Origin of the sequence: Kosakonia sp. H02, from assembly GCA_030704225.1 — a bacterium.
GTDB lineage: Bacteria > Pseudomonadota > Gammaproteobacteria > Enterobacterales > Enterobacteriaceae > Kosakonia.
On the sequence record CP131915.1, the window covers coordinates 230687 to 287084 of the forward strand.

At 54.7% G+C, this 56398-nt stretch carries 60 protein-coding genes and 2 tRNA genes (2 of these 62 cut by a window edge); 21 read left to right on the plus strand and 41 right to left on the minus strand.

Going from position 1 to position 56398, the window contains the following annotated elements; translation table 11 throughout:
* A protein-coding gene (locus tag Q5705_01155; protein WLI77201.1) for a LysR family transcriptional regulator crosses the window boundary here: on the minus strand, positions 1-813 show its 5' portion. Its footprint begins 99 nt before the window's first position; only the first 813 of its 912 coding nucleotides appear in the window; it begins with the start codon at positions 811-813; the stop codon falls past the left edge of the window.
* A 25-nt stretch (positions 814-838) separates the two neighbouring features.
* Positions 839-1870 (minus strand): FAD:protein FMN transferase, encoded by a 1032-nt coding sequence (locus Q5705_01160; protein ID WLI77202.1) that lies wholly within the window; start codon positions 1868-1870, stop codon positions 839-841.
* 302 nt (positions 1871-2172) lie between these two features.
* Here Q5705_01160 and Q5705_01165 point away from each other — a divergent pair, with 302 nt between their 5' ends.
* Entirely contained in the window at positions 2173-2859 is a 687-nt protein-coding gene (locus Q5705_01165) for a 4Fe-4S dicluster domain-containing protein (GenBank protein WLI77203.1), read from the plus strand.
* 30 nt (positions 2860-2889) lie between these two features.
* Positions 2890-3828: an NrfD/PsrC family molybdoenzyme membrane anchor subunit gene (nrfD, locus tag Q5705_01170; protein WLI77204.1), complete on the plus strand. Its 939-nt coding sequence runs from the start codon at positions 2890-2892 to the stop codon at positions 3826-3828.
* A 39-nt stretch (positions 3829-3867) separates the two neighbouring features.
* On the opposite strand, the gene Q5705_01175 is transcribed toward nrfD, so the two are convergent.
* The 3 genes from Q5705_01175 to Q5705_01185 all read right to left on the minus strand — a co-directional run bounded on the left by Q5705_01175 (position 3868) and on the right by Q5705_01185 (position 8635).
* A complete protein-coding gene (locus Q5705_01175) occupies positions 3868-5238 on the minus strand; it encodes a carbohydrate porin (GenBank protein ID WLI77205.1) in 1371 nt (456 codons plus the stop codon).
* A gap of 67 nt (positions 5239-5305) precedes the next feature.
* On the minus strand, positions 5306-7183 hold the full coding sequence (locus tag Q5705_01180; protein WLI77206.1) for an FAD-dependent oxidoreductase: 1878 nt from the start codon (positions 7181-7183) through the stop codon (positions 5306-5308).
* 51 nt (positions 7184-7234) lie between these two features.
* Positions 7235-8635, minus strand: coding sequence for an MFS transporter (locus Q5705_01185; GenBank protein ID WLI77207.1), 1401 nt, complete (start codon positions 8633-8635; stop codon positions 7235-7237).
* 307 nt (positions 8636-8942) lie between these two features.
* On the opposite strand from Q5705_01185, the gene Q5705_01190 reads away from it, so the two are divergent.
* Complete coding sequence (locus Q5705_01190) at positions 8943-9152, plus strand: hypothetical protein (protein WLI77208.1); 210 nt, start codon at positions 8943-8945, stop codon at positions 9150-9152.
* A 141-nt stretch (positions 9153-9293) separates the two neighbouring features.
* Positions 9294-10430 carry a sigma-54 dependent transcriptional regulator gene (locus Q5705_01195; GenBank protein ID WLI78939.1) on the plus strand — a complete coding sequence of 379 codons (1137 nt, stop codon included), beginning with the start codon at positions 9294-9296 and terminating at the stop codon, positions 10428-10430.
* Positions 10431-10451: 21 nt separating this feature from the next.
* On the opposite strand, the gene Q5705_01200 is transcribed toward Q5705_01195, so the two are convergent.
* From Q5705_01200 to mdtK, 3 genes are all read right to left on the minus strand, one after another.
* Positions 10452-10528, minus strand: a tRNA-Val gene (locus Q5705_01200).
* Between the two features lie 12 nt (positions 10529-10540).
* A tRNA-Val gene (locus Q5705_01205) sits at positions 10541-10617 on the minus strand.
* A gap of 150 nt (positions 10618-10767) precedes the next feature.
* Complete coding sequence (gene mdtK / locus Q5705_01210; protein WLI77209.1) at positions 10768-12141, minus strand: MdtK family multidrug efflux MATE transporter; 1374 nt, start codon at positions 12139-12141, stop codon at positions 10768-10770.
* A 266-nt stretch (positions 12142-12407) separates the two neighbouring features.
* On the opposite strand from mdtK, the gene Q5705_01215 reads away from it, so the two are divergent.
* Positions 12408-13046: a riboflavin synthase subunit alpha gene (locus Q5705_01215; GenBank protein WLI77210.1), complete on the plus strand. Its 639-nt coding sequence runs from the start codon at positions 12408-12410 to the stop codon at positions 13044-13046.
* Between the two features lie 61 nt (positions 13047-13107).
* On the opposite strand, the gene cfa is transcribed toward Q5705_01215, so the two are convergent.
* Positions 13108-14256 (minus strand): cyclopropane fatty acyl phospholipid synthase, encoded by a 1149-nt coding sequence (cfa, locus tag Q5705_01220; GenBank protein WLI77211.1) that lies wholly within the window; start codon positions 14254-14256, stop codon positions 13108-13110.
* 298 nt (positions 14257-14554) lie between these two features.
* A complete protein-coding gene (gene punC / locus Q5705_01225) occupies positions 14555-15754 on the minus strand; it encodes a purine nucleoside transporter PunC (protein WLI78940.1) in 1200 nt (399 codons plus the stop codon).
* Positions 15755-15869: 115 nt separating this feature from the next.
* On the opposite strand from punC, the gene punR reads away from it, so the two are divergent.
* A complete protein-coding gene (punR, locus tag Q5705_01230) occupies positions 15870-16781 on the plus strand; it encodes a DNA-binding transcriptional activator PunR (protein WLI77212.1) in 912 nt (303 codons plus the stop codon).
* A 19-nt stretch (positions 16782-16800) separates the two neighbouring features.
* Here the strand turns inward: punR and purR are convergent, their stop codons facing one another.
* Positions 16801-17826, minus strand: coding sequence for an HTH-type transcriptional repressor PurR (gene purR, locus Q5705_01235; protein ID WLI77213.1), 1026 nt, complete (start codon positions 17824-17826; stop codon positions 16801-16803).
* 297 nt (positions 17827-18123) lie between these two features.
* Between purR and Q5705_01240 the strand changes: the two genes are divergently transcribed.
* Complete coding sequence (locus Q5705_01240; GenBank protein WLI77214.1) at positions 18124-18213, plus strand: YnhF family membrane protein; 90 nt, start codon at positions 18124-18126, stop codon at positions 18211-18213.
* Between the two features lie 174 nt (positions 18214-18387).
* On the plus strand, positions 18388-19557 hold the full coding sequence (locus Q5705_01245; GenBank protein WLI77215.1) for an MFS transporter: 1170 nt from the start codon (positions 18388-18390) through the stop codon (positions 19555-19557).
* 35 nt (positions 19558-19592) lie between these two features.
* On the opposite strand, the gene sodB is transcribed toward Q5705_01245, so the two are convergent.
* Entirely contained in the window at positions 19593-20174 is a 582-nt protein-coding gene (gene sodB / locus Q5705_01250; protein WLI77216.1) for a superoxide dismutase [Fe], read from the minus strand.
* 122 nt (positions 20175-20296) lie between these two features.
* Positions 20297-21118, minus strand: a complete 822-nt coding sequence (locus tag Q5705_01255; protein WLI77217.1) for an NlpC/P60 family protein — start codon at positions 21116-21118, stop codon at positions 20297-20299.
* A gap of 296 nt (positions 21119-21414) precedes the next feature.
* Between Q5705_01255 and Q5705_01260 the strand changes: the two genes are divergently transcribed.
* Both Q5705_01260 and Q5705_01265 read left to right on the plus strand, forming a co-directional pair.
* Positions 21415-21759: a Grx4 family monothiol glutaredoxin gene (locus Q5705_01260; protein ID WLI77218.1), complete on the plus strand. Its 345-nt coding sequence runs from the start codon at positions 21415-21417 to the stop codon at positions 21757-21759.
* A gap of 240 nt (positions 21760-21999) precedes the next feature.
* Positions 22000-22935: an omptin family outer membrane protease gene (locus tag Q5705_01265; GenBank protein ID WLI77219.1), complete on the plus strand. Its 936-nt coding sequence runs from the start codon at positions 22000-22002 to the stop codon at positions 22933-22935.
* A 31-nt stretch (positions 22936-22966) separates the two neighbouring features.
* On the opposite strand, the gene rnt is transcribed toward Q5705_01265, so the two are convergent.
* From rnt to Q5705_01285, 4 genes are all read right to left on the minus strand, one after another.
* Entirely contained in the window at positions 22967-23620 is a 654-nt protein-coding gene (gene rnt, locus Q5705_01270; protein ID WLI77220.1) for a ribonuclease T, read from the minus strand.
* Positions 23621-23710: 90 nt separating this feature from the next.
* Positions 23711-24118, minus strand: coding sequence for a lactoylglutathione lyase (gene gloA, locus Q5705_01275; protein ID WLI77221.1), 408 nt, complete (start codon positions 24116-24118; stop codon positions 23711-23713).
* 97 nt (positions 24119-24215) lie between these two features.
* On the minus strand, positions 24216-25310 hold the full coding sequence (locus tag Q5705_01280) for an alkene reductase (GenBank protein WLI77222.1): 1095 nt from the start codon (positions 25308-25310) through the stop codon (positions 24216-24218).
* A gap of 56 nt (positions 25311-25366) precedes the next feature.
* Positions 25367-25963, minus strand: coding sequence for a TetR/AcrR family transcriptional regulator (locus Q5705_01285; GenBank protein WLI77223.1), 597 nt, complete (start codon positions 25961-25963; stop codon positions 25367-25369).
* A 120-nt stretch (positions 25964-26083) separates the two neighbouring features.
* Between Q5705_01285 and Q5705_01290 the strand changes: the two genes are divergently transcribed.
* From Q5705_01290 to sodC, 3 genes are all read left to right on the plus strand, one after another.
* The gene (locus Q5705_01290) at positions 26084-26323 is read left to right on the plus strand and encodes a DUF1289 domain-containing protein (GenBank protein WLI77224.1); all 240 of its coding nucleotides are present in this window, start codon (positions 26084-26086) and stop codon (positions 26321-26323) included.
* A 48-nt stretch (positions 26324-26371) separates the two neighbouring features.
* On the plus strand, positions 26372-27268 hold the full coding sequence (locus tag Q5705_01295) for an aldo/keto reductase family oxidoreductase (protein ID WLI77225.1): 897 nt from the start codon (positions 26372-26374) through the stop codon (positions 27266-27268).
* 78 nt (positions 27269-27346) lie between these two features.
* Positions 27347-27868, plus strand: coding sequence for a superoxide dismutase [Cu-Zn] SodC (gene sodC / locus Q5705_01300; protein ID WLI77226.1), 522 nt, complete (start codon positions 27347-27349; stop codon positions 27866-27868).
* On the opposite strand, the gene Q5705_01305 is transcribed toward sodC, so the two are convergent.
* Genes Q5705_01305 through Q5705_01315 form a run of 3 tightly spaced genes read right to left on the minus strand, consistent with a single transcriptional unit; the run spans position 27861 to position 30984 of the window.
* A complete protein-coding gene (locus tag Q5705_01305; GenBank protein WLI77227.1) occupies positions 27861-29885 on the minus strand; it encodes an FUSC family protein in 2025 nt (674 codons plus the stop codon). The genes sodC and Q5705_01305 overlap by 8 nt on opposite strands.
* On the minus strand, positions 29885-30745 hold the full coding sequence (locus Q5705_01310) for an HlyD family secretion protein (protein ID WLI77228.1): 861 nt from the start codon (positions 30743-30745) through the stop codon (positions 29885-29887). The genes Q5705_01305 and Q5705_01310 overlap by 1 nt, the downstream gene beginning before the upstream one ends.
* 2 nt (positions 30746-30747) lie before the next feature.
* Complete coding sequence (locus Q5705_01315; protein WLI77229.1) at positions 30748-30984, minus strand: DUF1656 domain-containing protein; 237 nt, start codon at positions 30982-30984, stop codon at positions 30748-30750.
* 153 nt (positions 30985-31137) lie between these two features.
* Between Q5705_01315 and slyA the strand changes: the two genes are divergently transcribed.
* Positions 31138-31578, plus strand: coding sequence for a transcriptional regulator SlyA (gene slyA / locus Q5705_01320; GenBank protein ID WLI77230.1), 441 nt, complete (start codon positions 31138-31140; stop codon positions 31576-31578).
* Between the two features lie 85 nt (positions 31579-31663).
* On the opposite strand, the gene slyB is transcribed toward slyA, so the two are convergent.
* On the minus strand, positions 31664-32131 hold the full coding sequence (gene slyB / locus Q5705_01325; GenBank protein ID WLI77231.1) for an outer membrane lipoprotein SlyB: 468 nt from the start codon (positions 32129-32131) through the stop codon (positions 31664-31666).
* A 284-nt stretch (positions 32132-32415) separates the two neighbouring features.
* Here slyB and anmK point away from each other — a divergent pair, with 284 nt between their 5' ends.
* From anmK to tyrS, 4 genes are all read left to right on the plus strand, one after another.
* Positions 32416-33540, plus strand: a complete 1125-nt coding sequence (anmK, locus tag Q5705_01330) for an anhydro-N-acetylmuramic acid kinase (protein ID WLI77232.1) — start codon at positions 32416-32418, stop codon at positions 33538-33540.
* 92 nt (positions 33541-33632) lie between these two features.
* On the plus strand, positions 33633-33956 hold the full coding sequence (gene mliC / locus Q5705_01335) for a C-type lysozyme inhibitor (protein WLI77233.1): 324 nt from the start codon (positions 33633-33635) through the stop codon (positions 33954-33956).
* Positions 33957-34012: 56 nt separating this feature from the next.
* Positions 34013-34669 (plus strand): pyridoxamine 5'-phosphate oxidase, encoded by a 657-nt coding sequence (pdxH, locus tag Q5705_01340; protein ID WLI77234.1) that lies wholly within the window; start codon positions 34013-34015, stop codon positions 34667-34669.
* A 141-nt stretch (positions 34670-34810) separates the two neighbouring features.
* The gene (gene tyrS, locus Q5705_01345) at positions 34811-36085 is read left to right on the plus strand and encodes a tyrosine--tRNA ligase (protein ID WLI77235.1); all 1275 of its coding nucleotides are present in this window, start codon (positions 34811-34813) and stop codon (positions 36083-36085) included.
* A gap of 56 nt (positions 36086-36141) precedes the next feature.
* Here the strand turns inward: tyrS and gstA are convergent, their stop codons facing one another.
* Together gstA and dtpA are read right to left on the minus strand one after the other, a co-directional pair.
* Positions 36142-36744 (minus strand): glutathione transferase GstA, encoded by a 603-nt coding sequence (gene gstA, locus Q5705_01350; protein WLI77236.1) that lies wholly within the window; start codon positions 36742-36744, stop codon positions 36142-36144.
* A gap of 107 nt (positions 36745-36851) precedes the next feature.
* Positions 36852-38354: a dipeptide/tripeptide permease DtpA gene (gene dtpA, locus Q5705_01355; protein ID WLI77237.1), complete on the minus strand. Its 1503-nt coding sequence runs from the start codon at positions 38352-38354 to the stop codon at positions 36852-36854.
* Positions 38355-39098: 744 nt separating this feature from the next.
* Between dtpA and Q5705_01360 the strand changes: the two genes are divergently transcribed.
* Entirely contained in the window at positions 39099-39524 is a 426-nt protein-coding gene (locus tag Q5705_01360; GenBank protein WLI77238.1) for a CopD family protein, read from the plus strand.
* Positions 39525-39528: 4 nt separating this feature from the next.
* Here Q5705_01360 and nth read toward each other — a convergent pair whose 3' ends face one another.
* The 10 genes from nth to blr form a co-directional block, all read right to left on the minus strand.
* The gene (gene nth, locus Q5705_01365; GenBank protein WLI77239.1) at positions 39529-40161 is read right to left on the minus strand and encodes an endonuclease III; all 633 of its coding nucleotides are present in this window, start codon (positions 40159-40161) and stop codon (positions 39529-39531) included.
* Complete coding sequence (locus Q5705_01370) at positions 40161-40856, minus strand: electron transport complex subunit E (protein WLI77240.1); 696 nt, start codon at positions 40854-40856, stop codon at positions 40161-40163. Before Q5705_01370 ends, nth begins: the two co-directional genes overlap by 1 nt.
* Positions 40857-40859: 3 nt before the next feature.
* Positions 40860-41480 (minus strand): electron transport complex subunit RsxG, encoded by a 621-nt coding sequence (gene rsxG / locus Q5705_01375; protein ID WLI77241.1) that lies wholly within the window; start codon positions 41478-41480, stop codon positions 40860-40862.
* A 9-nt stretch (positions 41481-41489) separates the two neighbouring features.
* Entirely contained in the window at positions 41490-42542 is a 1053-nt protein-coding gene (gene rsxD / locus Q5705_01380; GenBank protein WLI77242.1) for an electron transport complex subunit RsxD, read from the minus strand.
* Complete coding sequence (gene rsxC, locus Q5705_01385; GenBank protein ID WLI77243.1) at positions 42543-44840, minus strand: electron transport complex subunit RsxC; 2298 nt, start codon at positions 44838-44840, stop codon at positions 42543-42545. It abuts the gene before it with no gap.
* Entirely contained in the window at positions 44833-45411 is a 579-nt protein-coding gene (rsxB, locus tag Q5705_01390) for an electron transport complex subunit RsxB (protein WLI77244.1), read from the minus strand. The genes rsxC and rsxB overlap by 8 nt, the downstream gene beginning before the upstream one ends.
* A complete protein-coding gene (rsxA, locus tag Q5705_01395) occupies positions 45411-45992 on the minus strand; it encodes an electron transport complex subunit RsxA (protein WLI77245.1) in 582 nt (193 codons plus the stop codon). Before rsxA ends, rsxB begins: the two co-directional genes overlap by 1 nt.
* A 77-nt stretch (positions 45993-46069) precedes the next feature.
* Positions 46070-46510, minus strand: a complete 441-nt coding sequence (locus tag Q5705_01400; protein WLI77246.1) for a DUF2569 domain-containing protein — start codon at positions 46508-46510, stop codon at positions 46070-46072.
* An 81-nt stretch (positions 46511-46591) separates the two neighbouring features.
* On the minus strand, positions 46592-46807 hold the full coding sequence (gene ydgT, locus Q5705_01405) for a transcription modulator YdgT (protein WLI77247.1): 216 nt from the start codon (positions 46805-46807) through the stop codon (positions 46592-46594).
* 237 nt (positions 46808-47044) lie between these two features.
* Positions 47045-47182, minus strand: coding sequence for a division septum protein Blr (gene blr / locus Q5705_01410; protein ID WLI77248.1), 138 nt, complete (start codon positions 47180-47182; stop codon positions 47045-47047).
* Between the two features lie 198 nt (positions 47183-47380).
* Between blr and Q5705_01415 the strand changes: the two genes are divergently transcribed.
* Positions 47381-48421, plus strand: coding sequence for an oxidoreductase (locus Q5705_01415; protein WLI77249.1), 1041 nt, complete (start codon positions 47381-47383; stop codon positions 48419-48421).
* A gap of 33 nt (positions 48422-48454) precedes the next feature.
* On the opposite strand, the gene add is transcribed toward Q5705_01415, so the two are convergent.
* The 3 genes from add to malX all read right to left on the minus strand — a co-directional run bounded on the left by add (position 48455) and on the right by malX (position 52348).
* A complete protein-coding gene (gene add, locus Q5705_01420) occupies positions 48455-49456 on the minus strand; it encodes an adenosine deaminase (GenBank protein ID WLI77250.1) in 1002 nt (333 codons plus the stop codon).
* Positions 49457-49561: 105 nt separating this feature from the next.
* Positions 49562-50740: a MalY/PatB family protein gene (locus Q5705_01425; GenBank protein ID WLI77251.1), complete on the minus strand. Its 1179-nt coding sequence runs from the start codon at positions 50738-50740 to the stop codon at positions 49562-49564.
* A gap of 3 nt (positions 50741-50743) precedes the next feature.
* Positions 50744-52348 carry a maltose/glucose-specific PTS transporter subunit IIBC gene (gene malX, locus Q5705_01430; protein WLI77252.1) on the minus strand — a complete coding sequence of 535 codons (1605 nt, stop codon included), beginning with the start codon at positions 52346-52348 and terminating at the stop codon, positions 50744-50746.
* A gap of 285 nt (positions 52349-52633) precedes the next feature.
* Between malX and Q5705_01435 the strand changes: the two genes are divergently transcribed.
* On the plus strand, positions 52634-52882 hold the full coding sequence (locus Q5705_01435; GenBank protein ID WLI77253.1) for a biofilm development regulator YmgB/AriR family protein: 249 nt from the start codon (positions 52634-52636) through the stop codon (positions 52880-52882).
* Between the two features lie 50 nt (positions 52883-52932).
* Here the strand turns inward: Q5705_01435 and Q5705_01440 are convergent, their stop codons facing one another.
* The 5 genes from Q5705_01440 to manA form a co-directional block, all read right to left on the minus strand.
* Positions 52933-53145 carry a hypothetical protein gene (locus tag Q5705_01440; protein ID WLI77254.1) on the minus strand — a complete coding sequence of 71 codons (213 nt, stop codon included), beginning with the start codon at positions 53143-53145 and terminating at the stop codon, positions 52933-52935.
* Between the two features lie 167 nt (positions 53146-53312).
* Positions 53313-53615, minus strand: a complete 303-nt coding sequence (locus Q5705_01445) for a hypothetical protein (protein WLI77255.1) — start codon at positions 53613-53615, stop codon at positions 53313-53315.
* A 103-nt stretch (positions 53616-53718) separates the two neighbouring features.
* Positions 53719-53961 (minus strand): two-component-system connector protein YcgZ, encoded by a 243-nt coding sequence (locus Q5705_01450; protein ID WLI77256.1) that lies wholly within the window; start codon positions 53959-53961, stop codon positions 53719-53721.
* A 215-nt stretch (positions 53962-54176) separates the two neighbouring features.
* A complete protein-coding gene (locus Q5705_01455; GenBank protein WLI77257.1) occupies positions 54177-55706 on the minus strand; it encodes a YdgA family protein in 1530 nt (509 codons plus the stop codon).
* 99 nt (positions 55707-55805) lie between these two features.
* Positions 55806-56398: the 3' portion of a mannose-6-phosphate isomerase gene (gene manA / locus Q5705_01460; GenBank protein WLI77258.1), read on the minus strand. 586 nt of this gene lie beyond the right edge of the window; 593 of the gene's 1179 nt are visible here — the last part of the coding sequence; the start codon falls outside the window, past its right edge — the gene reads right to left on this strand; its stop codon occupies positions 55806-55808.

Below are 56398 nucleotides of genomic sequence, written 5' to 3' on the forward strand. Positions count from 1 at the left end.
GCTGAACCAACAGTCCTGCTCGCTCAGGGAGAGCAATACGCTATTTTCACCGAGCAAATAGCCGCGGTGGCGGGGCATAAAGAGAACCGCCCGCGCATTCAGTTCCAGATCGAAACAGCAGGATTTGAGATTAGGGAACTCTTTATAGACCGTAAAGTCGATGCCGCGGGCGCTCAAAAAACGGGTGCTGTACATTTCGGACAGGGCGAACTCGCGCGGATCGACCCGGATAACCGGCCACTGCGCCGCATCGCGCAGGGATACCGTGCCGTGTTGCGCCAGTGGATGCTGGCGATTGACCGCCACGCATAACGGGTCTGTCTGAAACGGCAACGCTCCAAAACCGGCTCGTTGCGGCATAAAATTTGGGCGAATCAAAAAACCGGCGTCGCATTCACCGGCATCCAGCAACGCCAGCACTTCTTCCAGCTCGCAATCGCGGCACTCGACAACCACCTCTTTTTGTTGCTGGCGAAAATCTTCCACCAGCGCCACCAGCGGTTGCCGGATGGCTTCGCCGAGAAAGGCGATGGTCAGGCGCCGTCGGCTGTTACCGGTGAAGGTGCGCACGGCCGTCATGCTTTCGTCGTACTGGTGGAGGATTTTCCTGACTTCGCATGCCAGCCGATGGCCGGCACTGGTTAAGCTCACCCGGTGGGTATCGCGCTGAAACAGCGGTGCGCCGACATGCTCCTCCAGTTCTTTCATATGCCGGCTGAGCACCGGCTGCGTGATATGCAGCATTTGCGCGGCCCGGGTGAAATTAAGCCGTTCGGAAAGCAACAAAAACTCGCGCAGTAACTCTATTTTCATGATGCTCCTCGCTTAAGCCGGGGGTTCAGTGCGCCGTGCTGCTGATCAGGTAGCCCGCAAAGGCGGGCGATGCCCAGGAAATGAACCCCTGATCGGTGGCGATAATCAAATAGACCGCCAGCCCTTCACTCACCGCCAGTTGTTTGGCACGTTGCGGCCCCAGCACCATCAGGCCGGTATCCCAGGCATCGGCCTGTAATGCGCTGGCGGCAATCACCGTGGCGGAAACCAGGTGATGCGTCACGGGCTGGCCGCTCGCCGGGTCGATAATGTGCGACAACCGACGCCCCTGGCGCTGGTAATAATTGCGATAACTTCCGGCCGTACTGATGCCGTGCCCTTGCAAATCCACCACCGCTTCCACGCGAGTTTGTTGATCGGTCGGCTGCTGAATGGCGACTTTCCACGGTTGCCCTGAGGCGGATACGCCGCGTGTCACCACCGCGCCGCCGACAGAAACCAGATAGTTGTTGATGCCGCGATGTGCCATTAATGCGGCCAGATGATCGGCGGCATATCCCTCGCCGACGGTAGACAAATCGACAGACAGCGACGGCAGATCTTTTTGCATCCACGATTGGCCGTGACGCTCAGAGAGGTGTAAATGCCACCAGCCCACCCGTTTTTGTGCCTCAGCAAGGGTGGTGACGTCGGGCGTGTTGGCCGGTATACCGCCGGGGCCAAACCCCCACAGATTGACCAGCGGGCCGACCGTAATATCCATGGCACCGCCCGTACGCGCGGCCACCTGCAATGCCACGCGCACCGCCCGCGCCATCCCGGCGGGGACAGCCTGGGGATCGGTTCCCGCATAGCGGTTAAAGCGCGACAAGGTGCTGTCTGGCTGCCAGGTGGAGAGCAGGGCATTGTCCCCGGCCAGGCCGCGATCGATTTCTCCCTGCAAGCCTGCCAGCGCGCGGTTATTGGCGTGCGCCACTTTAACCTGATACCAGGTGCCCATTATTTTTCCACCGCTTTCCCACTGCTGATGTGGCTGTGCGGCTGCGGTTGTCCCGCTAAGCCACATCAACAGCCCGACCCACATTGAACGCTTCATAGTGCCTTCCGTTTGCCTGCCTGACCTTCAGTCGTCAGGAATGCAGGATCCAGGCCAGTCCCGATAACCGCGCAGGGCCTGAAATCAGCGGCAGAGGGCACGCATAAAACCGTGTGGTGATGCGCAGATGTATCACGGCAATAGCGAAATGCATTACCGACTCACCGCACAATAAATACCTGACGAGGAAAACATACCTATATCCAGCAAAATCAACAAATTACTGACTTGTTGTCTCTGGCTCGCTCCTTGCTATGCCTGAATGGCATCACTCAATACATTTCAATAAAAAAGGCAATGTCATGAGATATACACGACGTAAATTGATTCAACGCCTCACGGCCTGTTCCGTATTACTGCTTACCGATCCTCCCCTGCGTTTGGTGTTGGCGCGCGAGAACGTTGCCACCGGTATCCGCTACGCCATGCTGCATGATGAAACCCTCTGTATCGGTTGCCAGGCGTGTGTTGCCGCGTGTCGCAAAGTCAACCGGGTGCCTGACGGGGTCAGCCGGTTACAGGTATTAGCCAATCCGGCTCCTGGGGATAACGGTAAAACGCGGCAATTTTTCCGCCGTTCGTGCCAGCACTGCGATAATCCGCCCTGCGTGACGGCATGCCCGACTGGCGCGTCTTATAAGGATCCGGCCACCGGAATTGTTGATGTTAATCATCAGCGCTGTATCGGCTGTCGCTACTGCCTGGCGGCGTGTCCGTACCATGTGCGTTTTATTCATCCCGTTAGTCTCACTGCGGATAAATGCAATTTTTGCCGCGACAGCGAACTTGCCCAGGGCAGGCTGCCCGCCTGCGTACAGATCTGCCCGATGAAAGCGCTAACCTTCGGCAACCTTAACGATCCCGACAGCGCGATTTCGCAGGCTATCCGAAGCAAAGTGGTCTATCGCAGCAAGCTTTATCTCGGCACTGGCCCGAATGTCTACCGCGTGGCAGGCAAGCAGGGCGAAATCAACCCCAACCGCAGTTAAGACAACAGAGTCAGTAAGGAGAAAATGACAATGCATCCTTTTCAATTCGACACGCTGGTCTGGGACTGGCCAATAGCGCTCTATCTTTTTGTACTCGGTATCGCCTCGGGTCTGGTACTGGTGACGCTCGGCCTGCAACGGCACTTACCCGGCGAGCAACGCCGCTGGTTCGCCTGGCGAGCGGCGGTGGGTGCGCCATTAATGGTGATTGCTGGCCTGACGGTGCTGGTTTTTCACCTTACGCACCCGCTCTCGTTCTGGTACGTGATGGTGTTTTATAACCCGCACTCAGTGATGTCGCTCGGCGTGATGCTGTTCCAGCTCTATTTCCTGGCGCTGGCGCTTTGGTGGTTGCGGCTCGGTTATTTGTCGCTGAATGAACGCGCCCGGCGTTATGCGCCCTCGAAAGTGGGCACGTTGTTATGTCTGCTGGGGCGGGTAGGGCAAGGGGTGGCGCGTCATCCGCGCTGGCATAATGGCCTGCTGGGGTTACTTGCCGTCTTACTGGGAGTGTATACCGGCTTCTTGCTCTCCACGCTGAAGGGATATCCTCTGCTTAACAACGGCGTGTTGCCGCTGCTGTTTCTTAATTCCGGGCTGGTTTCTGCGTTGGCGGTATTGTCGCTGTGTCCGTCGTTGCACCGCGCGGCACCTGAGGCGGTGGGGCTGTTGCACCGCTGGGAAATCAGCTGTGTATTGCTGGAAATTCTGCTGCTGATCGCCTTCTTCTTCAGCCTCTATATGGGGGGCGGTGCGCAGACGCAGGCGGCACTTAGCGCATTAAGCGGTTTCTGGGGGGCTGTTTTCTGGTTCGGTGTGGTGGGGCTGGGGATTGTGCTGCCGTTGTTGATGACGCTGCGACCTGTACATTCGCGGGGAGCCAGCGTGACTCTGGCCTGTGTTGCTTTGATAAGCGTACTGTTGTTCCGCTTTTTTATTCTTTACGCCGGACAAATGGTGGTGGCGTAAGGGGACAGCGGGGCATGGCCCCGCCGTCAAAAAGCCTGCTTACAGGCCCAGTAATTTATCCAGAAAAACAGTCGCTTGTAACCAGAACGTATAGCCATTTTCCGGTTTAACGCTGCTATAGGCATACTGCCAGTTGGTATTGTTCCAGGTGCGGGCACCGCTCAGTTTTACGTTTAACTCCGGTGTGAGCGCAAAAGAAGCATCAATGCTCAATTGGTACTCGTTGCGGGGAACCTGCCAGCCATTACCACCCTGAGCCGTGAACATATCCTGCAAGTAACGTTGTTCACTTGCGGTGAATCGTCCCCAGCGGAAAGCGAGGCCATAACTGTCCATCGGGCGGCTTTGCCACGGCCCCTGCCAGATAACCCCCATATCGGCGAGGGTGGAGATGCCGGTATAGGCATCCGATTGCAACGTTTGTGTTACGCTGCCGTGCAGACTGATAGCGCTGGGGAAGGGGTTGCTACTCTCTGCGCCGCCATCACGCCGCCATACCGCTTTTTTTGCCGTCAGATAAAAGCCGGAGACACCATGATGGCTGCGTACCGCCGCACTGCTGTCCGTCACTTTGGAGGTGCCGTTGACGGTGTAATAGACATCGTCATAGTCGAGATCGTTGTAGAACCCCAGTACTTCCCAGTTGAACGGATACGCCTCCTGTTGCCAGGAGACGCGACGTGCCAGATTGGCTACCCACAGCGTGCTGCCGCTGTCGTAATCATCGTCCCAGCGCTCCCAGCCGTTAGTAAACGGAAATGCATGGTAGGTGCGCCACGCCCCAACATTGCTTTCCAGTTGCGGCGTAAAATGCCAGCTTGCCAGCGCACCCCAGCCTGCATAAGGTGCCGGGCCGAATACCGCCGTCTTATTCAGCACCGTATTCACGCAACTTTCCGCCACGTTGCAGTTGGTGAACCCCATAAACTGGCCGGGGTTACTTTTGCCTACCTCCAGCGATAAGCGGTCGTCGAGTAACGTCTGCTGATATGTGAAGCGCAGTAAATGCGCGACTTTGGGAATATAGGGTGGAGGATCGCCAGCCAGCAGGCCGCCCGCATTGTTGCCGTATTCGAGGTTGCTGCTAAACGGCACCCACAACTGCATAAAATGGATGCTGCCGCCGGGGATCGCGCCCATTTTCTCCAGATCGAAATCTGCACCGGCGAACAGCATGGTGTAACTTTGTTGCTCATTGGTACTGGTACCGGCGCTGGGATTACCCAGCCAGAATTGTGACGCCATAATATGCGGCGTCACGCCATGATCTTTTAGCCATGTTCCGGCGTCCGACAGCGGTAGGGCGCTGGCATCTGCGTCGGTAGCCCATGCGCTGTTATTTATCAGGCCGCCGAGCAGTGCGCCGGAAAAGAGCATTCTTGTCCAGATATTGCGAGGTGTAATTTTCATTATTCGTTCTCATTCGCCAACAAACTGGCGGCGCCCGCATTCACGAACACCGCGTGTTTATTTGTTATCAGGGTTGTTTGATAAACTGCGCGGCATGCTCACCTGCAATGCGTCCCGAGTTATAGGCGAAGCCCAGTGCCAGCCCCTGATAAGGGGGATAAGCCGGGGAGCCAAAAAAACCGCCTGCGTTGTTGCCCACGACATACAACCCCGGAATAGCCTGCATATTCTGGTCGGTGGCTTCCAGCCGCTCATTAACGCGTACGCCCCCGGTGGAACTGAGGCTGACCACTTCCGATGACAGAGCGTAATAGGGACCATTAGCTACTCCGAAAGCGAGGAACGCCGGTTTTTTGCCAAATTCACGGTCTTTTTTGGCTTTCACCGCAGCGTTGTAATGCGCAACGGAGGCTTTCAGACGTTCGGCCTGCATACCGCTGCTGGCGGCTAACTCATCAAGGGTTGCGCCTTTATAGATGGTGCCGTTTTTCACCCCTTGCTCCGCTAACGCCACGAAATCGCCCGTACCGACGGGGTTGGGCGCGCCCGCGCCAGAGATCTCAAACGGCAGCTTGCCTTTGCTGAATGCCTGTAGGGTTGGTGTATCGACCACAATCAAATAGTTGCCGCCCACGGAATAGGCCGCATTCGCCCATAAGGCCGTGTCATAGACCAGCGACTCGTCGACAAAACGCTCCCCGGAGCGATCCAGCCACAACAGCGGCGTTTTCAATATGCGAATCAGCAGACTGTCGTTGAAACCGGTCGCCTGGGTCGGATCCACCCCCACCAGTTTGGTCGCATGCAACAATGCCGACTGGGTTTCCCATTTTGCCGCGCCTGCGTCCCAGGCCATCTTCACGCCTTCCCCTTGGTTCGCCCACGCCAGCGAAGAGATATTGGTGGTCAGCATGTTACTGGTGAGCATTTTCATATTCGCGCCGTAGCCGCCAGTGGCAACAATCACTGCTTTTGCATGGACGGTCAGGGTGCCGCCGTCAGCTTTTTCGGCGATCAGCCCCACAACGTTGCCTTTTTCATCCTTAAGAAGTGCCTTGCCGGTGGTGCGTGTCATCAGTTGTCCGCCCATCTCCTCCAGGTGTTTATACATATTGGCGAAGGCGGCCGCGCTGTCTTTGTAGTGATGGTAAATGCGCCATTTGATCGGGTCGGCGTTATGCGCCTGCTGCGTATTTTGATCGGACAGATAGAGCTCCACGCCGTATTTCATCAGCCAGTCGACGGTAGAGGCAGATTTGTCCACCACCGTTCGCGTCAGCGGGCCGTTGGTGAGGTAATGGTTGTAATCCACCAGCCGGTGAAAGAGTTCATCGGCGGTAAAAGTGAATTTTTTCTGCCGCTCAAGCGACGAACCGACCGCAAATAATCCGCTGGCAATCTTACCGGCACCGCCCACTGTCGGCGCTTTCTCGACCACCAGCACTTTCGCGCCAGCTTCGGCAGCCGCCAGCGCGGCGGCAGTACCGGATGCGCCTCCCCCCACCACCACGACATCGGTGGTGACGGTTTGATCCGCACCTGCGGTTTTCACTTTTCCCTGACGGTACGCTTGCGGGTCTGCGCCGGACTGCTTCAGCGCCGCTTCGGCGGCTTTTTTCACGGCGTTGCTGGTTTCGGTTGCGCCGGTCATGCCATCCACATTCAGGCTCTGCTGTTCGAGGATCGCCTGGCCGACTTCTTTGCCTGCGACACCCCCTAATTCCGGCGTTTCATGTGAGGCATCCACCGTCAGTTGTGTGATTTTGCCGTCTTTATCCACGCTGAGCGTGACGTTGACCGGGCTCTCTTTCCCCTGTGCTGATGCGCTGTATTCACCCGGCACGATGTCTGCCCACGCCATACTGGCGGCGGTCAGCAACGCTAGCCCCAGACAAGCGCCAAACACGCCAGGTCGCCATTGCTGTATTACATTTTTAGTTTTCATAGACCTACCTTTATGAGTTATTCCAGTGACTCGAAACCCCTTTCCACGTCGTCAGCCGGTAGCCGCACGACGGATCCCTTGCGCTTTACTCAACCGACTAAACAAGGCTGCGCTCAGCAACAAGCCGTAGCCCATCAACCGAAACAACGCGCCATAGCTCTCGGTGACCGGTTCCGGCCACGCCACGGCGCGATGCGCGAGGAAAGCAAAACTGATGGTGATGCCAAGCATCATGGATATCAGCTGTACCAGCGTCAGCAGGCTGTTGCCCGCGCCGTAGCTGTTATCGCTCATGGTGGAAAATGCCAGCGTGTTCAGGCTGCAATAAATGGCGGAACTGGTTAGTCCAAGGCCGAAGGCCAGACTCAGCACCCACCACGACGTTTGTGGCACGTCGGGGGCAGACATGGCTACCAGCAGTACCGCGCAGAGAACACAGCCAGTGATCAGCAGCCGCCGATAGCCAAGCCGCTCCAGCGCCTGGCTGAGAAAAAAACGCACGCTCAACGCGCCACCGGCAAAGGCCAGCAACACCATCGATGCGGTGGCGGGTGTAGCAGAGGTTTGTACTCGCAGGGATAGCAGCAGCGGCGTAGAGGAGAAACAGATCCTCACCAGCGCGTTACCCAATAAGCTGATGCGATAAGCGGGGTGCGCCAGCACAGCGGAATCGAACAGCCCGTCCATCGGGTGTTTTAGTCGCCGCCAGACAGACAAGGTCGCCAGCACGCCAAGGGTGATGCAGGCGGGAAGCAGGCCGATCGGCGACAGCAGTATTTGCCCCACGGGTGTGACCACGGCGAGACAGAGCAACAGCGCGGGTGCGACCACCAAATAGCCCGCGATATCGAAACGCGGTGTGTCGGTAATGACGCTGACAGCACAACGCCGGCTGGCCAGTAAACAGAGCATACAGAGCGGCAAGGGCAACAGAAACAGGCCGCGCCAGGGCATCAGCGTCAGACCAATCCCACCGCATACTGGCCCCAGTAGCGTCCCCAGCAAACCGATGGCGGTGACGCGGTTCAACTGGCGGGTCTGTTCATCATCGGGCACGGTTTTCAGTAACAGCACGCGAGCCGAAGCCAGCATCAGTGCGCCACCGCTCCCTTGTACCAGCCGCCAAAGGCAGAGGGCTGGCAGGCTATCCGCACGCGCGCAACCCAGCACTGCCAGCATAAACAGGCCCAGCGCAAGCTGATAAACCCGCTGTTCGCCATAACGTGTCATCAGCCAGGGGCTAATCGGTGTGGTTAATACCACGGCGACTAAATAGCTCAGCGCCAGGCCATCCAACGCACGTAACGGGAGGTGTAATGCCTGGGCAATAGTGGGCAGGGATAAATAGAGCAGGGAAGTATCGCTGGCCTGAATCAAAAAAGTGAGGGCAGCCAGTAACGCGATGCGTCCTGTAAATGATGGTGCCTGGCATGGTTGTACTGCCTCTTGCATTTCTTCCGCTCCCCTTGATGCACTTTCCTGCATGGCTTGAGCGGTGTAAGCAATCCCCGTGCCGTTTATGAAAATAAAAATAAATCGTTATTTATCAAATGATTAATTGGATTGGTGGTAAACGGAGGGTAGGTAAAGCGGCCAGCGATACGCTTTTGTATCAATGAGGGAGGCGGTGCATTTTTAACAATTCACTTTATGTGGTTATTTCATGCAGCACTTAACATTCCTGATGCCTGTAACAACGATACAGTGAGCTATCACCGATACCGTTACGGTTTAAGGTTGGCAACGCGGGGGGAAGAGAATGAACTTTACGCTGGACGACAACGCCAATGACATTAACTACAAGGAGATTCTGGATAACCTGGAGTGTCCGATTTACGTCACGGACTCCCGGGGCGTGACGCGTTATGTCAACCTTGCCTACCTCGCTGAAAATCCCATTGCGGACAGGCAGAAACTGATTGGCCGCAGCGTGGGCGACATTATTCAGGAGGGCAAATATTTCAACTAGGCGATCACCCTGCGCGTATTAGATGAGCAGCGTGAGGTGATTGAGGTGCTCAGCCACCATCTTCTGCCGGATAAAAGCGCCTTCGTCTCTGGGCGTCCAATTTACGATACGCATCACAGTGTGAAGAGCGTCGTGTCTATCATGTATGTGGACGCTTTCTTCCAGCGCCTGAACCGACATTTTGACTATCCGCTACGGCCTCTCTCCTCGTTCGCCAGAGCGCCGCTTATCACCAGTGCGCCACTTCCGCCTGTGCAGCAGCCGGTTTCGCTCATTGGTGCCAGCGAGGCGATGGCGCAGTTGAAACGTCTGATTATCAAGGTGGCACCCAGCGATGCCTCGGTGTTAATCACCGGCGAGTCTGGCACTGGTAAAGATGTGGTGGCGACAACGCTGCAACAATTAAGCCCGCGCCGCGATAAGCCGTTTGTGAAAATCAATTGCGCCGCCATTCCCGCGAATCTGCTGGAAAGCGAATTGTTTGGTTATGAAAAAGGGGCCTTTACCGGTGCGCTGGCACGCGGCAAGCCGGGCGTGTTTGAACAGGCCGACGGCGGCACGTTGTTTCTTGATGAGATAGGGGAGATGGACTGGGAAGCGCAATCAAAATTGTTGCGTGTGTTGCAGGATAAAGTGGTGCAGCGTGTGGGGGGAATGGGGGCATTGCAATTAGATGTGCGTATCATTGCCGCCACGAACGCGGATCTGCAACAACAGATCCGCAAAGGTAAATTCCGCAAAGATTTGTACTATCGTCTCAACCTTATTCCTCTGCAAACCCCACCGTTGCGCCATCGCCGCGACGATATCCCGTTATTACTCGATTACTATTCGCGCCAGTTCGACAAACAGTACCGCCGCATTATCCGCTTTGACGATGCGGGCGTCGCCCGACTAATGGCCTGGGACTGGCCGGGGAACGTGCGCGAACTGCGTAACTTTCTGGAATATATGTATGTTTGCCAGGAGGATAATTATGTCGATGTCGCCAGCATCAATCGCTGGCTGGCGCAAAATAACGTCGACAATCTGCCCGAGGCGCAACCGCCTGCAACGTTGCCGGGTGACGATGTGTTACTCAGCTGGTGCCATGCACAACTGCGGGCGGGCGCAACGCTGAAAACAATGCTGGCGCAGGTTGAGCGGGATGTCTTGCGACTGGCTCAGGCGCAGCACAAAACCACATATGCGATTGCAGACCGGCTCGGCGTGGCGCAACCGACGATCGTCAGGAAATTACAGGCACACGGGATTGGCGCAAATCGCGCAACGATTTAATGGAATGGGTATTTAAGAAAGTGGTGCGTCCGAATGGACTCGAACCATCGACCCCCACCATGTCAAGGTGGTGCTCTAACCAACTGAGCTACGGACGCACTGAAAAGGAATGGTGCGTTCAATTGGACTCGAACCAACGACCCCCACCATGTCAAGGTGGTGCTCTAACCAACTGAGCTATGAACGCAGTGTTGTGGTTGACAACGGGGACGAATATTAGCGGCAGGCCGGGGATGTGGCAAGCGGAAAATGGCAGATTTCTTACTGAATTCACCCGATTGCGGAACAACTGAGCAAAACGCCGGGAAAGTAGCCGCCATGCGGCGGCTGGCGTTATTTAGCGCGCGGCGCGCTGCAAAATCCAGCTTGAAGGCTGGCGTTGCAGGTAACGCATGCGCAGCATTATCATCATGGCCGCCGAAGTCAGGCCAATAATAAAGCCCATCCAGAAACCCGCCGGTCCCATGCGATCGACCACCAAATCTGTCAGCGCCAGAATGTAGCCCGTCGGCAGCCCCAGCACCCAATAGGCGATAAATGTAATATAGAAAATCGAACGCGTATCTTTATAGCCACGCAACACGCCGCTGCCAATCACCTGGATGGAGTCAGAAATTTGATAAATCGCCGCCAGTAACATCAGGTGCGAGGCCAGCGTCACCACTTCCGGGTTGTCGTTATAGAGCAGGGCGATTCTTTCACGCATTAGCACGGTAAAAACGGCGGTTATCGCCGCCATGCAAATTCCGACGATTAACCCGGTACGTGCCGATGTTTTCGCATCCAGCGTTGAGCCCTGTCCGAGACGAAAGCCGACACGAATAGTGACCGCCGCCGCCAGCGACATCGGCAACACAAACATCAGCGAACTAAAGTTCAGGGCAATCTGGTGGCCTGCCACATCCACAATCCCCAGTGGCGAGACGAGTAACGCCACCACAGCAAACAGCGTGACTTCAAAAAACAGCGCCAGCGCAATCGGCAAACCGAGTTGGATCAGGCGTTTTAACACCTCCCTGTCCGGTTTGGAGAAACGCGTATCGCGGCGGATATCGCGCATCGCAGGGGCGCGTTTAATATATGCGCGCAGGCAGATAAACATCACCCAATAGACTGCCGCGGTGGCTACGCCGCAGCCCACGCCGCCCAGTTCCGGCATGCCGAAATGACCATAAATAAAGGCATAGTTGACCGGAATATTCACCAGCAGCCCGAGAAAGCCCATCACCATGCCCGGCTTGGTACGGGCAAGGCCTTCGCACTGGTTGCGCAACACCTGGAAAAAGAGATAACCCGGTGCGCCCCACATCAGCGCACGTAAAAAATGCACCGCTTTGTCGGCCATTAGCGGATCGATATTATGCATGGCGCGAATAATATGACCGGCATTCCACAGCACGATCATAATCAGCACGGAAACCACGCCCGCCAGCCAGAATCCCTGGCTGACCTGATGCGCAATACGCTCGCGTCGCCCGGAACCGTTTAATTGCGCAATCACCGGCGTCATCGCCAGCAGCAGACCGTGACCAAATAAGATCGCGGGAAACCAGATAGAGGTACCAATGGCAACGGCCGCCATATCCGTGGCGCTGTAGCCACCGGCCATTACCGTATCAACGAAACCCATCGACGTCTGGGCAACCTGCGCGAAAATAACCGGCAACGCCAGTGCCAGTAATTGCCGCGCTTCAGTAACATACTTGTGCACGATACACCTATATATTGTTGTTATAAGAAAGAATGGAACGACTAATGAGAAAGGCGTTTTTCCTTGTGCCACAAAAAATGCTGCACCGCGATATGTGCAACATCTGGTCAAATACTACCTGCTAATCCGTATTTTTGCCATGTTAACCATAAATCAAAATTATCTTTCGCACGTGGTGTGATTGAGGGTGGCAAGGGCAATTTTCACCTGTTATTGTGCGTCAAGAACACGGTAACGCCGTATGAATGGAACAGGAGTGGTTAAGTATGTTTACGGGCATTGTGCAGGGCACGGCAAAAGTGGTGTCAATTGAAGATAAACCCAATTTCCGCACCCACGTTGTTGAGCTGCCAGAAACGATGCTGGACGGCATCGAAACAGGAGCGTCCATTGCCAACAACGGTTGCTGCCTGACAGTAACGGCAATTAACGGTAGCCATATTAGTTTCGATTTAATGAAAGAGACGCTGCGTATTACCAACCTCGGCGAACTGGGCGTGGGCGATATCGTTAACGTAGAACGTGCGGCAAAATTCAGCGATGAGATCGGCGGGCATTTAATGTCCGGCCATATTATGACCACCGCTGAAATTGTGAAAATCCTCACCTCGGAAAATAACCGCCAGATTTGGTTCAAGGTGCAGGATCCGGCGCTGATGAAATACATCCTGTATAAAGGCTTTATCGGCATTGACGGTATTAGCCTGACGGTCGGTGAAGTGACCAGCACCCGTTTCTGCGTGCATTTGATTCCGGAAACCTTGCAGCGCACCACGCTCGGGGCGAAGAAACTGGGCCATCGCGTCAATATTGAAATCGACCCGCAAACTCAGGCGGTGGTGGACACCGTTGAGCGCGTGCTGGCGGCGAAAGAAGCCGCCGTGGTCATCAACAGCGAAGAGTAATTACGAAATAAAAAGGCCGCAGCACAGACGTTGCGGCCTTTTTATTTATTCCATGCGGAAACTAACGTGCCACACGCAGCCCATTTTCAACGCCGCGGCTGAACACCACCTGCCAGAGTTGAATATCCCGCGCGCGGAATGCGCCCGCGCAGGCGTTCAGGTAATAACTGAACATCCGTTTAAAACGTTCGGAGTAGTTATCGGCAATTTCCGGCCAGCTTGCGAGAAAACGCTCGTACCACGCCATCAGTGTGCGGTCATAATCGGCACCGAAATTGTGCCAGTCTTCCATAATAAAATGCGGTTCACTGGCGGTGGCAATATGGCGCACCGACGGTAAGCAGCCGTTAGGGAAGATATAACGATCGATCCACGGGTCAACATTATGGTCAGTGCGTTTTGAACCGATGGTATGCAGCAAAAAGAGGCCGTCCGGTTTCAGGTTTTTGTCTACTACACTGAAATAGGTGGGGTAGTTTTTCGGCCCGACATGTTCAAACATGCCCACGGAGACGATGCGGTCAAACTGATCGTCAAGGTCGCGATAATCCTGCAACAGGATGTCAACATCCAGCCCTTCGCAACGCTGTTGCGCCAGTTTTTGCTGCTCCGCAGAAATCGTGACGCCCACCACGCTGACGCCATAATTCTGCGCCATAAATTGTGCCAGACCGCCCCAGCCGCAGCCGATATCCAGCACGCGCATGCCGGGTTCTAATTGCAGTTTTTCACAGATAAGCCGCAGTTTAGCCCGTTGCGCATCTTCCAGCGTTTCGGCCTCTTTCCAGTAGGCGCAAGAGTATTGCATCTGCGGATCCAGCATGCGGGTAAACAGATCATTACCAAGGTCGTAATGCTCTTTACCGACAATCCACGCCCGTTTTTTACTTTGCAGATTAAATAATCTTGCTCCGGCAATGCGGAGTGTGTCTTTGAAATGATGCGGGAGCTGTTTTTCCAGACCGGCACGGATAACGTTGGTGAAAAATATGTCCAGACGGTCGCATTCCCACCAGCCGTCCATATAACTTTCGCCGAGTCCAAGCGAACCTTCCTGCAAAACACGTTTGAAAAAATCAGGATTTTTCACCTGAATATCTGAAGCAGCGGGACCGTTGACACGGATACCTGCGCGGCTCAGCAGCTCGTTTGCTATACGGAACCAATTATCATCCCGTACGCTAACTTCTTCTATACACGATGAACTCATACCTTCTCCATCACTCGCAGTGATCTGAACCTTAAAAAGCGTAGACGCTTTTCAGGCTTGTGAGAAATCTCACGGTTTTCGCCGTGAGGCTGATATCCGACGTAGAACAGAGGAAGGGAGATGACCCTTGCCAGAAAGGCCTTCCGTGGTTAAACGAGCTCATCCCGGTGCTCGTTAATACATAATATTTATCGTATTTATGGAACAGCCGAAAATCAGTATAGGCCTCAATATGAGGTGATTCAACTTAAAGCTGTTAGCACGCTAATCAGTGCTGATGGGATAGTCGCTTGCGCAATTATCCCTGTGAAGAGAAGGGTGAGGCGTCTTCTTCCCGGTGCGCATGGCTGTGCTGGCGTTGCAGGAGATAACCGATCGTCGTCAGCAGCACCATCGAGAGCATTACGCTGGTGGTGGTGAGCAGTGGCGTTGCAATCAGCCACGACACCACCAGGCTTGCGAGGAAACAGAGCCCCAGCTGTAACGTATTTTGCAGCGCCGCTGCCCGGCCTGTCGCCTGCGGGAACGGGCGCAGCGCCTGCGCCACCACGATCGGGTAGATTGCGCCATTGGCCATCGCCATCAAGCAGAACGGAACCAGCAGTGCGCTCAGGGAGACACCCGTCAGAAAGCCCACCGCCCAGGTCGCCAGCACGCTTATGCCGAAGGCTGCCAGCAGCCACGGCAGCAGGCGCGCGCCGTCCCATTTCTGCAATGCCGCCCGGCAACCATATCCGCCGATGAGAAAGGCGATAGTCTGCGGGACATAGCTCAGGCCAATCACCGACGGGCCATAACCCATTTCATGCAGAATAAACGGTGAGCCGGTAAGCCAGGCAAAAAAGCTGGCGGAGCAGGCGGCGTAAATCATCACATTGCCGCGATATTCACGAACGCGCAGCAGATCCATAAATGTCAGGGAGGGGGGCTGATGCAGAACCTGTTTTGTTGGCGAAGTCAGCCGCAAAGCCGGCACCATCAACACAAGCGTAATCAGCAGCAGGGTGGCGAAAATCATCTGCCAGGAGAAATGGGCAAGGAGCCATGCACCGAGCAGCGGCGCCAGCGCAGGGGTTAAACCGACCAGTGGCATGATGGTGGCGAAAATACGGTTCACGCGATGCGCCGGATAGCTGTCCGTCACCAGCGCCTGCCAGCTGACAGTTGCCGCGCAAACACCCACCGCCTGCACAAAGCGCAGCACCAGCAACCATGTGGCGTCCCGCACCCATAATGTCCCCGCGCAACCTAACGCGAAAATGGTCAGCCCGCCCAGCAGAATGGGTTTACGTCCATAACGATCCGACAGCGGCCCCCACACCAGTTGCGCCACCGCGAACCCGGCCAGAAACAGGCTGAGCGTGGCACTGACCACGGCGGAAGAAGTGTGCAAATCTTGCTGTATTGCGCTGAAGGCGGGCAGGTACATGTCGGTGGCTAAAAAGCCCAGCACGCTTAAGCCCGCGAGCCAGACTAAAAATCCTTTGCCAGGTTGCATTTTCATTTCTCTTTGTTTGTTGCAGGTATTTAGGGGTGTCGAGTGTAAGGAGTGCTTTCCTGGTTGTGAAACGCTAATATTTGCGCAGTGGTTTCAAAATTTTTGCAGGCAGATTATGTGGTCAGAATATTCCCTTGAAGTGGTTGATGCGGTCGCGCGCAATGGCAGTTTTAGCGGCGCGGCGCAGGAGTTGCACCGCGTACCTTCTGCGGTGAGCTATACCGTGCGGCAACTGGAGGAGTGGCTGGCGGTTCCGCTGTTTGTTCGTCGCCATCGCGACGTTGAATTAACCCCGGCCGGGGTCTGGTTTTTGAAAGAGGGGCGATCTGTTATCAAAAAAATGCTGGTCACCCGCCAGCAGTGCCAGCAGATCGCTAACGGCTGGCGCGGACAACTGGCGATTGCCGTAGATAACATCGTGAAGCCCGCGCGTACTCGGCAACTTATTGTTGATTTCTATCGCCACTTTAGTGATGTCGAACTGGTGGTGTATCAGGAAGTGTTCAACGGGGTCTGGGATGCGCTGGCTGACGGACGCGTTGAACTGGCGATTGGCGCAACGCAAGCGATCCCGGTGGGCGGGCGCTATGCGTTTCGCGATATGGGGATGCTGAGCTGGAAATGTGTGGTCTCCCGCCAGCACCCGCTGGCGGCAATGCCTGGCCCGCTGAGTGACGAGACGTTGCGCAACTGGCCGTCGCTGATTCAGGAAGACACCTCTCGCTCGTTGCCAAAACGGATCACCTGGCTGCTGGATAACCAAAAACGGGTGATTGTGCCGGACTGGGCATCGTCACAAGCGTGCTTGTCGGCGGGGCTGTGTGTGGGGATGGTCCCGGCGCATTTTGCCAGACCCTGGCTGGATAGCGGCGACTGGGTAGCCCTGGCGCTGGAAAACCCATTTCCCGATGCGGCCTGCTGCCTGACGTGGCAGCAAAACGAGGCTTCGCCAGCGCTTAACTGGCTGCTGGAGTATCTGGGCGACAGTGAAACGCTAAACAGCGAGTGGCTGCGGGAGCCGCAATGATGGCCCCCGCAAGGGAAGATCAACGGCGGTAATCGCGGAACGGGCCATCGGCCACGGAGCGGCGCTCCACCAGGCGCGGATGCACTTCGATGGATTGCGACTCTTCGCGCTTGTTGACAATGCGATCGAGCAGCATGGTGAAGGCAGTTTCCCCCAGCGAATCTTTCGGCTGGTGGATGGTTGTCAGCGCGGGCGTAAAGAAGCGCGAGTTGCGTACGTTGTCATACCCGATAACAGAAATGTCCTGCGGCACGCGCAGCCCCATCTCATCGGCGGCGCACAGCGCGCCCATAGCCATAATGTCGCCGCCACAGAAGACGGCCGTCGGGCGCTGCGGCTGACCGAGGATCTGCTGCATGGCGCGATAACCGGATTCCGGCTCAAAGTCACCCTGCACAATCCAGTTTTCCGCAACAGTAATCATCGCTTCTTCCATCGCTTTCATAAAACCGGCCAGACGGCCTGCGCCGGTGTTGCGCTCCAGCGGGCCTGGGATCACGCCAATATCGCGATGCCCACGTTCAATCAGATAACGGCCGGCCATATAGCCGCCTTCAAACGCGTTATCAATAACGGAATCGGTAAAATCGGCTTTCGCTTCGCCCCAGTCCATAACGACCATGGGTATGTGGCGATACTCTTCCAGCATGCTGAGGACAGATTCCGGGTATTCCGAGCACATCACCAGCAGGCCATCGACGCGTTTTTGCGCCATCATCGACAAATACGCTTGCTGTTTTTCGAGGCTGTTCCAGGCATTACCGAGAATTAAGGTGTAGCCCTTCTGGAAACATTTTTTCTCAACGGCTTCGATGATTTCCGCAAAATAAGCCGCTTCGCTGCTGGTGGCCAGCAAACCGATTGATTTGGTGTGGTTCACTTTCAAACTACGCGCAACGGCGCTCGGGGAATAGTGCAGCTCTTTGATGGCCGCCCACACGGCGTTGCGCGTCTCTTCGGCGACGAAGCGGGTTTTGTTAATTACATGTGATACGGTTGTAGTGGAAACGTTTGCTCGTTTCGCGACGTCTTTGATCGTTGCCATCAGATGTTACTCCAGACCATATCATAAGCTCCTGATAATACTTAAGGTAAACGTTTGCCTTTAATCACCCTGAACCCATCAAAGTGAGTGCGGTACGCCGGGAAAACGACACTGGACGTCAGGAGGGGAGTCAATGGCCGGTACGCTAATAAATTTAGCGTCGAATTTTGTCTGATCTTGAGCAAAAGGGGAAGTGATAAAACGTTTCTGATGAGATTTCCCGCAAGATCTTTAGGAAAATTTGTGCAAAAATGCGCAAGCTCACTTTTTGTGGGGAAATTAAAAGGAGAAAAATTGATGAGCACCGATCTTAAGTATTCATTATTCACCACCGTCATCGTTCTGGGCCTGATCGTTTTTGGCGCACTGACCGCTGCACTGCATTGATCTCTATGGGGGAGATTTTTCTCCCTCAGTTTTCCCGCCTTGTCATTCACCATTTTTATCTGTTGCGCAATAATCTTTTGTCATTCTATGGGCTGCCGTTTTTTGTGACAGCTGTCATACTTTTGCCTTCAGCGACAGTGTCGAGCGTCGGCATGTCTTATTCGGAGCCCAAATATGAAGATTAATTTCCCTTTGCTTGCCCTGGCGATCGGTGCCTTCGGTATCGGTACGACAGAGTTTTCCCCGATGGGATTGCTGCCTGTCATCGCGCGTGGTGTCGATGTGTCCATTCCGGCGGCGGGGATGTTGATTAGCGCCTACGCCATTGGCGTAATGGTCGGCGCGCCGCTGATGACGCTGCTGTTATCGCACCGTGGTCGTCGCAATGCGCTTATCTTTTTGATGTCTATTTTTACCCTGGGTAACGTGTTGTCGGCCATTGCGCCGGACTACTCCACCTTAATGCTCGCCCGTATCGTCACCAGCCTGAACCACGGTGCCTTCTTTGGTCTTGGCTCTGTGGTGGCTGCAAGCGTGGTGGCGAAAGAGAAACAGGCCAGCGCGGTCGCCACCATGTTTATGGGGCTGACTATTGCCAATATCGGCGGTGTGCCTGCCGCCACCTGGCTGGGTGAAACGATTGGCTGGCGCATGTCATTTATGGCGACCGCCGGGCTGGGCGTGATTGCGATGGCCAGCCTGTTCTTCTCCCTGCCAAATGGCGGCGCGGGCGCTCGCCCGGACGTGCGCAAAGAGCTGTCAGTGCTGGTGCGCCCGCAGGTGTTGACTGCGCTGCTGACCACTGTGTTGGGTGCCGGAGCCATGTTTACGCTCTATACCTATATTTCGCCGGTGCTGCATACGCTTACCGATGCTTCGCCGGTGTTTGTCACCGCGATGCTGGTGCTGATTGGCGTGGGCTTCTCGATTGGTAACTATCTCGGCGGGAAACTGGCTGACCGATCGGTCACCGGTACGTTGAAAGGTTTCCTGGTGTTGCTGATTGCCATCATGTTGGTGATGCCGTTGCTGGCGCGCAGTGAGATCGGTGCGGCAATCGGTATGGTGGTGTGGGGCGCCGCGACCTTCGCTGTGGTTCCGCCGTTGCAGATGCGTGTCATGCGTGTTGCCCATGAAGCGCCGGGACTGTCTTCTTCGGTTAACATCGGTGCTTTCAACCTCGGTAACGCACTGGGTGCGGCAGCGGGTGGCGCGGTGATTTCCGGCGGTCTGGGATATGCCTTTGTGCCGGTCATGGGGGCTATTATTGCCGGGCTGGGGCTGCTGGTGGTGCTGTTCTCCGGTCGCTCACAGCCAGAAAGAGCCTGTGCGGCAGTAGAATAAACATCAGGAGGGGCGAGCCCCTCCTTTTTTATGTGTTATGCGGCGAAGTTTTTCGCCACAAACGGCCAGTTAACCAGCGCCCAGAAGTGCTCCAGATACACCGGACGGGCGTTACGGTAGTCAATGTAATACGCGTGTTCCCACACATCGACCGTCAACAGCGGCGTTGCGTCTGTTGTTAACGGTGTACCGGCGTTGGAGGTTGAAACAATCGCCAGCGCGCCATCGGCTTTTTTCACCAGCCACGTCCAGCCTGAACCAAAGTTCTTCACCGCTGCGTCGGTAAACTGCGCTTTGAACGACTCTATGCTGCCAAAGGTTTGCGCAATTGCCGCCGCCAGTTCACCCGTCGGTTCGTCACCGGCATTGGGCGCAAGGCAATTCCAGTAGAAGCTGTGGTTCCAGACTTGTGCTGCGTTGTTAAACACGCCACCTTCACTATTTTTGATAATCGCTTCCAGCGGCTGGCCTTCAAACGCGGTGCCTTTAATCAGGTTGTTGAGGTTGGTGACGTAAGCCTGATGGTGTTTGCCGTGATGGTAATCCAGCGTTTCGGCTGAAATGTGCGGCATCAGGGCCTCTTTTGCATATGGTAATGCAGGTAATTCGAACGACATGGCTACTCTCCTTTCTTCTTTTAATGCACTCAATAGCCCTACTGAGTGTGCGGGTAGGGTAGCAAAATGAAAGCGCTGACAAAAGAGAGCGTTACCTGCCGCTGTTGCGGCAGGTGAGGGAATTAGCGAATGGTTTTCGGCGTGACAACGCGGCGGGCACCGACATAATGGCGCTGCCAGTAATCTTCGCTTAAGGACGTGACCTGGATGTCCTGACCGCTACGCGGAGACTGAATGAATTTACCGTTGCCGACATACACGCCTACGTGATCGGCGGTACCGCGCCCCTGGGTGCGGAAAAAGACCAAATCGCCGCTTTCCAGTTCAGCCACGTTGACCGGTGAGGCATCGCGCAGGTGATACATCTCATTGGCGGTACGCGGAATGCGGAATTTCACCAGATCTTTATAGGCGTAATAGACCAGGCCGCTGCAATCAAAACCGGTTTTCGGTGAGGTGCCGCCCCAGTGATAAGGCTTGCCAATTTGGTTCATCAGCTTGGACATGGCGGTTTTCTGTACTTTTTGCACGCGCAATTTATGCGCATCGGCGAGGGTGCCCGGCTGAGTGCTTTTGACTTTCACGCAGTGGGGTTTTTTATGGCCTTTGCGCGGCGTGCATTTTTCCGTAAAGGTGACGGTAGCGGTTTTTAATGGGCTGGTGGCTTTACGACGCGAGGTAATTTTGCTGGCTTTCTGACTGGTGGAAACTTTTTTGGTCTGAGTCGTTTTTTTAGAAGTAACTTTTTCTGCCTTACTGCGACTGCTTTTCTTTGATGTTTTTTGTGATGTTGTTTTTTTCTTACGTTCGGATGCTTTCACCAAATGCGTTTTTTGCACGGCCGAAGCTGGCGCTTGTTCAGAAGCGTTCGCTAATGGCGTGAAAGACAGCGTGGTGAACAACAAAGCACAGAGCGTGATTGAAGCTTTAGGTATCCGCGCCACTGAGCAATCCCCTGTTAGGGCAGGCATCAATAATGCTTGCGTATGGTTTTCAAAACTCGTCGATTCTAATCTATAAAAAGCTCAAAAGTTAATACTGTTTTTGCATCTAAAGCTTCGTTTCGTTAACAAGCGCAAAAAAATTCAGCAAAACGTTTCGCTGCGTTCAAACCTTAAGCAAAATGCGGCCGCCAGATGATAAAAGCATGAACGGTGAATAAAATGTTATTTTCCGTTGTGTCCCTGACCCGCTACAATGTCCGATCTCTGCCGTAGAAGATGTTGAAGGAAGCAAGACTATGAGTGAAACAATTGAAAAAATTCAGCGCCAGATCGCTGAAAACCCGATCCTGCTGTACATGAAAGGTTCTCCGAAACTGCCAAGCTGCGGTTTCTCTGCCCAGGCGGTACAGGCGCTCTCTGCGTGTGGTGAGCGTTTTGCCTATGTCGATATTCTGCAAAACCCGGATATCCGCGCCGAACTGCCGAAATACGCAAACTGGCCGACCTTCCCGCAGCTGTGGGTTGAAGGCGAGCTGGTCGGTGGTTGCGATATCATCATCGAAATGTATCAGCGTGGTGAATTACAGTCGCTGATTAAAGAAGCTGCGGCAAAATATAAAGACGAGCCAAGCGCCGAATAATACTTGCCTTTACTGAGCGAACGATAAAAGGGTTCATGTTGCGACATGAGCCCTTTTTTTATTGCCGATGCGCTCCCCGCAACCCGTTGACTCAACAATAATTCTTCTGTATTAATGTGCGGCCTTTTTGGTGTAACTCGTTGTAAATTATCTTATTTTTAAGAATGTTTAGAAATCGCAGGATAATTTTCTGCTGATGACCAGGGTATGTATTGGATTAAGTAAATTAAGGATGAAGAAATGAAAAAAAGAACCAGAGTTACGGCAATATTTATGATGCCGCTGGCTTTTTCGGTCGCTGCACAGGAACACATCAATGTTACCCACGAAGAAGTTACCACCGGGATTTCTCTCGGCACGCTGAGCGGACTGACGAAAGAGAGGGTGTACGATCCCGCCAACGGTGGGCGCAAAGTCAGCCAGCTTGACTGGAAATACCGTAACGCCGCCATTATTCAGGGCGATCTGGAGTGGCAGGTCAGATCGTGGCTCTCATTCGGGGCTGCCGGGTGGACAACCCTCGATCACAAAGGCAGCAAAATGGACGATTACGACTGGCTATCAGCTTCGCAAGATAAATGGACTCACCACAGTAGCCATCCCGATACGCGGCTTAATTTCGCTAATCAGTGGGATCTGCATTTAACGGGGTGGATTTTCAACGAGCCGGACTGGCGTGTTGGCCTGCTGGCCGGGTATCAGCAAAGCCGCTTTAGTTTCAGCGCACGCGGCGGCATATATCAATACGAAAACGGGGCTTATAACGGTACGTTACCAGACGTGAAGACCATTGGTTACGGACAGCGCTTCGATGTGCCTTATATTGGCCTGACTGGACTTTATCGCTATAACAATTTCGAAGCGGGCGGTAGCTTGAAATACAGTGGCTGGACGCGCGCTAAAGGCACAGACAGGCACTATTTGCGCAGCCTGACATTCATCGATAAAACCCAAAAACAGGATTTCTTTTCCCTCTCTGCGAATGTCGGGTATTACGTCACACAAAACGCGAAAGTCTATCTTGAAGGCACCTGGAATCGCACCATGAATAAAAAAGCCGACGATACCGTTATCTTTAGTGAAGGTGACAATTATGGGCGTACTGCCTTTAAAAACGGCGCAGGCATAGAGAGCTACAGTCTGTTAGCAACGGCAGGGCTGAAATACAGCTTCTGATAAAACAAAACCGGTCTGGTGACCGGTTTTTTTACGCTTGTGGATCGTCGGTGGTGGGCAACGGCCAGCCGCCAAGGCGTTTCCAGCGGTTGACGATTTCACAAAACAACAGTGCTGTTTGTTCGGTATCGTAGAGCGCAGAGTGTGCCTGAGCGGCATCAAACGCAATGCCTGCGGCGCCACAGGCTTTTGACAGCACGGTTTGCCCCAGCGCCAGGCCGCTCAGTGACGCAGTATCAAAGGTCACGAACGGGTGAAACGGGTTACGTTTCAGCGCTGCTCGCTCGGCAGCGGCCATCATAAAGCTGTGATCAAACGTCGCGTTGTGCGCCACCATGATGGCGCGGTTACAGCCCTGATCCTTAATACCTTTGCGCACCATTTTGAAAATGGCATGCAGTGCATCATATTCACTGACCGCGCCGCGCAAGGGGTTTGACGGATCGATACCGTTAAACGCCAGCGCTTCCGGTTGCAGGTTTGCCCCTTCGAATGGCTCAACATGAAAATGCAGCGTGCTGTCAGGCATCAGCCAGCCTTGCTCGTCCATTTTTAATGTAATGGCGGCGACTTCCAGCAGCGCATCGGTTTTGGCGTTAAACCCGGCGGTTTCAACATCGATCACCACAGGATAAAAACCGCGAAAACGGTCGCACAGACCAGTGAGTTGAGCGTTATCGGACATCAGGATCTCTTGATAGGGAAAATGGCAGCGCATTATGGCAAATTTTACGAAGGGATGTAAAACAGCGGGCGCAAAGCGCGCCCGGGGAGATTAATGACCCAGCCCGCGACCGGCGTCTTTCTCTTCGATAAGCTCGATTTTGTAACCGTCCGGATCTTCAACGAAGGCGATAACTGTGGTGCCGCCTTTTACCGGGCCAGCTTCACGGGTGACGTTACCGCCGTTTTTGCGAATCGCTTCACACGCTTCGGCCGCGTTATCTACGCTCAGGGCGATATGACCATACGCGTTACCCAGGTCATAGCTCTCTACGCCCCAGTTGTAGGTCAGCTCGATCACCGCTTCGTCGCTCTCCGGGCCGTAACCGACAAAGGCCAGCGAGTATTTATATTCCGGGTTTTCGCTGGTGCGCAGCAGTTTCATGCCCAGGACTTTGGTGTAGAAATCAATTGAGCGTTGCAGGTCGCCAACGCGCAGCATGGTATGAAGTAAGCGCATAATGTCCTCTTTTATGAATGAGTTAACGTTCCAGTTCGAAACACGGTTTTTAAGTATAGCGGCCGAAAGTGGCCGCTATCAATGAACAATCGGGAGATTACAGAGAAGGGTAGTCGGTATAGCCTTCCGCGCCACCGCCATAGAAGCTTTCCGGGCGCTGCGGGTTCAGTTCGGCTTTCAACTGCAAGCGTTTCACCAGATCCGGGTTAGCAATATACGCGCGACCAAACGCCACGGCGTCAATTAACCCTTTGCCGATCAAGTCTTCGGCTTTTTCAACGGTATACGCCCCGGCACCAATAATCGGGCCGTGGAAGCGGGCACGCACTTTTTCACGGAAGGTGTCGGTATACGGCTCGCCGCCTGCCCAGTCCGGCTCGGACATATGCAGATAAGCAATGCCGCGTTTGCCCAGTTCTTCAATCAGATAGAGCGCGTCGGCTTCTTCATTCGGTCCGTTGTCGGTGTTCTGGAAAGTACCAATCGGCGATACGCGGATCCCGATGCGATCTGCGCTCCACTCGGCACATACGGCATCCACCACTTCCAGCACCAGACGGGCGCGGTTTTCGACACTGCCGCCATATTGATCGGTACGCTGGTTGGCAGATGGCGAGAGGAACTGGTGCAGCAGGTAACCGTGCGCAGAGTGCAGCTCAACCATGTCAAAGCCCGCTTCACGTGCATTCGCCACTGCCTGGCGGAAATCGTTAACGATGCCCGGAATTTCTTCGGTTTCCAGCGCGCGCGGCATGGAGGTGTCTTCACGCGTTGCGTTGCCGTTTTCATCACGTAGCGACGTGCGGGTTCCGGCGCTGATGGCCGAAGGCGCAACCGGTGCAGCACCACCAGGTTGCAGGTTGTTATGGGAAATACGGCCGGTATGCCAGAGCTGCACAGCGATACGCCCATTTTCACGATGTACGGCATCGGTAATTTTCTGCCATGCCGCGACTTGCCCGGCGCTGTGCAGACCCGGCGCGCCGGCGTAGCCTTTTGCCTGGGCGGAAATCTGGGTTGCTTCGCTGATAATCAGACCGGAGCTGGCGCGTTGACGATAATATTCCGCCATCAGTGGCGTTGGGATATCGCCTGGCTCAATGCTGCGCAGGCGCGTCAACGGAGCCATAAATACACGGTTTGGTGCGGTAATTGCGCCCACTTTCAGCGGCGTGAATAATTTACTGGACATAACAACTCCTGAATAGACCGGTCGACTAGTGAAACACGAAATAAAAAAGCCTGATGTTACACAGGCATAGCAATCATCTTTTTAGCATGCGCCAGCGCGCTTTCCAGCGGCAGGGCGCTTCGCGAAATTTTCGCCTGCAAGTTGGCACCGAGCCATAATGCATACAGCACCTGCGCCTGGGTCAGCGCGTCACCGTCAAACGTCAGGCTGCGATCCGCGCGGCCATGCTCAAGCGCCAGAGCGAGCAGGGCGATAATACCGCTGGCACCTTTATCCATCGCTGTGCGCATATCTTCCGATAAATCGCATACTTCAGCCGAGAGCTTCACGGTCAGACAACCGCTAATGGTGCCCTGCTGGCAAAACTGATTCAGGGTTTCCTGATAATAAGCCAGCAATCTGTCGCGATAATTCCCGGGCCCCTGGGTGAAGTGGTTGGTCAGCCGCTGATGATAATCTGCATAGTGACGTTCGAGCAGCGCCACGCCAAACGCCTCTTTAGAGCGAAAATAGTGGTAGAAAGAACCTTTGGGCACTTCCGCCGTTTTCAATAATTCGCTCAAACCCATACCGGTAAACCCGCGGTGCATGCAAAGCTGCTCGCCGGTCGCCAGTAAGTGTTCGCGTGTGTCGTGTTCGGTGTTCTTGCGCATCGCATCACTCTACCAGGGGAGTTACCTGCTGACAATTGGCGAACAATGCGCTTTTGCAGTTGCACGATGCCGCGAGGCAGTCTTGAATGAAAGGATGACGTCACATTGATGGAGACAAACGTGCCTGAACAACTGGAGTTTTTCCCCGTCCAGAGCCCGTGTCGCGGTATTTGTCAGTCGGATGAGCGCGGTTTTTGCCGTGGCTGCATGCGCAGCCGCGATGAGCGCTTTAACTGGCAAAATATGAGCGATGGGCAAAAACAGGACGTTTTGCGCCTGTGTCGCCAGCGCTGGCTGCGCAAAATGCGCGCAAGCAAAGATAACCCGCCGGAAGAACCTCAGCAGCCTTCACTGTTTTAATCACAAAAAAAGGTATACTCGGCGCAAATTACCTTCGAGGAAACCATTATGGTTCAACGTATTACCCTCGCGCCGCAAGGCCCCGAGTTCTCCCGATTTGTGATGGGCTACTGGCGTTTGATGGACTGGAATATGTCCCCGCGCCAGTTGGTCAGCTTTATTGAATCCCATCTCGATCTTGGCGTAACGACGGTCGATCATGCCGATATTTATGGCGGTTATCAGTGTGAAGCGGCATTTGGTGAAGCCCTGAAACTGGCTCCGCACCTGCGCTCGCGTATGGAAATTGTCAGCAAATGCGGCATTGCCACCACCGCGAAGCCGGAACACGCGATTGGTCACTACATCACCGAACGTGACCACATTATTCGTAGCGCCGAGCAGTCGCTGGTGAATCTGGCGACCGACCATCTTGACCTGCTGCTGATCCACCGCCCGGATCCGCTGATGGATGCCGACGATGTCGCCGAAGCTTTCCTGCATCTGCATCAAAGCGGCAAAGTGCGCCATTTTGGCGTCTCTAACTTCACACCTTCCCAGTTCGCGCTCTTGCAGTCGCGCCTGCCGTTTACGCTTGCAACCAATCAGGTGGAAATTTCCCCGGTGCACCAGCCGCTACTGCTGGATGGCACGTTGGATCAACTCCAACAACTGCGCATTCGCCCGATGGCGTGGTCCTGTCTTGGCGGCGGGCAGTTGTTTAACGATCCCGCTTTCCAGCCGCTGCGCGATGAACTGGCGCAGGTGGCGCAGGAGCTGAATGCCGAAACCATTGAGCAGGTGGTGTACGCCTGGGTGATGCGTTTACCTTCATCACCGTTGCCGATTATTGGCTCCGGTAAAATTGAACGCGTTCGCTCGGCGCTGGGTGCGCTGACATTGCAAATGACCCGCCAACAGTGGTTCCGCATTCGCAAAGCGGCGCTCGGTTACGACGTGCCATAAGACTCTTTAATGACCTCCCGGTGAATTCTTTTACTCTGGTTTAAACTTACAGGGCAAAAACAAACCGAAGGAGGTCATATGAAGCGTTTTAGTCTGGCAGTGCTGGCGCTGCTCACCTGTGCCGGAGCGCAGGCCGCCAGTGAAGAAGTGGAGATGAACCTCGTCACCGCGCAGGGCGTGGGGCAGTCCGTGGGCAGCGTGAAAATCAGCGAAACCGATAAAGGGCTGGAGTTCGCCCCGGATCTGAAAGCCCTGCCGCCTGGCGAGCATGGTTTTCATGTTCACGCCAAAGGCAGTTGCCAGCCCGCGATAAAAGAGGGGAAAGCCTCTGCGGCTGAAGCGGCGGGCGGCCACCTCGATCCGCAAAACACCGGCAAACATGAGGGGCCGGAAGGCGCCGGGCATTTAGGCGACCTGCCGGTGCTGGTGGTGAATAACGACGGGAAAGCCACCGATCCGGTGGTTGCGCCACGGCTGAAAAAGCTTGATGAGGTCAAAGGCAAAGCGCTGATGGTGCATGTTGGCGGCGATAATATGTCCGATCAGCCGAAACCGCTGGGCGGTGGCGGCGCGCGCTATGCCTGCGGCGTTATTAAGTAACCGGCTCGCTGAGGGTGCCCGGCGCGGGCGCGTATTCCAGTTGGGATAACGCGCAGTACAATCGCCAGACAACCGAGGCCAGTTCACGCGCGGCGGGCTGATGATGATTACCCAGCGCCGCGCAGATCCGCTGTAGCTCTGCCAGCGTGGCGGTTAGCGTTCGTTGCTGGACGCCGCGCTCACTCATCACATCCCGCAGCAAGTTGATGCAACGATCGCGTACTCTGGCAAGCGGGTCTGAACGCGTCTCCCAGTCGCGCAACTGCCACACCACGTGGGAACAGTTCAACAACACCACGCCCCAGCGCAGCAACCAGCGCCGCGCGAGCGCATCCTGGCTGTTACTGAGTTGGCTGATGTGGTGATAGACCACCGATTCAAATCCATGTTCGCTCAGTTGTGGCATGCGGCTTAACTGATCCACAAAACCCCGACGCAGGGCACGGATATGACGGCGGCTTTTGCGCGCATCTGAGCCTGGCCGCAGCACCGCAAACGCGAGCCATGCCAGCCCAACGCCGAGAATTTTCGCCAGGTCATCATTTAAAAAATCGGCAAAATCATAGACCGGTGGGTTAGTCACGGCGATAAACGAACCCATAAAGACGATTAACTGCCCCCACAGACCAGCCCGTTTCGGCATCTGCAACTTCAGTAACTGCATCGTCGTAAGCAGCGGGAAGAGAAAAAACAGAAACAGCGGTAGTTCGCTGATTTGCACCATCAGCCCAAACTTCACCACAAAGCTGAATAATGTCAGCAGCGTTAGCGTGCGCAGTAATAACGTCAGGGAGTTAAACGGTGCCGGAGCGACGGAATAGAGCACGCAACTGATCGCCGCAAGCGTCAGCGCGGCAGAGCCATATTCCCACTGCGTATTGATGCTCCATGCGCCTACCATGCTTAACGCACAGAAGGTTCGCACGCCGCTCCACAGGGCTTCGACGTTATCCGTATAGCGCATTAACGCAGGGCTGGGCGGTGGCGTATGCACGCTGACCGGTGAGGCATTTTCCAGTTGCAGCAACCAGCGGCGACTGGCGAGATATAACCGGCAAAAATAGCGTAAGCGCTGCCAGAACGCCCGGTGGCGGAAATCATACTCATCTTTTGGTGCCAGCGGCGCGATGATGCGGGCAACGCGCAGCGCATCGGTGTGCGGCCTGGCAAGCTCGGCGAGCAGCTGTTCAAGCACCGGGCGCAAATGAGCTGGCGCATCGGGCCAGTTCAGCAGCATCCGGCGCAGGCTGGAGATAACGCTGGTCATACGCAGTTGCTGGTGTAACAAGTAAGTCAATATGTTGTTCTGTCGGCGGAAGCGGTAATGGCTCCAGAATGCCTGAATGCGCAGTAAATTGGTGGTAAGGATTTGACCAATTACGCTTTCATGCGCCGTGCGGATAGCGTCGGTGGTTTCCGGCTGCCAGAGCAGGCTGGCGTGCTCCAGCAGGCGGGCATGCATCTTGTTCAATGCGGTCAGAAGGGTGGTGCCATCGGCAGTGCCGGGCAGGATCATCATCATCATGCCACCGCATAAGATGCCCAGAATCACTTCGCACACCCGCGCCTGGGCGATATCCCATAGTTCGGTAATATCGGTGACGTTGACCATGGCAAACGCAATGATCGCGGCGGTATAACCGGCCAGTTGAAACGCATAGGCGACGTTGTTTGTAAACTGCGCGCAGGCCCAGGTGCAAAAACCAATCCAGCCCGCCATAGCGAACAGAAACAGCCACGGATCATTAAGCGTCTGCCCGGCGATAATCAGTGCCGCGCACGCCCCAAGCAGGCTACCGGCAATGCGCCCGAGGCTTTTGCTGATAACGCCGCCCACGGTGGGGAAACTGACCACTGCCGCAGAGGTCATCGCCCAGTAGGGTTCATCCAAATCGAGGTAGTAAGCCACCGTCAGCGCCAGGCACATGGCAATGCCGTTGCGTAGTGCATAGCGCCACTGACCGGAGGTGGCTTTCACCCACGGCAGGTTCTGCCAGAGCCAGGCGGGCGTTTTCATTACTCGCCGCCAATCGCCACGGTGCAGGTGGTGCCGGAAACCAGCGTGAGATTATCAGGCAGAGTGTCAAACTGGATCCGCACCGGCACGCGCTGCGCCAGCCGCACCCACGGCACGTTAGGTTTGATATCGGCAACCAGCCCACTATCGGTTTCGACGCTCTGGTCGTAAATCGCCCGCCCTATGCTGGAAACGTGACCCTGTAACGTAAAATTGCCGCTATAGAGCACAATTTTCGCAGCCGCGCCTTCGCGAATATGGCGCAGTTTGGTCTCTTCGAAATAACCCACTACATAGAACGAATGGCTGTCGACCAGTGCAAATACCGGTTGCCCGGCGGTGGCGTAATTCCCTGAGCGCGCCGTCAGGTTGGTCACCCAGCCATCCACTGGTGCGGTGACGCGGGTTTGGGTTAATTGCCACTTCGCCTGATCGAGTTGCGCCTGTGCGACCGCCACGCCCGCTTGCGCCGCTTTGACGCTAATATTGGCCGTATCCAGATCTTCAGCAGAGATGTAATTGTGTGATAAGTGCTGACGGCGGCGGGCTTCGTTATTGGCTTTTGCCAGCTCCGTTTGCGCTCTGGCGAGTTGCCCTTCGGCATTCAGTACCGCAATGTGAAAAGGCGTATCGTCGAGGCGAAACAGCAGAGCGCCAGCTTTTACAAACTGGTTATCTTTGACCGATAGCTCAACAATGCTGCCAGACACTTGCGGTGTGATGCTGACCTGCTCGGCGCGCACTTTGCCATCCCGCGTCCAGGGTGACTGCATATAAAAATTCCACATCCACCACGCTGCAACAATCGCCACGGCCAGCACCAGTAAAGTGGAAAAATATTTCAGGGATTTCAGGCGCATAATTACCACACGATTAACAAGCCGAGCGCGAGGCTCAGGGCAATAACAAACAGTGAGAGATCCATCAGGATGGGGTGCCAGATTTCACCGGCGTAAATCCAGTCGCGCAGCAGGCGGTGGGCAAGCAGCCAGAACAGAAAACCCAACATCACCACTTTAAACAAGGGCGGAAAGTAAACTGATGCACCAAAGATTAAATCTTGCAGGAGTAAATCCGGGGAATGGGAAGTTAACGTCACGCCATTGTGTCCTGTGCAGCCAAACGGTTCACCGGCCGGGAAGCGCCTCGGTGTAAGCCCTGGCGGAGCGAGCAATACATTTGTTTTGCCAATATAAATACTGCAAACTATTCTAAAATGAGTATAATAACTTAGCAAGCTAATTATAAGGAGATGAAATTGGAATCGCCATTAGGATCCGATCTGGCACGCTTAGTGCGCGTCTGGCGCGCTTTAATTGACCATCGCCTCAAACCTCTGGAATTAACGCAGACTCACTGGGTAACGCTGCATAACATTCATGAGCTCCCACCCGAGCAGTCGCAAATTCAACTGGCCAAAGCGATTGGCATCGAGCAGCCTTCGCTGGTGCGTACGCTGGATCAACTGGAAGAGAAGGGCCTTATTTCTCGCCAGACATGCGCCAACGACCGCCGGGCAAAACGCATCAAATTGACAGAGAAAGCTGCGCCGATCATCGAAGAGATGGAAACGGTTATCCGCAAAACCCGGAGCGAAATTCTCGCCGGGATCTCTGCGCAGGAGCTGGATATGTTAATTAAGATGATTGCCCGACTGGAACAAAATATCACTGAACTACAGTCGCGAGACTGAATCCAAAGGGCCTTGCATCCGCAAGGCTTTTTTTTATGCCTGAAAGCGAATGTGGCCACAACGTGTGACCACATTACTGCGCTGATTAGCGCGGAGAGACGGTGATCTGACGGCCATTGCTCGCCATGACGACGCGCTGACCTGCGGAGAAGCGGGTGTTACCCTGTTTCTGCACCACCATTACGGTGTTGCCATCATCTTTGCGGATTTCCAGTTCAACACCCTGGGTTTTATTCATTGAGCCCTGAACTGACTGGCCTGCCACACCACCCGCGACCGCACCCGCTGCCGTTGCGAGAGAACGCCCGGTACCGCCACCGACAGTGTTACCCAGGAAACCACCCAGTACCGCACCGCCCAGCGCGCCGATGACATTATTCTCATCGCCACCCTGAATCTGTACTGGACGGACGTTAACAATGGTGCCGTAAGTGACATTTTGCACCTGTTTTGCTTCCGATGCAGAATAGACGTCACCAGAAAGTGTGTCGTTATTAACACAACCGGCCAAAGTAAAACCAATCAGCGAAACTGCCAGTGCACGTAACATCATTTATGAATCTCCTGTTCACCATGTAACGCTCTTGTGAGCATCCGTCATGGCTAAATTATATGGCATATTAGCGATGCCAGGTCGTATCTTCTGCCAAATCCCGGCAAAAGTATAAACGAACTGCGCTTAACCAGATTTAAACGAAGCGATTATAAGCACAGCCCACCGTATTTTCACTTAAGCAAAATGCACAGGATTGTTAAAAATTATTTGCAGGCGATGGTGTTAACAGGCGCTTTATGGTGGAGTAGTGCCTCTCTCTGTCACGCATTAAAGGAAAGCGTATGAAATCAGGTCGCTACATTGGGGTGATGTCGGGAACGAGTCTGGACGGGGTGGATGTGGTGCTGGCCGCCATTGATGACACCATGGTCGCGCAACAGGCAAGCCTGACGTTTCCTATTCCGCTGCCGCTGAAAGAGGCGATCCTGAACATTTGCCAGGGGCAACAGCTTACGCTTTCGCAATTTGGCAGGCTCGATACCCAGCTCGGTAAGCTCTTTGCCGATGCGGTACTGGCGTTAATGGACAGAGAACAACTTCATCCTGAAGATATTGTGGCGATTGGCTGCCACGGGCAAACCGTCTGGCATGAGCCGGGCGGTATCGCGCCGCATACTTTGCAAATTGGTGATAACAACCAGGTTGTTGCCCGCACCAGCGTGACGGTGGTAGGCGATTTTCGCCGCCGTGATATGGCACTTGGCGGGCAGGGCGCGCCACTGGTGCCGGCCTTTCATCACGCGCTGCTGTCACACCCGACCGAGCGGCGCATGGTGCTCAACATCGGCGGCATTGCCAATTTATCGCTGTTAATTCCAGGCCAGCCGGTGCGCGGTTACGATACCGGGCCGGGCAATATGCTGATGGACGCCTGGATCTGGCGGCAAAAAGGCAAACCGTACGATAAAGACGCGCAGTGGGCCAGCGAAGGTAAAGTGGTGCTGCCGCTGCTGCAAAACATGTTAAGCGATGCCTATTTTGCCGAACCCGCGCCGAAAAGCACCGGCCGAGAATATTTCAATTACGGTTGGCTTGAGCGACATCTGGCGCTTTTCCCGGCGCTCAGCGCCAGCGATGTACAGGCAACACTGGTAGAACTGACGGCGGTGACGATTTCGGAACAAGTGCTGCTGAGCGGCGGCTGCGAGCGGTTGCTGGTATGCGGCGGCGGCAGCCGTAATCCGCTCCTGATGGCGCGCCTGGCGAGCCTGCTGCCCGGCATAGAAGTTGCGCCGACGGATGTCGCCGGGATCAGCGGCGATGATATGGAAGCGCTGGCCTTCGCCTGGCTGGCATGGCGCACGCTGGCCGGGTTACCAGGCAACTTACCTTCCGTCACCGGTGCGTCCGCGCCTTCGGTGCTGGGGGCGATTTTCCCGGCAAACCCGCGGCAGAATCAGAGTTAACCGAATTTCACTTTAGTGGTACCCCGCTAGACTGACCAGGCTTAAGGAGAGCGTTTCGCTCTCCGTGACCAGGACAGTCCCGGGAATATCCTATGAAAAAAATCTTAATCGCCTGCCTGCCCGCGCTGCTTGCCGGGTGTAGTTATTACAACCAATTCGTCGAGCGCATGAACACGGATACCCTTGAGTACCAGTGCGACGAAAAACCCCTGACCGTAAAACTGAATCAGCAGCGCCAGCAGGCCAGTTTCGTCTGGGATGACAAACTGCTGACGCTGCAACAAGGGCTATCAGCTTCGGGCACGCGTTATACCGATGGTGTCTATGTCTTTTGGTCGAAAGGCGACAGCGCGACGGTTTATAAGCGCGATCGCATCGTGCTGAATAACTGCCAGTTACAAAATCCGCAGCGTTGAGATTTTCACCGGGGGGCGCATAATAGCGTTCCCTGACCACAACTTTCGCTAACGCCATGTCTGATAACGATCAATTGCAGCAAATCGCGCATCTTCGCCGTGAATACACCAAAGGCGGTCTGCGCCGCAGCGACCTTCCCGCAGAACCGTTGAGCCTGTTTGAGCGCTGGCTGGGCCAGGCCTGCGAAGCCCAGCTTGTCGATCCGACCGCCATGGTCGTGGCAACCGTGGATGAACACGGGCAACCGTATCAGCGCATTGTGCTGCTTAAGCATTATGACGAGAAAGGGTTGGTGTTTTATACCAACCTCGGCAGCCGCAAAGCGCACCATCTCGAACACAATCCTGCGATTAGCCTGTTGTTTCCCTGGCATATGCTTGAGCGCCAGGTGATGGTCATTGGCAAAGCAGAGCGCCTGTCGACGCTGGACGTGGTGAAATATTTTCACAGCCGCCCGCGCGACAGCCAAATCGGTGCCTGGGTATCAAAGCAATCGAGCCGCATTTCCGCGCGCGGTGTGCTGGAAAGTAAGTTCCTTGAACTGAAGCAGAAGTTCCAGCAGGGCGAGGTCCCGCTGCCAAGTTTCTGGGGCGGTTACCGCGTCAGTATCGAACAAATGGAGTTCTGGCAGGGCGGAGCCAACCGCCTGCACGATCGTTTTTTGTACCAGCGTGAAAATAACGCGTGGAAAATTGACCGTCTGGCCCCGTAATCCCCGAAAAATGTTGTGATAAGCGCTGGTGCAACGTAGCCCGGCGCTTTATTCTATCTGCCCCCCTGAAGTATCCTTTCGCATCTGGCGAAAAGTCGTGTACCGGCAAAGGTGCAGTCCGTTTTATACATGGAGAATTTGATGGCTAGCAGTAACTTGATTAAACAATTGCAAGAGCGGGGCCTCGTGGCTCAGGTGACGGATGAGGAAGCGTTAGCAGAGCGACTGGCGCAGGGGCCAATCGCGCTCTATTGCGGCTTCGATCCCACCGCAGACAGCTTGCATTTGGGGCATCTGGTTCCATTGTTATGCCTGAAACGCTTCCAGCAGGCTGGCCACAAACCGGTCGCGCTGGTGGGTGGCGCTACAGGGCTTATCGGCGACCCGAGCTTTAAAGCCACTGAGCGTAAACTGAACACCGAAGACACCGTGCAGGAGTGGGTGGATAAAATCCGCAAACAGGTCGCACCGTTCCTCGACTTCGACTGCGGCGATAACTCCGCGATCGCGGCGAATAACTACGACTGGTTTGGCAACATGAACGTGCTGACCTTCCTGCGCGATATCGGTAAACACTTCTCTGTTAACCAGATGATTAACAAAGAGGCGGTGAAACAGCGCCTGAACCGTGACGATGTCGGCATTTCGTTTACCGAATTTTCCTACAACCTGCTGCAAGGCTACGACTTCGCCTGCCTGAATAAACTGCACGGCGTGGCACTGCAAATTGGCGGTTCCGATCAGTGGGGTAACATTACTTCCGGTATCGACCTGACGCGTCGTCTGCACCAGAACCAGGTGTTCGGTCTGACCGTTCCGCTGATCACCAAAGCCGACGGTACCAAGTTTGGTAAAACCGAAGGGGGTGCAGTATGGTTGGATCCGAAGAAAACCAGTCCGTACAAGTTCTACCAGTTCTGGATCAACACCGCCGATGCCGATGTTTATCGCTTCCTGAAATTCTTCACCTTTATGGACATCGCCGAGATCAACGCGCTGGAAGAAGAAGACAAGAACAGCGGCAAAGCGCCGCGTGCGCAGTACGTGCTGGCCGAGCAGGTCACGCGTCTGGTGCACGGTGAAGAGGGGTTGATTGCGGCGAAACGCATCACCGAAAGCCTGTTCAACGGTACGCTGAGCGATCTCAGCGAAGCCGATTTTGAACAGCTGGCGCAGGACGGTGTGCCGATGGTTGAGATGGACAAAGGCGCGGATCTGATGCAGGCGCTGGTTGATTCCGGGCTGCAACCGTCACGCGGTCAGGCGCGCAAAACCATCGCCTCGAACGCAGTCACCATCAACGGTGAAAAACAGGCCGACCCGGAATATTTCTTTACCGATAGCGATCGCCTGTTCGATCGTTACACGCTGCTGCGTCGCGGGAAGAAAAATTACTGCCTGATTTGCTGGAAGTAAGCCGGGCATAACAAAAAAGGCGGGGAAATCCCGCCTTTTTTATGCAGCAAACCTGATTAAATCCCTTCCGCTGCCAGTGCCGCCGCCACCGCCGGACGTGCCGCCACGCGCGTCATATAAGCGTCGATGTTGGTCAATTCAGCCATATTCAGCTTCACTGCCCGCGCCCAGCGCAGCACCGTAAACAGGTAGCCATCGGCGATGGTGAAGTGCGGGCCGCTGATCCACTCGTTGTTGCTCAACGATTCGTTAACGTATTGCAGCTTTTTCTCGAGCAGAGCGCGAACCGTGGGTTTGAACGCTTCCGGCGTCTCCGGGCGGAAAAGTGGGGTAAACCCTTTGTGCAGCTCGGTGGCAACAAAGTTCAGCCACTCCAGCGTCTTGTAGCGCGGTAATGTACCGACCGGAGCCAGAAGCTGGCTTTGCGGCGCGCTGTCGGCAACGTACTGCATGATAGCCACGCCTTCAGTCAGCAGCGTGTTGTCATCCAGCAGCAGCGCAGGAATTTGTCCTTTCGGGTTAATAGCAAAATAATCATCGCCATTTTCCAGGCGCTTTTTCATCAGATCGACGCTGACAAGCGCGATATCTTTCCCGGTTTCGCGCAGAGCGATGTGGGAGGCAAGGGAGCAGGCACCGGGTTTGTAAAACAATTTCATCGACATTTCCTTTTGGCTAAATTCCGGCATAGGTTATTACGCTGGCGCATAAAAAAAAAGCCGCTAACTTGCGTTAACGGCTTGATATTTCGTATTCCCCGCGGCGATTAGGCCGTAGCGGTTTCGGACGCTTTGCTGGTCGTATCGTCGCTCTGCGTCATGCGGTTCAGCTTCGGTGCCATCAGGATCATCAGCGCAGCAATCACGGCTGTCGCAATGCCAATCTGCAAGAAGACGGAGCCGTAGATGTCCAGGGACATCAGCGGGTCTGTTACGTTTTCCGGGATCGCCATCTGGTTTGCCACATAGCCCGCAATGATGTTCGCGCCTGCGGTGGTCAGGAACCAGCTACCCATAATGAAGCCCATCAGGCGTTGCGGCACCAGTTGCGCAACCATCGCCAGGCCGAGACCGGAAATCATCAGCTCACCGATACTTTGCAGGCCGTAGCTCGCAATCAGCCAGCTCACAGACACGATACCCGCATCAGAGGCGAATTTCGTCCCGAGCGGCAGCACCAGGAACGCACCAGAGCACAGCACCATACCAATCGCGAATTTGTGCGGCATCGGCAGGGTGTCACCCATTTTGTTGTAGATGGCCGCCAGAATCGGGCTACCAATGATTATCCAGAATGGGTTAAGCGCCTGATACTGCTCCGGCTCAAACGCGATGCCGAACAGGGTATGTTCAACGTTACGGATGGCAAAGAAGTTCAGGGAGGTCGGCATCTGGCTGTAGAGCACGAAGAAGACAATAGCCTGAACCATCAGGATGAAGGCCACGATCATCTTACGGCGCGCCGCATCTTTCAGGGCAAAGGTCTCTTTAGCGAAGAGGCAGATAATGCCCAGCGCAATCACGCCCAGCACCATACGCGCGATACCCTGGTTGTGCAGCAGCCAGGTAGCAATGGCGACCAGCGCGACAACACCGACGATAGTCGCCAGCAGATAACCAATACGCAGCGGTTCGAAATCCGGTTTTGAACCGTAGTTTTTGACCCAGCGTTTGCAGAAAGCAAAGTTAACAATGGTGATCAGCAGACCAACCACGCTCAGACCAAACGCGGTGCTCCAGCCAAAGCGGACAGCAAGCCACGGCGTTGCCAGCATGGAGAAGAAGGAACCGACGTTAACAGCCATGTAATACATGGTGAATGCACCGTCGAGACGCGGGTCATCTTTGTCGTAGCAGGTAGAGAGCAGGGAAGACGGGTTAGCTTTAAACAGGCCATTACCCACGGCAATAGCCGCCATACCCATATACACGATACCGGCGTCATGACCAGACCAGGCCACCAGCGCATAACCGATCGCCAGCACAATCGCGCCCAGCATGATCACGCGTTTGGTACCCAGCACTTTGTCGCCCAGCCAGCCGCCGATGGCAACCAGACCGTAAACCAGGGCGCTAAAGGAGGAGAACAGCGTAATTGAGTCTGATTCGGACATACCCAGTTGTTTCACCAGGTAAACGGCCATAATGCCTTGCAGGCCGTAGAAACCAAAACGCTCCCATAATTCAATGGAGAAGATCAGATAGAACGCTTTCGGTTGTTTAAAAGCGTTCAAGCTGACGCTTTCTGTTGGTTTGTTTGCAGTTGACACATATACCTCTTTTTTTACATCCCATATTAACGGGGGTGTTCAGCGCGAAATAACCAGAGCTCGTCGCGCTTATAGTTATATTGGGAGGGGAAACGGCGGGTAATGTTCACTATCCTGGGCGTTGAGGCAAGCCTTTTGACATATTCTGTTACATAGATCCATACCGTTACATTGCTCGGCAAATCTAATTGTTATTCAGAGTTAAATTTTACCAACCTGACAAACATGGATTTTTCCACTAATGTTTAGCGGCTTAGAAAGGTCTTAAGGTATATGTTCTACTGTTTTACTTGTTAAGTAGTGTATCGGGCTGGTTTGATAGAATTATCTGGTTATATGTCCCGCAAAGAAATGCGCAAACTTTGTTCATGGCCTGCTTAATTTTGCATATTTAGCTCTTTTTTAACATTGCGTTAGCAACTCCAATACAATAGCCATGGGGTTGGATTTTTTTCTTCTAAAAAAAGGATTCATCTTTCTGTATACGCATAAGCGGATAATTATCTGTTTAACGCTCTCTCTTCCACCTGAAAATGTGCTTATAAGGTTGATTTGCAGAGTTGTGAGGAATATCACAACGCTTAATGTCAAAAAATCAGCCACTTTAAGCAAGATGACAGACTGTCCGGATGCTGAATAGATCAATTATTTTGCATTTTTTGCCTGAATGCCGCGCATTGTTCATGACAGCGCAGCGCGGCGCTGGCAGACTTCAGCCACTCTTTTTTATTGTGGGGCAATTGTATGAACTTTCACCCGTGGCTCAATGCGTTACATATCGCGTCGGCCATTATCTGGATTGGCGGCATGCTAGTGATGGCGGTCGTGGCGGGCTGGTGCGCGGTACAGGCGGATAAAACCGCTACGGCAGGTCTGCTGATCGAGGTACGACGCTGGAGCCGAAAAGTCACGACCCCCGCGATGATATTGCTATGGATTGCAGGGGTTGTAATGGTAGTGGCGCATGGCCAGATGCCGCATTTGTGGCTGATCGTGAAGATTGTGGTCGTGCTGTTGCTGTCCGGGCTGCATGGCTTCCTCTCTGCCACACTGCGCCGGATGGCAACTGGCGAGGCAGTGAAAGGCACAGGTGCGATTGGCAATGCCACCGCGTTGATTATCGTTGCGGTGGCGGTGATTATCCTGATGGCGGTACTGCGTCCGTTCTGATGCGTTATTCGACCTTGCAGTCGTACTCACACAGGTCTTCGATAATACAGGAGCCGCAGCGGGGTTTACGGGCGATGCAGGTGTATCGCCCGTGCAGGATCAGCCAGTGATGGCAATCGACTTTAAATTCAGCCGGCACCACTTTCAGCAACTTCTCTTCCACTTCTTCGACATTCTTGCCCGGTGCGAAACGGGTGCGGTTAGAGACGCGGAAAATATGCGTGTCCACTGCGATTGTCGGCCAACCAAAGGCGGTGTTGAGCACCACATTCGCGGTTTTACGCCCGACGCCGGGTAACGCTTCCAGCGCCGCCCTGTCTTCCGGGACTTCGCCGCCGTGCTTTTCCAGCAAAATACGGCACGTTTTAATGACGTTTTCCGCTTTGCTGTTAAACAGACCAATCGTTTTGATGTACTGCTTCACGCCCTCGACACCCAACTCCAGCATCGCTTTTGGCGTATTCGCCACCGGATAGAGCAGCGCCGTCGCCTTGTTGACGCTGACATCCGTCGCCTGAGCAGAGAGGAGAACGGCAATCAGCAACTCAAACGGCGAGTTGAAGTTAAGTTCGGTAGTCGGGTGTGGGTTGTTTTCCCGTAAGCGGGATAAAATTTCCAGCCGTTTTGCTTTATTCATCAGGCCTTCCTGGGCGAGGTCTCTGCGGTTTCACTGACGATAGCCGCTGCGGCGCGGCGTTTTTTCATTTTTTGATCAATAAGATACTTCACTGCCAGCATCATGCCGAGGCCAATAAACGCGCCCGGCGGCAGCATCGCCAGCAGGAAAGGGGAATCCGTATGGAACACTTCAATGCGCAGCACTTTCGCCCAGCTTCCCAGCAGCCCGTCCGCGCCGTCAAACAGCGTGCCGTTACCGAGGATTTCGCGCATTGAACCGAGCACAAACATGGCGCAGGTGGCACCCATGCCGATGGAAAAACCATCCAGTGCCGAGAGCGCCGGGCCTTTTTTCGCGGCGAACGCTTCCGCGCGCCCGACAACAATACAGTTGGTGACGATCAGCGGAATAAAAATCCCCAGCGACTGATACAGCCCGAACGCGTAAGCATTAATCAGCATCTGCACGGCGCTCACCGCCGAGGCGATGATCATCACATAAACAGGAATGCGGATCTCCGGCGGCGTCCAGCGCCGTAACAAGGAGACAAACAGGTTGGTCAGGGTCAGCACCAGCGTGGTCGCCAGACCTAACCCGAGGGCGTTGGTGGCAGTGGACGTTACCGCCAGCAGCGGGCACAGGCCCAGCAACTGCACCAGTGCAGAGTTGTTTTTCCACAACCCCTGGACAATAACCTCTTTGGCTTCGCTCATCGTTTACTCTCCACAACCCGGCAAACGGGAAAGCTGCTCAGGCAGCGTCATTGCGTACAAGCCGGTGCGTTTTACCGCATTCACCACTGCGCGCGGCGTGATAGTGGCACCGGTAAACTGATCGAAATCACCGCCATCCTTTTTCACCGCAAAATGGTGATCGGCAGGACCGTCGATTTTCTTACCAGAAAAATACGTGATCCAGTCACTGATACGCAGCTCAATTTTATCGCCGAGACCCGGTGTTTCATGATGCTCAGTAACGCGCACACCAAGCACTGTGCCATTAAAATCTGTGCCAACCAGCAATTGAATAGCACCGGAATAACCATCCGGCGCGGTGGATTCCAGTACCGCAGCGACCGGTTTGTCATCCTGTCTGGCAATCCACACTTTATGCTGCCCTTTACCAAGGGCCGGATCGCTCACCCGATAACAGCTCTGCTGAAGCACATTATTATAGCTGTCGCCCGGGATGACCTGGTCGAAGAGGGCTTTTTGCTGTAACGCTGCCTGTTCGGCAATCGTTGTTTTGGTCATTTGATCAATGGCGGCGGTCAACCCGGTCGAACCGGCAGCGAACAGTGCCAGCGTCACGCCATGTTTGCGCATTGTTTTCAGCATGACGGCTCCTCAGCGATGCCCGTACGCGCGCGGACGCGTGTAATAGTCAATCAATGGCACGGTAATATTCGCCAGTAATACGGCAAACGCTACGCCGTCCGGGTAACCGCCGAAGCTGCGGATCAGCCACACCAGCAAACCTGCCAGCGCGCCAAAAATCAGGCGGCCTTTGTTGGTTGTGGAGGCGGTAACCGGGTCGGTCAAAATAAAGAACGCGCCTAACATTGTCGCGCCCGACAGCAAATGCAGATGCGGCGCAGCCACCGATTCGGGCGAAAAGATCCAGCCGAGCGTCGAGCAAACGGCCAGCGAGAGCAGAAAACTGACCGGAATATGCCAGCGAATGGTTTTCTGCCACAGCAAAAAGAGGCCACCCGCCAGATAACCGAGGTTAACCCACTGCCAGCCTGCTCCCGCCAGCACACCGCTGTAAATCGGGTATTGCAGGATCTGCTCAACGCTGTGCCCGGCATGCAGCGAGGTTTTAAAGGTGTCCAGCGGTGTGGCCTGGCTGACGCCGTCAATACCGATGCGCAGGGTTTCCATCGTCGCGCCTGATGCGCTGTGTCCGGTGAAAATCACCTGCAATGCGTCCATCATGCCCGGCACTGTGCGGGCGATTTCATAGGGCGGCAACCAACTGGTCATCTGCACCGGAAAAGAGATAAGCAACACCACATAGCCAATCATCGCCGGGTTAAAGGGGTTATGGCCAAGGCCGCCGTACAGCTGTTTAGCAATAATCACCGCAAACACCGTACCAAGCACCACCATCCACCATGGGGCGAAAGGGGGAATACTTATCGCCAGCAGCAAGCCGGTTAATAATGCTGAGTTATCTGCAAGGATTGTGCCGACGTTTTGCTTACGTAATGTCAGCACCAGTGCTTCTGCCAGCAGGGCGCTGGTGACAGCTAATACTACCTGTATCAGTGTTCCCCAACCGAAAAACCAGAGCTGCGCGGCGATGCCCGGTATCGTTGCCAGCGTGACCAGCAGCATAATGCGCGAGGTCTGACGCTGGTTATGGGTATAAGGGGAACTTGCGATTCTGAAAACCATTTAATCCTCGTTAACAGCTTGCTGCGCGGCTTTTTTAGCCTGAACTCGGGCGATGGCCGCTGCGACTGCCGCTTTACGCGGATCGTCATTGGCAGCTTGCGGGACAGGCGATTCTTCTTTTGTTTGCGCGGCTTTCTGCGCTTGCTCCAGTTTTCGCGCTTTCGCGCGCGCAATCGCCGCTTCAACCGCTGCTTTGCGTGGATCACCCGGCTCAGGCGTTTCTTCCTGTGCGACTGGCGCTTCATCAGACGTCTGCGCCGCTTTGCGCGCTTTCGCGCGCGCAATCGCCGCTTCAACCGCTGCTTTGCGTGGATCAACCGGCTCAGGCGTTTCTTCCTGTGCGACTGGCGCTTCAACAGACGTCTGCGCCGCTTTGCGCGCTTTCGCGCGCGCAATCGCCGCTTCAACCGCTGCTTTGCGTGGATCAACCGGCTCAGGCGTTTCTTCCTGTGCGACTGGCGCTTCAACAGACGTCTGCGCCGCTTTGCGCGCTTTCGCGCGCGCAATCGCCGCTTCAACCGCTGCTTTGCGCGGATCAACGGGCTCAGGTGCTTCTTCTTGTCCGACTGGCGTTTCAACAGACGCCTGCGCCGCTTTTCGTGCTTTGGCGCGGGCAATAGCCGCTTCAACTGCCGCTTTACGCGGATTGGCGGCTTCCGGCGCATTTTGCGCTTTCTCAGCCTGACGGGCACGCGCTTCGGCCTTGCGGGCTTCGCGCGCGGCAATCACCTCGCTGTTATCCGGTTGCGTACCGGCCTGGATTACCATCGGCTGCGCGGCGTTGGCCTGTTTTTCTTTCACGCGTGCCAGCGCCGCCTCGATCGCCTGTTTGTCTTTTTCAGCAGGTTGCGCAGCGGCTTGCTTGTGACGTGCCTGACGCGCAAGTTTGTCTCGCTCAAGGCGGGCCTGGCGGGCTTCAAAGCGTGCTTTCGCTTCGGCAGTGCGTTTCTCTTCCTCGGCAATGGCATAAATTTCCGCTTTCTCCTGACGGAAATATTGCACCAGCGGAATATTGCTCGGGCAAACCCAGGCGCAGGCACCGCATTCGATACAGTCAGAGAGATTGTGCGCGGTGGCTTTGTCGTGCTGTTGGCCTTTGCTAAACCAGTAAAGCTGCTGCGGCAGCAGATCCGCCGGACAGGCATCGGCGCAGGCGCTGCACCGGATGCAGCCTTTCTCTTCCTGCGGCTCGCCCATTTCGCTGGCAGAGGGAGCAAGCAGGCAGTTAGTGATTTTCACCACTGGCACGTCGAGCCACGGCAGGGTGAAGCCCATCAGTGGGCCGCCCATAATCACCAGTTGTTCAGCGGAAGGCTGGAACCCGGCAAAATCCAGCAGATGGCTAACCGGTGTGCCCAGCCGCGCCCAGACGTTGCCCGGTCGAGTCACGGCTTCACCGGTCAGGGTAACAACACGTTCCGTTAAAGGCTCACCGTCGATCACTGCGCGTTTTACCGCGTAAGCTGTACCGACGTTTTGCATCAGCACGCCGATATCCGAAGAGCGGCCGCCGTGCGGCACCTGTTTACCGGTGAGGATTTGCGTAAGCTGTTTCGCCCCGCCGGAAGGGTATTTGGTCGGGATCACTTTCAGCTGAATATCATGGCTGCCCGCCAGCACTGCGCGCATCATCGAGATAGCGTGCGGTTTGTTGTCTTCAATCCCGATCAGCACCTGACGAGGTTGCAGGATGTGGGCAAGGATACGCACGCCTTCCATAATTTGCGCCGCGCAATCCTGCATCAGACGGTCATCTGCCGTGATATACGGCTCACACTCGGCGGCATTGATAATCAGCGTATCGACTTTATTGCCCGCGCCTTGCAGCTTCGCGCCAGTCGGGAAACCTGCGCCACCCAGACCAGCAACGCCAAACTGGTGAATGCGCTCAATTAACGTTTCAACGCTGTGCGTGCGGTAATCCTGCCAGCCTTCGCGCGGGATCCAGCGATCTTCGCCATCGGCTTCAATAATGACACTCAGCTCCGGCAAGGCGGAAGGATGGGCGGTGGAGTGCGGCGCAATGGCTACCACGGTACCGGAGGTCGGCGCGTGTACCGGCAACATGCGGCCACAACCGCGGGTCAGCGGCTGGCCGCGCAACACGTTATCGCCCACGTTGACGCACAGTTCACCTTCAGCGCCGATATGCTGTTTCAGGGGGATAACAAAACGCTTCGCCAGCGGCACCTGGCGCAGCGGCGTACCGTTAGACTGGGTTTTCATTTCAGGCGGGTGAATGCCGCCGTGAAAATCCCACAGTTTATCTTTTCGGAAAGCGGAAAATAACTTAAGCATGGTGTTCCACAGGAATAGTGCGCACCGGAATGGCCTGCAAATCCCATTTCCAGTTCTGCGTGGTGGTTTCCACAGGGCGCAGTTCGATGCACTGCGTCGGGCACGGATCCACACAAAGGTTACAGCCGGTGCAGAGATCGCTTATTACCGTGTGCATGGCGCGCGTTGCGCCGACAATCGCGTCCACCGGGCACGCCTGAATGCATTTGGTGCAGCCGATGCAATTGCTCTCATCAATAATCGCCAGCATACGAGCCGGCTCTTGCGCGTCAGTATCACCGTCAATCGGCTGCGGATCGACATTCAGCAGCGTGGCGATTTTCAGCATCACGGCTTCGCCACCCGGAGCGCAGCGATTAATTTTTTCCCCCTGCGTGCCCACCGCTTCGGCGTAAGGGCGACAGCCAGGATAACCGCACTGCCCACACTGGCTTTGCGGTAACAATTCATCAATGCGTTCAACGACCGGATCGTCCTCCACCGCAAAACGGCGGGACGCATAGCCGAGGATCAGGCCGAACAGCAGCCCGAGCGCGCTCAGGGCGGCAACGGCGATATAAATCGCGTTCATTACAATTTCACCAGACCACTAAAGCCCATAAAGGCCAGAGACATTAAGCCTGCCGTTATCAACGCAATCGCATTACCGCGAAATGGCGCGGGCACATCGGCGACGGCCAGACGCTCGCGGATAGCGGCAAACAGCACCATCACCAGCGAGAAGCCGACGGCGGCGGCGAAGCCGTACAGCGCCGATTGCATGAAATTATGCCCAAGGTTGATATTGAGCAGGGCAACGCCGAGCACCGCGCAGTTGGTGGTGATCAGCGGCAAGAAAATCCCCAGCAGGCGATAGAGCGCCGGGCTGGTTTTACGCACCACCATTTCGGTGAACTGTACCACCACGGCAATAATCAGAATAAAGGCCAGCGTGCGCAGGTAGACTAAATCCAGCGGGATCAGAACCCAGGTATCGATAAGCCAGGCGCAGATAGAGGCCATGGTCATGACGAAGGTCGTCGCCAGCCCCATGCCCATTGCGCTTTCCAGCTTTTTGGAAACACCCATAAACGGGCACAGGCCAAGAAACTTCACCAGGACGAAGTTATTGACCAGCACCGTTCCGATAAATAGCAGAAGATAGTCTGTCATTATGTGGCCTGAAATAAAAAAAGCCGCCTATTATCGGCCAAACAACACCGGGCGACAACAGGATAACTGTAAGGTTATTACGGATTAATAAAGGTCTTCTTAACGCGCGCAGAGCGCTTGAAGTAAGGAACCAGCAACGCGGCAGCCAGCAGCGGAAACAAGAGCTGGCGCACGGCCAGTTCGTCGGAAACCGGGGAAAAAGCAAAGGCTTTTACCGCCAACAAAACATAGACCAGCAGCCAGATAATATAGTGCTTCGGCACCATGCTGCGGCGTTTAAAAAACGCGATAACCAGCCACAGCGTGTAATACCAGATGGCGATAGTCGATGCGAACGAGACAAACCACAGCACGGTCTCTTTCAGCGGCTGTGCGCCGAGCGCCGTCACCGACTGCGGGGTTAACAGCGCTGTGGCATACAGCAGTAACGCCAGCGAGGTACTTAATAACGCGACCAGCAACCAGGCCAGAGGAGCGAGTAACCAGCCTCCGATTCTCTCTGCGGGTGTTGTTGTCATGCGCGTTCCTCTGTTAAGGCATTCATGCGATTTATTGCCGGGCGACGAGTATAAAGGATTATGTGATGAATGCCAGTGTCGTTAAAGCACGTAGCGCCATACCGAGCGGGGAACGCACCCAATGTCAAACAAGCGGCCGCCGGAAACCAATTCTGCGCGGCGGTGATCGGCGGCGCGGTACATATTGATGATTTCACTGCTTTCGGTCAGCGTGTAATTGAGGTGATCGAATAATTTTTCCAGGCTTTCAAGCGAACTGATTTTGCGAAATTTTAATAAATAGTCCTGCACGGTCATGTCGAGGGGTGTCCATATATGAAAGAGGCAAAACAGATACCGCTAATTCGCTCAAATAATAAACATTATTACCCGGGCGTAAATAGCGGGAGAATATTCTGCCGTTAAATTAAGAGTTTTCTTTTCTACTGAAACCAGACGCCAGAACAGCGTCCGGTGGAGAAGATTAACGTCCTTCGCCATCACTGGCAACCCGCATCTGACGCTCAACGCTGGCGTGCGGGAAGGTGTCAGCGATTATTTCTTTTGTGCCACAGCGCTCGGTTCAGGCGGCTGATAATTATCGATATGGCTGGCAAAAACCAAAAGGAGGGTCGAGACACCGAGCGCGACCCAGCCCATGAGTTCAATAATCCGGTTGAATACTGCGATCATACTGCTACTACTCCCTGAGGTTAGCTCACACACCTGCCACCACATAAAGGTGCTGGCCGCAAATTTAAGCAGATTTTTTATCCTTAAACCAGCGCGAAAGGCGACTAATTCATTCGTCAGGCTAATAGGTTGCGTAACAGGTTGTCGCCGCCGGGCAGATGGTGTGAAATGGGGGCTCCACTGAGAAGAGGCCGCTATATGAGTGACATTATCCGTGTTGGATTAATTGGTTATGGCTACGCTAGTAAAACATTTCATGCTCCGCTGATTGCGGGTACTGCGGGAATGACGCTGGCTGCTATTTCCAGCAGTGATGAATCGAAAGTGAAAACGGATTGGCCAGCCGTACAGGTCGTTTCAGACCCTAAACGCCTGTTCAACGATCCGAATATCGATTTAATCGTCATCCCTACGCCGAACGACACCCACTTCCCGCTGGCAAAAGCGGCGCTTGAAGCCGGTAAACATGTGGTAGTGGATAAACCGTTTACCGTGACACTGTCACAAGCTCGTGAGCTGGACGCGTTGGCGCGTAGCTGTGGTCGCTTGTTGTCAGTGTTTCATAACCGCCGCTGGGACAGTGATTTCCTCACCCTGAAAGCGCTCCTGGCCGACGGCGCGCTCGGTGAAGTGACCTATTTCGAATCGCACTTCGATCGTTTTCGCCCGCAGGTGCGTAACCGTTGGCGTGAACAGGGCGGTCCGGGTAGCGGCATCTGGTACGATTTAGCGCCGCACTTGCTCGATCAGGCGGTCAACCTGTTTGGTCTGCCGGTTTCTCTGACTGTCGATCTGGCGCAACTGCGCCCGGGTGCACAATCCACCGACTATTTCCACGCCGTGCTGGCTTATCCGCAGCGTCGCGTCGTACTGCATGGCACGATGCTGGCAGCGGCAGAATCTGCGCGTTATATCGTGCATGGCACGCGTGGAAGCTACGTAAAATATGGGCTGGATCCGCAGGAAGAGCGCCTGAAAAACGGCGAGAAATTGCCGCAAGAGGACTGGGGTTACGACATGCGCGATGGGGTATTAACCCGGGTGGATGGCGAAGAGCGCAAAGAAGAGACCTGGCTGACGCTGCCGGGTAACTACCCGGCGTACTATGCGGCGATCCGTGATGCGCTCAACGGCGTGGGGGAAAACCCGGTTCCGGCGAGCCAGGCTATCCGCATCATGGAACTGATTGAATTGGGTATTGAGTCGGCAAAACATCGCGCGACCCTGAGTCTCACCTGAAAAACGCGCGCGGCTTGCCGTGAGCGATCATCATCAGGCCTGCGCGACACGTTCGCGCAGGGCCTGCTTTTCCGCTGCACTCAGAAATGCCATTTCCAGCCCGTTAATCTGTGCCTGGCGGATCTGTTCACGGCTCAGCCCGGCGGCCGGCGCGGCAATCTCATATTCATGACCGATGTCGATACCCTGTACCGCCGGATCGTCAGTATTGATGCTGGCCAGAATGCCGTGCTCAAGGAACCTTTTCAGCGGATGACGATCGAGGGATGCCACGGTGCTGGTCTGAATATTGGAGGTCAGGCAGGATTCAATGCCAATCCGCTGCTCTGCCAGGAAATCCATTAGCGAGGCATCTTCAATGGCTTTCACGCCGTGTCCGATGCGTACCGCGCCCAGTTCACGGATCGCCTGCCAGATACTTTCCGGGCCTGCCGCTTCGCCTGCATGAACGGTAATCTGCCAGCCGGCATCCCGTGCGCGGTTAAAGTGCGACAAGAACAGACTGCCGGGGAAACCGAGCTCATCACCGGCCAGATCAAGGGCCGTAATGCCGTCGCGGTGCGCCAGCAGCGCTTCCAGTTCCTGTAAGCAGGCCGCTTCGCCGAAGGTGCGGCTCAGAATGCCAATCAAACGTACCTGAACATTAAAATCGCGGCTGCCTTCACGCACCCCGGCGATAACCGCTTCCACAACGCCCGCCACTGGCAGGTTGTGGGTCATCGCCATATAACCCGGCGAGAAACGCAGCTCAACATAATGCAAACCGTTTCGCGCGGCGTCTTGCATGTTCTCATAAGCAACGCGGCGACAGGCGTCCAGTGAAGCCAGCACTTTGACGCCCCAGTCGAGTTTGGCAAGAAAGCTCACCAGATCCGGTTCACTGGATGTCACCTGGACGTGCGGGCGCAGGGCATCAAGGGTTTGAGCGGGCAAGGGGAGATTGTACTGGCGGCCAAGATCGAGAATGGTTTGGGCACGAATGTTGCCGTCGAGATGGCGATGAATATCAGTTAAGGGCAGGTTTGCATCAATCATGGTCGCACTCTTGTTTTAGCTAAAGTGCGAACCATTATAGGAAAAAATGCCGATGAAAATCTATCTCATGCATACCGGTGATAGATTCCGCCCCGTTTATTTGCCTTAACGCAGCGATGTCAGTGCGGCGATTAACCCCGCCACGCCCTGTTCCAGTTTCACGCGCGGGCAGCCAACATTCAGGCGAACAAACCCCTGGCCTTCGTTGCCGTAGGTGTCGCCGCGCATAATGGCGACTTTTTGCTCATCAATAAGCCGCGTTTGCAGTGCAGCGTCGTCTACGGCCAGCGGGCGTAAATCGATCCACGCCAGATAAGTGGATTCAGGGAGGCGCCAGTCCAGTTGTGGAAATGCGCGATTAAGCGAACGGGCAACATACGCCAGATTGGCTTGCAGGTAAGTGCGCAACGCATCCAGCCACGGTGCGCCGTCGCGATATGCAGCAATATGCGCAATTATCGAGAGTACCGCCGGTGATGACAGCCCGTTGCCATTTTTTAACGCCTCCAGCCAGGCAAGCCGTGTATCCTCATCGCCAATAATTCCCCATGCGCCCGTCAGGGCAGGGATGTTGAAACTTTTCGAGGCGGAGGAAAACAGCGCCCACGGCCCGCGTGCGACATTGCTCCACGGAATATGGGGATGGTCGCTCCAGACCATATCCATATGGATCTCATCGCTAATCACCTTCACGTTATACCGCCCGCACAGCGCGGCCATGGTGGCTAATTCCTCGTGCGTCCACACCTTGCCGGTGGGGTTTTGCGGGCTGCATAACAACAATATTTTGCTTTCCGGGCGCGCCAGGACGGCTTCGAGTTGTGCCATATCGCAATACCAACCCGTTTCATTTTGCTGTAGCGGAACCGCCAGTAACTGTCGTTGATTGGCGGCAATCGCTTTGTAAAAGGCATCGTAAGCCGGGGTATGTACCACAATGCCATCGCCGGGCTGCGACCACTGGCGGATCATCTCGGCAATCATCCAGATAACAGAGGGGCCATAGACAATCGTCTGGCTGTCAATTTTAGTCGCAAAACGGCTGGCGAGCCAGTGTTCAATGGCCCCGAGGAAATCATCGTTCTTCCAGCGGCTATAGCCCAGTACGCCGTGCGCCAGACGCTGTTGCATGGCGCTAATGATGCAGGGCGCGGTGGCGAAATCCATATCGGAAATGGTGAACGGGAGCAAATCCGCACGGCCAAAGCGATCGGTCACATAATCCCACTGCGTGCACCAGGTTCCATGTCTGTCAATAACCGTAGAAAAATCAAAATTATCCATTCTTTATCCTGCCTCCACCGCAGAGGGGGCTTGTGGGGTGATCATTAACTGCGCCATTTCGTCTTTTACCGACTGGACCTGCGGGCCGATGACCACCTGTAGATTATGCTCATTGACTTTGATAACCCCAATGGCGCGATGCGCTTTCAGGGCATCGACATTGACCCGTGACATCTCTTTCACCGATAAACGTAAACGGGTTATGCAGTTATCCAGCGTTTGTACATTTTGCGCACCGCCCAGCGCATTCAATAGCGCGGGAACATCATAACCTGACTGGCCCGGCGTACTGGCGGGGGCGCTTTGCGCTACCTCGCTTTCACGTCCCGGTGTTTTTAAATCGAAGTGTTTAATCGCAAAGCGGAACAGCGCGTAGTAGACGATAAACCAGATAGCGGCGACCAGCGGCACCAGATACCACTTGGTTGCCAGACCGTGCAGCACCCCGAAAACAATAAAATCGATAATATTGCCGTCGGTGTTACCAATCGTGACGCCGAGCACCGCCATGGCGGTAAAACCCAGCCCGGTCAATACGGCGTGGATCAAATAGAGCACTGGCGCGACGAAGAGGAACAGAAACTCGATCGGTTCCGTGGTCCCGCCGACGACACAGGCAATTACCCCGGAAATAAGCAGACCTTTTATTTTGTGGCGATTCTCAGGTTTGGCGCAGTGATACATCGCCAGCGCCGCGCCGGGTAACCCCCCCAGGAAGGCGGGCATTTTGCCCTGGGAGAGAAAACGCGTCGCGCTTTCTGAAAAGCCGTGGGTTTCTGCGCAACCAAGCTGCGCCTGGAAAATGGTCAGTGCGCCGCTAACGCTGTGTCCGCAGACCTCCATCGTGCCGCCAGCATCCGTAAAGCGGATCAGCGCCACCAGAATATGCTGCAAACCGAAGGGGAGTAACAGGCGCTCACCAGTACCAAAAATCATCGGACCAAAATCACCGGCACTCTCAATAATGTGCCCAAGGCCGCGAATACCCAGTGCGAACCACGGCCAGACCAGTGGGATCAGCAAACCAATCAACCCCATGACGACGCTGGTGACAATCGGCACCGAACGCGTACCGCCAAAGAAAGCCAGCGCATCCGGCAGGCGCAGGGTGTGAAAACGCTCATGCAAACGCCAGATGATCACGCCCGCAATCACCGCGCCAAGGATCCCTGTATCAATCGACTGAATGCCGAGCACGTTCTGAACGTTGTGGCTTTTGAGCACGGCGGCATCGCTGGTGGGCAAAATCCCCCGGGCGGTCAGCCAGAAATTCACCGCCAGACTCATGACCGCATAGCCGACAAAACCGGAGAATGCCGCCACGCCTTTATCTTCACGCGCAAGACCCAGCGGAATGGCGATGCAGAACATCACGGGCAGGAAACTAAATGCAAATGAGCCGATTTTGCTCATCCAGATAAAAATGGCCTGTAAGAGCGGATGGCCTAAGAAAGGGATAAGGGAGATCACATCACGGCTGCTCAGCGAACTGCCGATGCCCAACATGATCCCGCAAAACGACAGCAGCGCCACCGGCAACATAAAGGTTTTGCCCAACTGCTGGAAAAATTCCCACAACGTTATTTTCTGCGCGGTATTACCCGTCATAACGACTCCTTTATCGAATTAAGCCAGGCTCACACTTCTTACAACAGAGCGTAGGGTTTTATCAGGTTTCAGGCGTAAGCAGCATGTTTATTTTTCGCTCTTCACCCGTTTCAGATTTCGCCAGGGTGAACGCTTTCATGTCAGGAAATGTTCACATTAAGAAATTAATGAGAATTTTTCATGGAACGCGTTGCGCGCGGCCAAATCCCTGACTATTTTTATTGACGATCAGAACCCTCCCACCATAGCGCGGAGGCCGGGCTCTCTTTTATATCCAGGACTACTATGCAGACGACAACCACAGAAGAACAGCTCAATGCGTATTTTGGTGCGAATACGCGGAATTATGAAGAAGAAAAGAAAGTGATTAGTGACATCATCTATAACCTCCAGTTAAAGCAAACGGAGGTCAGTAATAAACATCTTATTTTGGCGCTGATCGGGCTGTTGGAAACCGAAGACGATGTTGTGAAACTGGATATTTATCGTAGTGCCTTAGAAATGGTCGTGCAGAAAACGCCCGATGATTTATAAGCCAGGACGCTGTGCTAAAAAAAGCCTTCGTTGTTACGAAGGCTTTTTTATCAGGCGGTGTGGGTAACCCGTTCCATTATTTGCTGTCGGGCCGCTTCAAGGATCCGCTTTTGGCGTGATTCGGTTGTCATAATGCTCTGCGCACGCAGCACCATCAAGAGATTGCTGGGCTTAACAGGCATTTGAGCATTCATAAGATATGTGGCAGCTAAACCAATTGCCTCATGGATTTCGTCAGGCTGAACTTGCTCATCGTCGTTCAATTACACTCCCTTAATGCAGATATGACTCAGGCTTCTAAGCCCACAGGCCAGATCAAATTCACTGAGCATTTAAGGGAACATGCGAAGCAAGTCTGAATAGAAGGGCGAAAAGTAGGGAGGCCCGGCAAAGAACACCAGACCATGCGAAAGGATCTTAAATCAGCGCTTCAGTGCTTACGGGCTTTGCTGTCCATTTCCGGGCCAGATAAAGGCAACCAGCTTCGGAGTCGGCTTACCTGCAAACTGCCCTTGAGCCCACGTGTAGCCACCGGTTGGGTTTTGTAATGATGAATTCCGCTAATCGCGGTCTGAAAAGCTTTGCGTCGGTCGTTATCCGATTCATCCCGCAAAAACGCCTGCAATTGCCCAATCAGTGCATCGTAAGAGACATCATCATCTGACTCAAGAAGGGTAAGAACGGCTTCTCCCATCACGGTATCTACAAGCTTATCCGACTCATTTTTACTCATTCTGCCTCTCAAATTTTGCGGCACGGGGTTAAGCGCTGTACCCCTTTAAGCATTTTATTAACGACATGCTGAAGTTATAACGCATTTAGGAACTTATTGGAAATTATGTGTTTGTTTTCTTTCCAAAAACCAGGCCAAGTAGCTCGCCATAATGGGCTTCGAGTAACGGATCGGTTTCATTATCGATGCGTGATGCCAACTTAATGCACAGACTCTGGCGGCTGACTTGTCGCTTCTCACGCAGCATCTCGATCACAATCGCCCCTAACGTCTCTTCGGTGGAGGGCGTGTTGCCCTGCGGGCACAAAGCGCTCTCTCCAGTACCCTTACCCGGGAATTCCTTCACGACTGTCCTCTCTTAATACGGGATTGAAGTCAAAACACCTGATGGGAAATAAGCAAAAAAGTGCGGGCAGGATCCACGCCGCAAATGCATTCAGCGGGGCTGCGTTTCGTCGGCTAATAATAACCTAAAGAAATATATCGTGGTAAAAAAATCACTGAGATTAAGGATATATCTTCGCTGGTAAAAATAAGCCCCTGCGAAAGAGGGGCTTAAGATTACTGTTGCGGAACGGCAGGTACCGGGGGGACGGTTTCGTCCGGCTGCGCGGGCTGAAGCGATGGCAGACCAAACATGCCGACAAACTGCTCAAGCGGCATTTTCTCGCCGTTCAGCGTGACCTGGCCGTTAGCATATTGCAGGCTGGTGAGAATGGTATTGTTCTCAAGGGTGGTGATGCGGAACATCTGTCCCATCGCCGCAAGGCCTTTAACCTGCTGGTTCGCAAGTTTGGCAGCGTCTTCCTGCTGGTAACCCTGCAATTTCGCCACCTGAGTCATTACCTCTGTCGCCATATCTACCGGAATGGACAACTTGCTGTCGAGAGATTTCACGTTCCTGTCCACTTGAGCGGCCAGCGTTTGCGGCGCGTCAGGCGTGGTAGCGGGATCTTTCAGGAACAGCGACAGGTTAAAAGTGGATTCCCCTTTCGCATTTTTCCAGCTCAGCGGAGCAACAGTGATAACCGGCTCGCCTTTAAGCAGCAACGGCACAACGTTGAGGAGCGCTTCGGTGGCTTTCTGCTGGTACAGTTCCGGGTTCTGCACGACATCCGGTTGTGCCATTAATGCACGAACCTGCGCGTCATACTGCTGGCTGGCTTGATGCCAGGCTTTGCCGTCCAGTTGGCCGACTTTCAGCGTCAGCTTTCCGCTACCCAGATCCTGGCCCTGAACTTTCAGGCTATTCAGCGTGTAGTCGACCTGGCTATTGATGTTTTTCTTATCATCGGCGATGTCGGATTTGGCCGTTAAGTTCATGCCTTCCAGCACCGCCATCTCTTTGTTCTCAACGGAAATAGAGAGCTTATCGAGGCTCATTTTCTGGCTGCCGGTGCGCTCATCAAACTCTGCGATTTCGCTGGAACCGTCCGTTTTCAGGTTGTTGAACGATAACTGCACTTTCTGGCCGAACTCATTGACCGTATCGACCAGGCCGCTCTGTGCTTCACCGCTCAGCGAGAGGGCATTGCCGTCTTTGTCAGCGCTGAAGCGGAAATTCCCGCCGCTAAAGGCGACTTTTTCACCCTCTTTTTCAGAGCTCAGCGGGCGCAACGTGATATCACTGCGGGTATCGCCACCGTAACCGATACGGGTTTCAGCCACAAAAGGCGATTCCCCTTTGGCAATATCAAACAGCCCTTTAGTGACCTCATTATTCACCAGTTGCGTATGCACGGATGCCATGGCGGGTGTCAGGCTAAAGGATTTCAACTGCGCCAGCGGGAAGGGGCCGTGATCGACATCTTCATGCAGAACGATGCTCTGACCCGGTTTCAGCCACGTATTCGTGCTGCCCGGCAGCGGTTTGATTTGCAGGGTGAAGGTACTTGAGAAGAGGCTGCGTTTGTAATCCTGCGCCGAGAGCTCCACGTTGGCTTCTGGCGCGTTGCGCTTGATTTGCGCATTCGCCTGGCTGACCATTTCGGCCAGACGACTTTCAATTTGTTTTCCTGTGTACCAGGCTCCGCCTGTCCAGACGACTCCCAGTGCAACAATGATCCCTGCGGCAACCAACGTTTTTTTCATAGCGTTTATCCCTAAAATGAAACCAGGCGGTGGAGACCGCCTGGACTGTCGAATGAAGTTAGCTAAAGCTTAGCAATAGTTGCTTCGAAGTTCAGTAACTTAGTCGATTTTATTAAACACGCGGGCGATTCTCCCGGTACCGCTTGCCGCCACAGGAGACTCGTCTGCGGCAATAAACGCCGACTCGCCTGCTTTCAGCACCAGGTTCTCCGAACCCTTACTGAGCACGGCTTCACCCTCCACACAAAACACAATGGCCGCACTCTGCTGCGCCAGCGGGGTTTCCGTCGTCGAAAGATCGTGCAACGAGAAAGCAAAATCCGCGACCGGGATCGGGAAATCGAGCTCTGCGCCGTGGCGGGCTGGTTGGGTCAACAATTCACCGGCAGGTTTCGGCGTGAATTTCACATTCGCCACCAGTTCCGGGATATCAATATATTTTGGCGTTAACCCGGCGCGCAGTACGTTGTCGGAGTTCGCCATCACTTCCAGCGCCACGCCCTGCAAATAGGCATGCGGGGTTTCTGCAAACAGGAACATTGCTTCGCCCGGATTAAGTTTCACCACGTTAAGCAGCAGCGGAGAGAAAAGCCCGCTGTCATCCGGGTAAAACTCCGCAATCAGGCGGATGGTTTGCCACGGCTCGCCGTGTTGTTTTTCCAGCGCGGATTTCAACACCGCCAGCGCGCGGG

Bases quoted from the DNA above. Each gene is read 5' to 3' on its own strand.
- Q5705_01265 (WLI77219.1), top strand. From the start codon at position 22,000: ATGAAAAAAAGAACCAGAGTTACGGCAATATTTATGATGCCGCTGGCT.
- Q5705_01360 (WLI77238.1), top strand. From the start codon at position 39,099: ATGAACTTTCACCCGTGGCTCAATGCGTTACATATCGCGTCGGCCATT.
- rsxD (WLI77242.1), bottom strand. From the start codon at position 42,542: ATGGTTTTCAGAATCGCAAGTTCCCCTTATACCCATAACCAGCGTCAG.
- Q5705_01185 (WLI77207.1), bottom strand. From the start codon at position 8,635: ATGCAAGAGGCAGTACAACCATGCCAGGCACCATCATTTACAGGACGC.
- Q5705_01305 (WLI77227.1), bottom strand. From the start codon at position 29,885: ATGAAAACGCCCGCCTGGCTCTGGCAGAACCTGCCGTGGGTGAAAGCC.
- add (WLI77250.1), bottom strand. From the start codon at position 49,456: ATGATTGATGCAAACCTGCCCTTAACTGATATTCATCGCCATCTCGAC.
- rsxB (WLI77244.1), bottom strand. From the start codon at position 45,411: ATGAACGCGATTTATATCGCCGTTGCCGCCCTGAGCGCGCTCGGGCTG.
- Q5705_01195 (WLI78939.1), top strand. From the start codon at position 9,294: ATGTATGTGGACGCTTTCTTCCAGCGCCTGAACCGACATTTTGACTAT.
- Q5705_01285 (WLI77223.1), bottom strand. From the start codon at position 25,963: ATGCGCAAGAACACCGAACACGACACACGCGAACACTTACTGGCGACC.
- ydgT (WLI77247.1), bottom strand. From the start codon at position 46,807: ATGACCGTGCAGGACTATTTATTAAAATTTCGCAAAATCAGTTCGCTT.
- cfa (WLI77211.1), bottom strand. From the start codon at position 14,256: ATGAGTTCATCGTGTATAGAAGAAGTTAGCGTACGGGATGATAATTGG.
- purR (WLI77213.1), bottom strand. From the start codon at position 17,826: ATGGCAACGATCAAAGACGTCGCGAAACGAGCAAACGTTTCCACTACA.
- punR (WLI77212.1), top strand. From the start codon at position 15,870: ATGTGGTCAGAATATTCCCTTGAAGTGGTTGATGCGGTCGCGCGCAAT.
- rsxC (WLI77243.1), bottom strand. From the start codon at position 44,840: ATGCTTAAGTTATTTTCCGCTTTCCGAAAAGATAAACTGTGGGATTTT.
- Q5705_01245 (WLI77215.1), top strand. From the start codon at position 18,388: ATGAAGATTAATTTCCCTTTGCTTGCCCTGGCGATCGGTGCCTTCGGT.
- rsxG (WLI77241.1), bottom strand. From the start codon at position 41,480: ATGCTGAAAACAATGCGCAAACATGGCGTGACGCTGGCACTGTTCGCT.
- Q5705_01190 (WLI77208.1), top strand. From the start codon at position 8,943: ATGAACTTTACGCTGGACGACAACGCCAATGACATTAACTACAAGGAG.
- slyA (WLI77230.1), top strand. From the start codon at position 31,138: ATGAAATTGGAATCGCCATTAGGATCCGATCTGGCACGCTTAGTGCGC.
- pdxH (WLI77234.1), top strand. From the start codon at position 34,013: ATGTCTGATAACGATCAATTGCAGCAAATCGCGCATCTTCGCCGTGAA.
- Q5705_01165 (WLI77203.1), top strand. From the start codon at position 2,173: ATGAGATATACACGACGTAAATTGATTCAACGCCTCACGGCCTGTTCC.
- Q5705_01455 (WLI77257.1), bottom strand. From the start codon at position 55,706: ATGAAAAAAACGTTGGTTGCCGCAGGGATCATTGTTGCACTGGGAGTC.
- nrfD (WLI77204.1), top strand. From the start codon at position 2,890: ATGCATCCTTTTCAATTCGACACGCTGGTCTGGGACTGGCCAATAGCG.
- rsxA (WLI77245.1), bottom strand. From the start codon at position 45,992: ATGACAGACTATCTTCTGCTATTTATCGGAACGGTGCTGGTCAATAAC.
- Q5705_01215 (WLI77210.1), top strand. From the start codon at position 12,408: ATGTTTACGGGCATTGTGCAGGGCACGGCAAAAGTGGTGTCAATTGAA.
- Q5705_01295 (WLI77225.1), top strand. From the start codon at position 26,372: ATGGTTCAACGTATTACCCTCGCGCCGCAAGGCCCCGAGTTCTCCCGA.
- sodC (WLI77226.1), top strand. From the start codon at position 27,347: ATGAAGCGTTTTAGTCTGGCAGTGCTGGCGCTGCTCACCTGTGCCGGA.
- Q5705_01180 (WLI77206.1), bottom strand. From the start codon at position 7,183: ATGAAAACTAAAAATGTAATACAGCAATGGCGACCTGGCGTGTTTGGC.
- punC (WLI78940.1), bottom strand. From the start codon at position 15,754: ATGCAACCTGGCAAAGGATTTTTAGTCTGGCTCGCGGGCTTAAGCGTG.
- Q5705_01280 (WLI77222.1), bottom strand. From the start codon at position 25,310: ATGTCCAGTAAATTATTCACGCCGCTGAAAGTGGGCGCAATTACCGCA.
- blr (WLI77248.1), bottom strand. From the start codon at position 47,182: ATGATCGCAGTATTCAACCGGATTATTGAACTCATGGGCTGGGTCGCG.
- Q5705_01260 (WLI77218.1), top strand. From the start codon at position 21,415: ATGAGTGAAACAATTGAAAAAATTCAGCGCCAGATCGCTGAAAACCCG.
- Q5705_01310 (WLI77228.1), bottom strand. From the start codon at position 30,745: ATGCGCCTGAAATCCCTGAAATATTTTTCCACTTTACTGGTGCTGGCC.
- mliC (WLI77233.1), top strand. From the start codon at position 33,633: ATGAAAAAAATCTTAATCGCCTGCCTGCCCGCGCTGCTTGCCGGGTGT.
- gstA (WLI77236.1), bottom strand. From the start codon at position 36,744: ATGAAATTGTTTTACAAACCCGGTGCCTGCTCCCTTGCCTCCCACATC.
- Q5705_01435 (WLI77253.1), top strand. From the start codon at position 52,634: ATGCAGACGACAACCACAGAAGAACAGCTCAATGCGTATTTTGGTGCG.
- Q5705_01415 (WLI77249.1), top strand. From the start codon at position 47,381: ATGAGTGACATTATCCGTGTTGGATTAATTGGTTATGGCTACGCTAGT.
- slyB (WLI77231.1), bottom strand. From the start codon at position 32,131: ATGATGTTACGTGCACTGGCAGTTTCGCTGATTGGTTTTACTTTGGCC.
- Q5705_01370 (WLI77240.1), bottom strand. From the start codon at position 40,856: ATGAGCGAAGCCAAAGAGGTTATTGTCCAGGGGTTGTGGAAAAACAAC.
- nth (WLI77239.1), bottom strand. From the start codon at position 40,161: ATGAATAAAGCAAAACGGCTGGAAATTTTATCCCGCTTACGGGAAAAC.
- malX (WLI77252.1), bottom strand. From the start codon at position 52,348: ATGACGGGTAATACCGCGCAGAAAATAACGTTGTGGGAATTTTTCCAG.
- tyrS (WLI77235.1), top strand. From the start codon at position 34,811: ATGGCTAGCAGTAACTTGATTAAACAATTGCAAGAGCGGGGCCTCGTG.
- rnt (WLI77220.1), bottom strand. From the start codon at position 23,620: ATGTCCGATAACGCTCAACTCACTGGTCTGTGCGACCGTTTTCGCGGT.
- Q5705_01160 (WLI77202.1), bottom strand. From the start codon at position 1,870: ATGAAGCGTTCAATGTGGGTCGGGCTGTTGATGTGGCTTAGCGGGACA.
- Q5705_01400 (WLI77246.1), bottom strand. From the start codon at position 46,510: ATGACAACAACACCCGCAGAGAGAATCGGAGGCTGGTTACTCGCTCCT.
- sodB (WLI77216.1), bottom strand. From the start codon at position 20,174: ATGTCGTTCGAATTACCTGCATTACCATATGCAAAAGAGGCCCTGATG.
- anmK (WLI77232.1), top strand. From the start codon at position 32,416: ATGAAATCAGGTCGCTACATTGGGGTGATGTCGGGAACGAGTCTGGAC.
- gloA (WLI77221.1), bottom strand. From the start codon at position 24,118: ATGCGCTTACTTCATACCATGCTGCGCGTTGGCGACCTGCAACGCTCA.
- Q5705_01175 (WLI77205.1), bottom strand. From the start codon at position 5,238: ATGAAAATTACACCTCGCAATATCTGGACAAGAATGCTCTTTTCCGGC.
- Q5705_01425 (WLI77251.1), bottom strand. From the start codon at position 50,740: ATGGATAATTTTGATTTTTCTACGGTTATTGACAGACATGGAACCTGG.
- Q5705_01445 (WLI77255.1), bottom strand. From the start codon at position 53,615: ATGAGTAAAAATGAGTCGGATAAGCTTGTAGATACCGTGATGGGAGAA.
- Q5705_01240 (WLI77214.1), top strand. From the start codon at position 18,124: ATGAGCACCGATCTTAAGTATTCATTATTCACCACCGTCATCGTTCTG.